The sequence below is a fragment of the Microcoleus sp. N9_A2 genome (assembly GCF_036701775.1).
In the GTDB taxonomy this organism is placed as follows: Bacteria; Cyanobacteriota; Cyanobacteriia; order Cyanobacteriales; family Microcoleaceae; genus Microcoleus.
This window is the reverse complement of record NZ_JAUBRH010000031.1, coordinates 1-56,892: the sequence shown is the minus strand read 5'-3', so window position 1 is coordinate 56,892 and position 56,892 is coordinate 1. Positions and strand designations below refer to the sequence as shown.

Annotated in this window: 59 protein-coding genes; 29 read left to right on the top strand and 30 right to left on the bottom strand. The window is 45.2% G+C overall.

Translation table 11 applies throughout. From position 1 onward, the window contains the following. Nucleotides 1–82: 82 nt before the first annotated feature. The 3 genes from QUA44_RS18210 to QUA44_RS18200 all read left to right on the top strand — a co-directional run bounded on the left by QUA44_RS18210 (nt 83) and on the right by QUA44_RS18200 (nt 1,845). Nucleotides 83–550 (top strand): hypothetical protein, encoded by a 468-nt coding sequence (locus QUA44_RS18210; RefSeq protein ID WP_333252910.1) that lies wholly within the window; start codon nt 83–85, stop codon nt 548–550. A gap of 907 nt (nt 551–1,457) precedes the next feature. Beyond that, nucleotides 1,458–1,667, top strand: a complete 210-nt coding sequence (locus QUA44_RS18205) for a hypothetical protein (RefSeq protein WP_333252911.1) — start codon at nt 1,458–1,460, stop codon at nt 1,665–1,667. Nucleotides 1,668–1,722: 55 nt separating this feature from the next. Then, nucleotides 1,723–1,845: a hypothetical protein gene (locus QUA44_RS18200; RefSeq protein WP_333252913.1), complete on the top strand. Its 123-nt coding sequence runs from the start codon at nt 1,723–1,725 to the stop codon at nt 1,843–1,845. A 31-nt stretch (nt 1,846–1,876) separates the two neighbouring features. Here the strand turns inward: QUA44_RS18200 and QUA44_RS30740 are convergent, their stop codons facing one another. Together QUA44_RS30740 and QUA44_RS18195 are read right to left on the bottom strand one after the other, a co-directional pair. Next, nucleotides 1,877–1,951: a hypothetical protein gene (locus tag QUA44_RS30740; RefSeq protein WP_445243681.1), complete on the bottom strand. Its 75-nt coding sequence runs from the start codon at nt 1,949–1,951 to the stop codon at nt 1,877–1,879. Then, on the bottom strand, nt 1,915–2,139 hold the full coding sequence (locus QUA44_RS18195; RefSeq protein ID WP_333252915.1) for a hypothetical protein: 225 nt from the start codon (nt 2,137–2,139) through the stop codon (nt 1,915–1,917). The genes QUA44_RS30740 and QUA44_RS18195 overlap by 37 nt, the downstream gene beginning before the upstream one ends. 87 nt (nt 2,140–2,226) lie before the next feature. Between QUA44_RS18195 and QUA44_RS18190 the strand changes: the two genes are divergently transcribed. The 4 genes from QUA44_RS18190 to QUA44_RS18175 all read left to right on the top strand — a co-directional run bounded on the left by QUA44_RS18190 (nt 2,227) and on the right by QUA44_RS18175 (nt 6,711). Continuing rightward, a complete protein-coding gene (locus tag QUA44_RS18190) occupies nt 2,227–3,663 on the top strand; it encodes a hypothetical protein (RefSeq protein WP_333252917.1) in 1,437 nt (478 codons plus the stop codon). Between the two features lie 467 nt (nt 3,664–4,130). After that, entirely contained in the window at nt 4,131–5,717 is a 1,587-nt protein-coding gene (locus QUA44_RS18185; protein WP_333252919.1) for a chloride channel protein, read from the top strand. A 151-nt stretch (nt 5,718–5,868) separates the two neighbouring features. Continuing rightward, entirely contained in the window at nt 5,869–6,348 is a 480-nt protein-coding gene (locus QUA44_RS18180; RefSeq protein WP_333252921.1) for a J domain-containing protein, read from the top strand. 90 nt (nt 6,349–6,438) lie between these two features. Beyond that, a complete protein-coding gene (locus QUA44_RS18175) occupies nt 6,439–6,711 on the top strand; it encodes a DUF3143 domain-containing protein (RefSeq protein ID WP_333252923.1) in 273 nt (90 codons plus the stop codon). A 112-nt stretch (nt 6,712–6,823) separates the two neighbouring features. Here the strand turns inward: QUA44_RS18175 and QUA44_RS18170 are convergent, their stop codons facing one another. From QUA44_RS18170 to lysA, 3 genes are all read right to left on the bottom strand, one after another. Continuing rightward, the gene (locus tag QUA44_RS18170) at nt 6,824–7,570 is read right to left on the bottom strand and encodes an isoprenyl transferase (protein WP_333252924.1); all 747 of its coding nucleotides are present in this window, start codon (nt 7,568–7,570) and stop codon (nt 6,824–6,826) included. Between the two features lie 20 nt (nt 7,571–7,590). Further along, nucleotides 7,591–8,484 carry a diadenylate cyclase CdaA gene (gene cdaA / locus QUA44_RS18165; RefSeq protein ID WP_333252925.1) on the bottom strand — a complete coding sequence of 298 codons (894 nt, stop codon included), beginning with the start codon at nt 8,482–8,484 and terminating at the stop codon, nt 7,591–7,593. Between the two features lie 237 nt (nt 8,485–8,721). Further along, complete coding sequence (lysA, locus tag QUA44_RS18160) at nt 8,722–10,140, bottom strand: diaminopimelate decarboxylase (RefSeq protein ID WP_333252927.1); 1,419 nt, start codon at nt 10,138–10,140, stop codon at nt 8,722–8,724. Nucleotides 10,141–10,325: 185 nt separating this feature from the next. Here lysA and rimI point away from each other — a divergent pair, with 185 nt between their 5' ends. Beyond that, complete coding sequence (rimI, locus tag QUA44_RS18155; protein ID WP_333252929.1) at nt 10,326–10,979, top strand: ribosomal protein S18-alanine N-acetyltransferase; 654 nt, start codon at nt 10,326–10,328, stop codon at nt 10,977–10,979. Between the two features lie 394 nt (nt 10,980–11,373). Here rimI and QUA44_RS18150 read toward each other — a convergent pair whose 3' ends face one another. From QUA44_RS18150 to QUA44_RS18130, 5 genes are all read right to left on the bottom strand, one after another. Next, nucleotides 11,374–13,293 carry a pentapeptide repeat-containing protein gene (locus QUA44_RS18150; RefSeq protein ID WP_333252931.1) on the bottom strand — a complete coding sequence of 640 codons (1,920 nt, stop codon included), beginning with the start codon at nt 13,291–13,293 and terminating at the stop codon, nt 11,374–11,376. An 82-nt stretch (nt 13,294–13,375) separates the two neighbouring features. Next, entirely contained in the window at nt 13,376–13,807 is a 432-nt protein-coding gene (locus tag QUA44_RS18145) for a globin family protein (RefSeq protein ID WP_333252933.1), read from the bottom strand. A 134-nt stretch (nt 13,808–13,941) separates the two neighbouring features. Then, the gene (locus tag QUA44_RS18140) at nt 13,942–14,259 is read right to left on the bottom strand and encodes a hypothetical protein (RefSeq protein ID WP_333252935.1); all 318 of its coding nucleotides are present in this window, start codon (nt 14,257–14,259) and stop codon (nt 13,942–13,944) included. A gap of 17 nt (nt 14,260–14,276) precedes the next feature. Further along, a complete protein-coding gene (locus QUA44_RS18135) occupies nt 14,277–16,394 on the bottom strand; it encodes a mechanosensitive ion channel domain-containing protein (protein WP_333252937.1) in 2,118 nt (705 codons plus the stop codon). 182 nt (nt 16,395–16,576) lie between these two features. Next, nucleotides 16,577–18,661: a histidine phosphatase family protein gene (locus tag QUA44_RS18130; protein ID WP_333252939.1), complete on the bottom strand. Its 2,085-nt coding sequence runs from the start codon at nt 18,659–18,661 to the stop codon at nt 16,577–16,579. A 701-nt stretch (nt 18,662–19,362) separates the two neighbouring features. Between QUA44_RS18130 and QUA44_RS18125 the strand changes: the two genes are divergently transcribed. From QUA44_RS18125 to QUA44_RS18115, 3 genes are all read left to right on the top strand, one after another. Then, nucleotides 19,363–21,840, top strand: coding sequence for an ATP-dependent Clp protease ATP-binding subunit (locus QUA44_RS18125; RefSeq protein WP_333252941.1), 2,478 nt, complete (start codon nt 19,363–19,365; stop codon nt 21,838–21,840). A 411-nt stretch (nt 21,841–22,251) separates the two neighbouring features. After that, nucleotides 22,252–22,845, top strand: coding sequence for a signal peptidase I (gene lepB, locus QUA44_RS18120; protein ID WP_333252943.1), 594 nt, complete (start codon nt 22,252–22,254; stop codon nt 22,843–22,845). 225 nt (nt 22,846–23,070) lie between these two features. After that, entirely contained in the window at nt 23,071–23,394 is a 324-nt protein-coding gene (locus tag QUA44_RS18115; protein ID WP_006632589.1) for a DUF1825 family protein, read from the top strand. 292 nt (nt 23,395–23,686) lie between these two features. Here QUA44_RS18115 and QUA44_RS18110 read toward each other — a convergent pair whose 3' ends face one another. Then, the gene (locus QUA44_RS18110; RefSeq protein WP_333252945.1) at nt 23,687–25,606 is read right to left on the bottom strand and encodes a transglycosylase domain-containing protein; all 1,920 of its coding nucleotides are present in this window, start codon (nt 25,604–25,606) and stop codon (nt 23,687–23,689) included. Nucleotides 25,607–25,966: 360 nt separating this feature from the next. Here QUA44_RS18110 and tyrS point away from each other — a divergent pair, with 360 nt between their 5' ends. From tyrS to QUA44_RS18095, 3 genes are read left to right on the top strand one after another with little or no spacing between them, the layout of a single operon-like run. Continuing rightward, nucleotides 25,967–27,178, top strand: coding sequence for a tyrosine--tRNA ligase (tyrS, locus tag QUA44_RS18105; RefSeq protein ID WP_333276646.1), 1,212 nt, complete (start codon nt 25,967–25,969; stop codon nt 27,176–27,178). Between the two features lie 39 nt (nt 27,179–27,217). After that, nucleotides 27,218–27,928: an orotidine-5'-phosphate decarboxylase gene (gene pyrF, locus QUA44_RS18100; protein ID WP_333252949.1), complete on the top strand. Its 711-nt coding sequence runs from the start codon at nt 27,218–27,220 to the stop codon at nt 27,926–27,928. A 6-nt stretch (nt 27,929–27,934) separates the two neighbouring features. Continuing rightward, nucleotides 27,935–28,516, top strand: a complete 582-nt coding sequence (locus QUA44_RS18095) for a hypothetical protein (RefSeq protein WP_333252951.1) — start codon at nt 27,935–27,937, stop codon at nt 28,514–28,516. 35 nt (nt 28,517–28,551) lie between these two features. Here QUA44_RS18095 and QUA44_RS18090 read toward each other — a convergent pair whose 3' ends face one another. The 3 genes from QUA44_RS18090 to QUA44_RS18080 all read right to left on the bottom strand — a co-directional run bounded on the left by QUA44_RS18090 (nt 28,552) and on the right by QUA44_RS18080 (nt 31,552). Then, nucleotides 28,552–29,466 (bottom strand): Bpu10I family restriction endonuclease, encoded by a 915-nt coding sequence (locus QUA44_RS18090; protein ID WP_333252954.1) that lies wholly within the window; start codon nt 29,464–29,466, stop codon nt 28,552–28,554. Further along, nucleotides 29,459–30,727 carry a DNA methyltransferase gene (locus QUA44_RS18085; RefSeq protein WP_333252956.1) on the bottom strand — a complete coding sequence of 423 codons (1,269 nt, stop codon included), beginning with the start codon at nt 30,725–30,727 and terminating at the stop codon, nt 29,459–29,461. The genes QUA44_RS18090 and QUA44_RS18085 overlap by 8 nt, the downstream gene beginning before the upstream one ends. Before the next feature lie 138 nt (nt 30,728–30,865). Beyond that, nucleotides 30,866–31,552 carry a uracil-DNA glycosylase gene (locus QUA44_RS18080; RefSeq protein WP_333252958.1) on the bottom strand — a complete coding sequence of 229 codons (687 nt, stop codon included), beginning with the start codon at nt 31,550–31,552 and terminating at the stop codon, nt 30,866–30,868. A 194-nt stretch (nt 31,553–31,746) separates the two neighbouring features. Here QUA44_RS18080 and QUA44_RS18075 point away from each other — a divergent pair, with 194 nt between their 5' ends. Next, nucleotides 31,747–32,418 carry a phosphoribosyltransferase family protein gene (locus QUA44_RS18075; RefSeq protein WP_333252960.1) on the top strand — a complete coding sequence of 224 codons (672 nt, stop codon included), beginning with the start codon at nt 31,747–31,749 and terminating at the stop codon, nt 32,416–32,418. Nucleotides 32,419–32,460: 42 nt separating this feature from the next. Continuing rightward, nucleotides 32,461–32,751, top strand: a complete 291-nt coding sequence (locus tag QUA44_RS18070) for a hypothetical protein (RefSeq protein WP_333130274.1) — start codon at nt 32,461–32,463, stop codon at nt 32,749–32,751. A 113-nt stretch (nt 32,752–32,864) separates the two neighbouring features. On the opposite strand, the gene QUA44_RS18065 is transcribed toward QUA44_RS18070, so the two are convergent. Continuing rightward, on the bottom strand, nt 32,865–33,236 hold the full coding sequence (locus QUA44_RS18065; protein WP_333252962.1) for a VOC family protein: 372 nt from the start codon (nt 33,234–33,236) through the stop codon (nt 32,865–32,867). A gap of 139 nt (nt 33,237–33,375) precedes the next feature. On the opposite strand from QUA44_RS18065, the gene QUA44_RS18060 reads away from it, so the two are divergent. Together QUA44_RS18060 and QUA44_RS18055 are read left to right on the top strand one after the other, a co-directional pair. Beyond that, entirely contained in the window at nt 33,376–33,849 is a 474-nt protein-coding gene (locus QUA44_RS18060) for a hypothetical protein (RefSeq protein ID WP_333252964.1), read from the top strand. 3 nt (nt 33,850–33,852) lie between these two features. Next, nucleotides 33,853–34,764, top strand: a complete 912-nt coding sequence (locus QUA44_RS18055; RefSeq protein WP_333252966.1) for a HEAT repeat domain-containing protein — start codon at nt 33,853–33,855, stop codon at nt 34,762–34,764. A gap of 37 nt (nt 34,765–34,801) precedes the next feature. Here QUA44_RS18055 and QUA44_RS18050 read toward each other — a convergent pair whose 3' ends face one another. Further along, nucleotides 34,802–35,422, bottom strand: a complete 621-nt coding sequence (locus QUA44_RS18050; protein WP_333252968.1) for a histidine phosphatase family protein — start codon at nt 35,420–35,422, stop codon at nt 34,802–34,804. A 55-nt stretch (nt 35,423–35,477) separates the two neighbouring features. Here QUA44_RS18050 and QUA44_RS18045 point away from each other — a divergent pair, with 55 nt between their 5' ends. Beyond that, complete coding sequence (locus QUA44_RS18045) at nt 35,478–35,942, top strand: hypothetical protein (RefSeq protein WP_333252970.1); 465 nt, start codon at nt 35,478–35,480, stop codon at nt 35,940–35,942. 165 nt (nt 35,943–36,107) lie between these two features. Here QUA44_RS18045 and QUA44_RS18040 read toward each other — a convergent pair whose 3' ends face one another. After that, nucleotides 36,108–36,434: a hypothetical protein gene (locus QUA44_RS18040; protein ID WP_333252972.1), complete on the bottom strand. Its 327-nt coding sequence runs from the start codon at nt 36,432–36,434 to the stop codon at nt 36,108–36,110. A gap of 120 nt (nt 36,435–36,554) precedes the next feature. Continuing rightward, complete coding sequence (locus QUA44_RS18035) at nt 36,555–36,848, bottom strand: hypothetical protein (RefSeq protein WP_333309829.1); 294 nt, start codon at nt 36,846–36,848, stop codon at nt 36,555–36,557. A gap of 112 nt (nt 36,849–36,960) precedes the next feature. Here QUA44_RS18035 and QUA44_RS18030 point away from each other — a divergent pair, with 112 nt between their 5' ends. Both QUA44_RS18030 and QUA44_RS18025 read left to right on the top strand, forming a co-directional pair. Beyond that, nucleotides 36,961–37,797 (top strand): PHP domain-containing protein, encoded by an 837-nt coding sequence (locus tag QUA44_RS18030; RefSeq protein WP_333252976.1) that lies wholly within the window; start codon nt 36,961–36,963, stop codon nt 37,795–37,797. Nucleotides 37,798–38,054: 257 nt separating this feature from the next. Then, nucleotides 38,055–38,264: a CsbD family protein gene (locus QUA44_RS18025; protein ID WP_106149015.1), complete on the top strand. Its 210-nt coding sequence runs from the start codon at nt 38,055–38,057 to the stop codon at nt 38,262–38,264. 513 nt (nt 38,265–38,777) lie between these two features. On the opposite strand, the gene xseB is transcribed toward QUA44_RS18025, so the two are convergent. Then, on the bottom strand, nt 38,778–39,005 hold the full coding sequence (gene xseB, locus QUA44_RS18020; RefSeq protein WP_265237410.1) for an exodeoxyribonuclease VII small subunit: 228 nt from the start codon (nt 39,003–39,005) through the stop codon (nt 38,778–38,780). Nucleotides 39,006–39,010: 5 nt separating this feature from the next. Next, complete coding sequence (gene xseA, locus QUA44_RS18015) at nt 39,011–40,171, bottom strand: exodeoxyribonuclease VII large subunit (protein ID WP_333252978.1); 1,161 nt, start codon at nt 40,169–40,171, stop codon at nt 39,011–39,013. Between the two features lie 236 nt (nt 40,172–40,407). On the opposite strand from xseA, the gene QUA44_RS18010 reads away from it, so the two are divergent. Beyond that, nucleotides 40,408–41,142, top strand: coding sequence for a hypothetical protein (locus QUA44_RS18010; protein ID WP_333252980.1), 735 nt, complete (start codon nt 40,408–40,410; stop codon nt 41,140–41,142). Here QUA44_RS18010 and gmk read toward each other — a convergent pair. From gmk to QUA44_RS17975, 7 genes are all read right to left on the bottom strand, one after another. After that, a complete protein-coding gene (gene gmk, locus QUA44_RS18005) occupies nt 41,139–41,708 on the bottom strand; it encodes a guanylate kinase (protein ID WP_333252982.1) in 570 nt (189 codons plus the stop codon). The genes QUA44_RS18010 and gmk overlap by 4 nt on opposite strands. 78 nt (nt 41,709–41,786) lie before the next feature. Further along, on the bottom strand, nt 41,787–42,053 hold the full coding sequence (remA, locus tag QUA44_RS18000) for an extracellular matrix/biofilm regulator RemA (protein ID WP_333046047.1): 267 nt from the start codon (nt 42,051–42,053) through the stop codon (nt 41,787–41,789). 993 nt (nt 42,054–43,046) lie between these two features. Continuing rightward, entirely contained in the window at nt 43,047–45,149 is a 2,103-nt protein-coding gene (locus tag QUA44_RS17995; RefSeq protein WP_333252984.1) for a M3 family metallopeptidase, read from the bottom strand. Nucleotides 45,150–45,669: 520 nt separating this feature from the next. Beyond that, nucleotides 45,670–46,506 carry a hypothetical protein gene (locus QUA44_RS17990; protein WP_333252986.1) on the bottom strand — a complete coding sequence of 279 codons (837 nt, stop codon included), beginning with the start codon at nt 46,504–46,506 and terminating at the stop codon, nt 45,670–45,672. A 941-nt stretch (nt 46,507–47,447) separates the two neighbouring features. Continuing rightward, nucleotides 47,448–47,891, bottom strand: coding sequence for a hypothetical protein (locus tag QUA44_RS17985; RefSeq protein ID WP_333252988.1), 444 nt, complete (start codon nt 47,889–47,891; stop codon nt 47,448–47,450). After that, nucleotides 47,872–48,348, bottom strand: coding sequence for a type II toxin-antitoxin system antitoxin SocA domain-containing protein (locus tag QUA44_RS17980; RefSeq protein WP_333252990.1), 477 nt, complete (start codon nt 48,346–48,348; stop codon nt 47,872–47,874). Before QUA44_RS17980 ends, QUA44_RS17985 begins: the two co-directional genes overlap by 20 nt. Nucleotides 48,349–48,495: 147 nt before the next feature. Beyond that, entirely contained in the window at nt 48,496–49,887 is a 1,392-nt protein-coding gene (locus tag QUA44_RS17975) for an NB-ARC domain-containing protein (protein ID WP_333252992.1), read from the bottom strand. Between the two features lie 332 nt (nt 49,888–50,219). Between QUA44_RS17975 and QUA44_RS17970 the strand changes: the two genes are divergently transcribed. Both QUA44_RS17970 and QUA44_RS17965 read left to right on the top strand, forming a co-directional pair. Further along, nucleotides 50,220–50,648, top strand: coding sequence for a DUF2000 domain-containing protein (locus tag QUA44_RS17970; protein ID WP_333252993.1), 429 nt, complete (start codon nt 50,220–50,222; stop codon nt 50,646–50,648). Next, nucleotides 50,639–51,406, top strand: coding sequence for an iron-containing redox enzyme family protein (locus QUA44_RS17965; protein WP_333309826.1), 768 nt, complete (start codon nt 50,639–50,641; stop codon nt 51,404–51,406). Before QUA44_RS17970 ends, QUA44_RS17965 begins: the two co-directional genes overlap by 10 nt. Before the next feature lie 109 nt (nt 51,407–51,515). Here the strand turns inward: QUA44_RS17965 and QUA44_RS17960 are convergent, their stop codons facing one another. Then, complete coding sequence (locus QUA44_RS17960; protein ID WP_333252999.1) at nt 51,516–51,830, bottom strand: hypothetical protein; 315 nt, start codon at nt 51,828–51,830, stop codon at nt 51,516–51,518. A gap of 26 nt (nt 51,831–51,856) precedes the next feature. Between QUA44_RS17960 and vapB the strand changes: the two genes are divergently transcribed. The 5 genes from vapB (at nt 51,857) to QUA44_RS17935 (ending at nt 53,571) form a co-directional block, all read left to right on the top strand. After that, complete coding sequence (vapB, locus tag QUA44_RS17955; protein WP_106150059.1) at nt 51,857–52,078, top strand: type II toxin-antitoxin system VapB family antitoxin; 222 nt, start codon at nt 51,857–51,859, stop codon at nt 52,076–52,078. Between the two features lies 1 nt (nt 52,079). Then, nucleotides 52,080–52,460 carry a type II toxin-antitoxin system VapC family toxin gene (locus tag QUA44_RS17950; protein ID WP_333253003.1) on the top strand — a complete coding sequence of 127 codons (381 nt, stop codon included), beginning with the start codon at nt 52,080–52,082 and terminating at the stop codon, nt 52,458–52,460. Between the two features lie 144 nt (nt 52,461–52,604). Continuing rightward, a complete protein-coding gene (locus tag QUA44_RS17945) occupies nt 52,605–52,871 on the top strand; it encodes a hypothetical protein (RefSeq protein WP_333253004.1) in 267 nt (88 codons plus the stop codon). Nucleotides 52,872–53,099: 228 nt separating this feature from the next. Beyond that, the gene (locus tag QUA44_RS17940) at nt 53,100–53,375 is read left to right on the top strand and encodes a BrnT family toxin (protein ID WP_333253006.1); all 276 of its coding nucleotides are present in this window, start codon (nt 53,100–53,102) and stop codon (nt 53,373–53,375) included. Beyond that, the gene (locus QUA44_RS17935) at nt 53,359–53,571 is read left to right on the top strand and encodes a hypothetical protein (protein WP_106147613.1); all 213 of its coding nucleotides are present in this window, start codon (nt 53,359–53,361) and stop codon (nt 53,569–53,571) included. The genes QUA44_RS17940 and QUA44_RS17935 overlap by 17 nt, the downstream gene beginning before the upstream one ends. Nucleotides 53,572–53,808: 237 nt before the next feature. On the opposite strand, the gene QUA44_RS17930 is transcribed toward QUA44_RS17935, so the two are convergent. Continuing rightward, nucleotides 53,809–54,102 carry a TIGR03792 family protein gene (locus QUA44_RS17930; RefSeq protein WP_333253008.1) on the bottom strand — a complete coding sequence of 98 codons (294 nt, stop codon included), beginning with the start codon at nt 54,100–54,102 and terminating at the stop codon, nt 53,809–53,811. Nucleotides 54,103–54,128: 26 nt separating this feature from the next. After that, the gene (locus QUA44_RS17925) at nt 54,129–56,339 is read right to left on the bottom strand and encodes a PAS domain S-box protein (protein WP_333253010.1); all 2,211 of its coding nucleotides are present in this window, start codon (nt 56,337–56,339) and stop codon (nt 54,129–54,131) included. Between the last annotated feature and the right edge of the window lie 553 nt (nt 56,340–56,892).

The window sequence follows — 56,892 nt, the reverse complement described above, 5'->3', positions numbered from 1 at the left end:
AATCTGTTGTACTGACTGTTATCAGCACAAGATGCATCTACTTAAAATTGGTGTAAATTTAAAAATTAGAGGAAAATAAAAAATGCAATCTCAATCTGTAATTCCCGAAAAAACCAAAAATTCAAAGGATGAAGTTAAAGAATTAACTCCATCTTCACTTGAGGACAAAAGACAATATTTAGAGAATGAAGTTAAGGAATTAACTCAAGAAATGACTAGGCTCAGACGAATCAATCGGAACTGGGATGGAGGTTTGACAATTACCACGATCGTTCTTACTTTAATAATTACCCTTCTGTCTACCTGGGATCGAATAGACCAGCAAGACAAAAAGATAGCTACTGGCATTCTAGGCGGAGTGATCGTTGCTATTCAATCAATTGGAAACGCATTTCCAGTTAAACAAAGAGCGGGAGCCTATCGTATTCTTCAAGCGCAAGCTAATAATTTGTTGACTGATGTTAAGTATGTAGAAGGTACAGAAGAATTGAAGGCTATTGAATCTCAGTTTTATTTATTAAGAAGTGATGCAGCAAAAGCTGACAGCTAATAGATGGAATTCTGGCATTTTTGTTAATTATTAACAAGAAGTAGAACCATAGATTTATCGCACCTAGTCACCCATTCATCTCCTCACTAAATAACCGGGAATAAAGCTTGCAAGTGCGATCGCTATTTCTCCTAATTCAACAATTTACCATTTAATTGATGGTTGAATTTTCTGATGCAAGAAATCCCCGAAAAGTTTTAATATCAAATCGAAAAATGGCATCAGTATGCCTATATCTTACATTCCATTTATCTGTTTTTGGGAGTAAGTTCAATCATGTCATCTTTACTTGTTGCTACCTTTGTTTAAGAACTCGGAACTCATCGAACAAAAGTGCTTTCTGAAATTAGCGCAATTTCATTAGCTTTGATTAACACAACATATGTTAAACGAAAAGGTAATGGATTCCGTCAAGCTCAAAGACACTTAAGAGCTGAATCAATGAGATTTCACACTGGTAGTAGCTCCCCGGAAAAATTAGTGGCAGCTTTCGCCGAAGCAGAAGCGATGATAGGAGACGTAAATTTTGACCCAAAAAAGTTATCTGAGGATTAGAAGTTATGCTTACAACAGTCCTAACATCGATCGTCACAGCTTTTGGAACAGCAATTGTTACTACTTTAGCGTCTTTTCTTCTTCAAGAACGAAGAATAAAGGTAAGGATTCAGGTCTAAAAACTTGCGGCTCCAACGCTTGTCTGGTAAGGGTTTGAGGGCAAAATAATGGTTTTTGTCCTTCGTGGTTGATTGTCAATAAATGACGAAAAATGACAGTTTTTCGTCATTTATTGATAATAGATATTTATTGAGCATCAAGCTCCAGAGCTAAAGTCTTTGCCCAGCAAGGAGTTCAGTGACCTGAATCCTTACGAATAAAGTTTGAGTTTGCCCAGATGCGAACTGAATTTATGGCAGAACAAGTGGCCAGACAACTGTTGGAGCATGAGAATTGGCAAAGACGTAGTTTTAAAGCAATCAAGCACAGGTTAGGTGGTTTTGATGATGACGAGCTACGAAAAATACTTGTGAGGGCTGGTGCTATCAGATTTGAAGATCGAAATACCAAAGAAGAATTTTGGGGATTGATTCATAGAAATCGAGATGTTTTGAATTCTTAAGTAGGACGATCCCTCTCATGTTATTCATTACTTAAATCAAATAAAGGAGACTACAATGCCGCAAATTGCCAACCTATTCGTAGCGATCGCTGCATTAGTGCATATTATTCTTTCTCCTTCATTTCCTCACCAAATAACGGGAAATCAAGGTTGCAGGCGCGATCGCCCTTTCCTCTAACAACTGACAACTGTCAACTGACAACTGACTTTCATTCCTGCCGCGTACCGTCAGGTATCACCGCACCCTTTAAATTCGCCCCAGCCAAATTAGTATATAACAGCAAAGCATTCCGCAGATTAGCCCCTCCAAATTAGCACCCCCGGCATTCCATTCTCTCGCTACAATGAATTGTCGGACTTGATGCTTGACTGAGGAACCATTGGCTGCGAAAATTATTAAACCCGTATTTGCTAAGCCGATCGCACAAACAGTCACCATTCCGATCGCACTTACAATCTTTCTTTGTGTCATAGCTCGAAAACTTGCTACTTATATAAAAATATACGCATAATTTCTAGTGTTGGCGATCGAGTTTTATCCCGATCTTCTCTTCACCTTATGAAAAAAAACTTAAAACTTAAATTCCTGACGATCGCCCTGATTGCAAGCTTAGCAATAATCGGTGTCGGATGCGATCGCCTTTTCAAAAAATCCTTTCAACTCCCCGCCTCAGCCAAACAAGAACCCTGGCCCGTACAAACAGGCCTCCGAGTCAACATCCTCCGCGACAACATCCCAACAGTCAACCGCATAGTTTTAGTCCCCGACGAAGCCACATTCTTAGCAGCAATCCAAAAATGGAATCTCAAAGGAAACTGGCCCATTCTCATCGAAGACAAAAAATACACGCCGATGTTTTTGCAGCGCTTCCAACCCGAAGAAATCGTCCGTTTGCCGAGCATCAAACAGCAACTCCCAAAAGGTCAAAAACTCCAACAATTAATGCTCAACAGCGCAGCAGCAGCCTGGGATGCCACGGATGCTCAAACCTTAAAAACAAAATGGAAGGAACTTGGCTGGGAACCCCCAGGAGTAGTAATCACATCAGAAAACGACCCCGCACGTACAGCAGCAGTTGCCTTAGCAGCAGCCCGCGGCCAACCCTTAGTATTTCTCGAAGGTAACTTCAGAAAACCCAACGATAACCTCAATGATGCACAGTGGAAAAATCTGCAAACAGCAGTTACCAAAGCCGTCGAATCCACCGGATATTTTTACTCTCAACTCGGAGACGCGATCGACACAATCACCATTGTACGACAACTAGCAGTAAAATATCAATCCCCCAAAAACAAAGACGAACAATGGGCTGTTACCGACGGTTTGGGAAGGCATCCCAACGGCGAACGGTGGGCCGCCGCCGGCTGGATTTACGGATCAGAAGTGCGATCGATCTATCAAGCCATGTGTGCCATATTTCTCGACAGCCAAACAGCCATGCTTTATGACAGCTACCCCAAAGAAGGAAATTGGGGAAAATACGAAATGGAGTCAGCAGCTAGCGAACTAAAAAGCATAGGCTTGAATGTCGAATTAGTGCAGCAACCAGAAGCTAGCCTGCAAAAGTGGCGTAGTTTAGCATCAAAACCGTGGACATTTGACTTAATATTGATGAATTCTAAAGGCTATCCAAAATCATTTCAAGTCGGTAACGGCGATGCTGTAGTTGACGACATACCAAAACTGCAATTTCCCGCAGCAATCCACATGATTCACAGTTGGTCAGCATCCGCTCCAGATGATGCAAATACCGTTGCCGGCAGGTGGTTGCAAAATGGCGCTTACGCATATGTTGGTAGCGTCAACGAACCTTTGTTATCTGCATTTCTTCCACCTAAAATAATGGTCGATCGCCTAAAACGAGGCGCACCCTTTTTAATGGCAGCCCGCCAGCTAGAATCGCCTCCTTGGAAAGTCGCCACCATCGGCGATCCGCTAATGTCGATCGCCAAACCCAGACCCAGAATCCCGGCCGCACAACAACCAATCAAGTGATTTTAGATTTTAGATTCTAATGCAAAAAACATCTTGCAAAAATCCAAAATATCTGGAATTGCATCTGCGTTAATCCCCGTTAATCCGCTAATATCTGCGGTTTTCCGTGTGAATTCAAAAACCGTATCGTGGAATAAATATAAAACTCTTCAATTTTTCAATATAGTGAGCATACAATAATATCGAATCTACTGAGTTTCTTAATTTGTCATTTAAGCCCCTCATCTGTTCCAAACAATCAGCCATAAAATACATCTTAATTAACATCATTCCCCCAAAAAACATAACTATATGCTCGCGCTCTCAAACACCCGATTCATCATTCATTCCCAATTCTTCAATTCTTCAATCTAAAATCCAAAATCTAAAATCGCATAGCTTGTCAATTCCCCTAAAATCACTCAAAATGAGAATAAGAAATAAACTGTAATATTTATCTAACTTCTCAAAGAAGAATTAACCGTTCAATGACAGCCACCCCTCCTGTGGATCTGCCGCCACCTGATCCAACCGCAGAAACTCCCGAAGCCTCCCGCCTCAGCCCGCTGTTCAACCGTCTGCACCTTAGCCCGGAAACCCTCCTGCTCATCCTCTCCCTAGTCATAGGGGGAGTTACGGGCGCAGGCGTCGTCACCTTTCACTACCTGATCCACTTCATCCACAGCCTGATGCTGGAAGACTTCATGGGCGCGATCGCCTCGAAAGGCCCTTGGACGCTAGCCTGCATTCCCACCCTGGGCGGAGTCATCATCGGGCTGATGCGCTGGCGGTTTCGGGATTTTGGCCCGAATATGTCATCGTTAATTGCAGCCACCCGCGGCCTGCAAGAACTCTCCCCCCTCAAACCCATCACCAAAATGGTGGCCGCCTCAGTATCCCTCGGCACCGGCGCATCCCTCGGCCCGGAAGCCCCCAGCGTCGAAATCGGCGCCAACTTCGGAATGCTGCTGGCTCAAGTCTTGCAGCTCTCCCCAGAACGGCAGCGCTTGCTCCTCGGCGCGGGAGCTGCAGCAGGTTTATCCGCCGGGTTTAACTCTCCCATCGCCGGAGTGTTTTTTGCCCTAGAAGTCGTGCTCGGCAGCACCTTCGCCACTTCCTCAGTCAGCGTTGTCTTGCTCTCTGCCGTAGTTTCGGCGCTGATCGCTCAAATTTGTTTGGGATCTCAGCCGGCCTTTGCTTTGCCTGTCTACGATGTCCGTAGCCCGCTAGAACTGCCTCTGTACATGGGATTGGGACTTTTGGCGAGCTGTGTGTCCCTAGCTTATACAGAAGCAATTCAATTGACCGATCGCTGTTTTCAAGGAAAAATCCGAGGATTTGGTTGGCTCGGACGACTGCCCCGCCCGTTTCATCCGATCCTCGGCGGCGCGATTGTCGGTTTAGTGGCTTTGCAGTTTCCTCAAGTTTTGGGCGTAGGCTACGAAACAGTTGAAGCCATGCTGCAAGATGTGAAATTTTCCTTGCCTTTGCTGTTGTTGCTGCTATTGGTCAAACTGGCGGTGACAGCAATCAGCCTCGGTAGCGGTTTGGTGGGGGGGATATTCGCTCCGGCGATGTTTTTGGGAGCTTGTCTGGGTTCGGCTTACGGCATCTTTTTGGAAATGATCCCGGCATTGAGCGATCGAGTTGCAGGCCCTGCTGCCTACGCAATGGTGGGAATGGCCGCCATCCTCGCCGGCAGCGCCAAAGCACCGCTGACAGCCATTTTGTTGATGTTTGAATTAACCCGCGATTACAGGATTGTGTTGCCTTTGATGGCTGCAGTCGGATTGAGCGTTTGGCTGGTGGAGTTTGTCAACCGCCGATCGACCACTCACAGCCTTAACCTGCACCAAATGGGCGTAGATGTCGCTGTCAATTCCCCGATCGCAGCCAGAGAGCAGTTGCAGGATTGGGAAGATGCTCTGGGCGATCGGATCGTCACAGAGTTGATTTCTTGCCCGCTCCCCATTGACGGCGAACACAGTATTGATCGACCAGAACCCACCGACGCCCCAGTGCTAGCCCTCGCTAATTCACATTCTTCCGAAAAAGTCAACCCCAATAAAGAATAAAAAACAGCGTGACAGCAGAAACAGACGAAGAACGGGAGAATTGAGAATTCTTCCCTCTGCGTTCTCTGCGCCCTCTGTGGTTAATTCCTGTTCCTTCAGATTTCAGCTAAAATAACCAAATATTATTAACAATAGGCAGAGAGGGGCTTCGGTGGCAGGAAACGAGGCAACTGCAAAAAACAAAAGTCAAAAAATACCCGGAAAAACCCCCTTGGGTTCCACTCATTACAGCTTGTTAGGGCTGCATCCTTCAGCCTCAGTAATCGAAATTCGGCGATCGTACCGGGAACTGAGCAAACTCTACCATCCCGATACCACCGAGCTGCCGCCCTCCGTCGCCACCGCCAAATTTCAGCAACTCAACAATGCCTACGCCACCCTCAGCAACCCAGAACGTCGCCTCGCCTACGACCTCAAAATAGGCTATTCTCGCCTGAACGTGATTGGGCCGCCCCCAGGCTTCGAGACTCCGGTTTCCGGCTCCGGCAAAAAAACTTCCAACTCCGCTTACCTAGATCCCACGGATCGACCTCTTTCTCCAGGAGAAATGTTCGCCCTGTTGATCATGGGAGCTACCTTAATCGGATGTTTGGTACTGGCGATCACGATCGGCTTAATTCGCGGCAATTAAAGCCTCAAACCCCAAATCTCCAATCTAAAGTCGGAAATCCTCAATCGAAAATCCCCAATCTCAAATCTAAAATCTCAAATCTAAAATCCCATGACTCTTCCTTCCGCTGACACTCCTTTGTACAACCATCCACTCCCGGAAATCGAGCAGTGGCTAAAAAGCCGCGGCTGCCAGCAAGATCGGCGAGAACTCCACTGCTGGCAGATCGAGCAACTTACATGGAAAGCAGAACTCTCCCTCGATCTTGACCAACTCACCATCCGCTACATCGATGCTGGAGCCGACGGCCAAGACATTCAGCGAGCATTCAAATACTCGCTCTCACGTCAGGACATTGAAGCTGCCGTTTTCTCCGGCCCCTAATTTGATTTTAGATTGGCGATTTTAGATTTTAGATTGAGAAATACATTTCAGAATCTACCTACTTGGCAACTGAAAAATTCATCTAAAATCCCAAATCTAAAATCCCAAATCGTTAGACTTTGCCAAATCGGCGGTTACGTTGCTGATAAGTAGACAAAGCGCGGTGAAACTCTGATCGATCAAAATCCGGCCACAGCGTCTCAGTAATGTAAATTTCCGCATAAGCCATTTGCCATAGTAAAAAATTGCTCAACCGCATTTCCCCACTCGTCCGGATCAGCAAATCCGGGTCACAAACATCAGCAGTATACAAATAGCGTTTAAATAAAACCTCATCAATCTCCTCCGGCTGCAACTTGCCCTCTTTCACCTGAGTGGCGATCGCCCGACAAGCCTGTACAATCTCCTGGCGGCCGCCGTAATTCGTCGCCACCCGAAACAGAATCCCACGATTGTGCTGAGTTGCCGTCACAGAACGCTCGATTTCCGCCTGCAAAGACTTCGGCAAAGCCTGCAAATTCCCCATAAATTGAATTTGCACATCCTCGTCCACCATCTCCCGCAATTCTTGCCGCAGCTTCCCCTCAAACAAACTCATCAAAAAATCCACCTCCCCGGCCGGCCGCCCCCAATTCTCCGTCGAAAAAGCATAGGCCGTTAAAGCTGGAATCCCCCAATCTTTGCAGCAGCGCAGCAATTCCTTGAGAGCGCTAGCTCCTCGGCGGTGGCCCGCAATCCGCGGCAACCCCTTATTCTTAGCCCAGCGCCCGTTCCCGTCCATAATCACTGCGATGTGCTTAGGCAGTAGTTCTAGTTGTAGATCCGCAGGCAACTTTTCCAAGCAAATTCCTTGACTCATGGTTTCTCCCGATTACCCGACTAACGGCGCAGTATCCGCTTTAATAGCGTCACTCCCTTCAATCCTATCTGCCGTCCGAAATTGCCGATCGGAATTGGAGCCACAGCTCTTTCTCCCTCGGACGGAAACAGCTTTGCTTCCAGCAATTCCTTAAGTTTGTTGCTAGTCAAAGGTCGATTTAAAATTCCCATCTGCGCCAGAGAAATAGAACCCGTTTCCTCCGACACCACCACGCACACGCAAGCTTGCACCCGTTCCGTAATCCCCATCGCAGCCCGGTGGCGGGTTCCCAACTGCCGCGACGCAGTGCGATCGGACAAAGGCAAAATTACCCCCGCCGACACGATCCGCGAACCTCGAATCAAAACAGCTCCGTCGTGCAGCAAAGTTTGCGGCTGAAAGATTGTCTGCAACAATTCTTTAGAAACTTCAGCATTTAGCTTGAGTCCCGGCACCGAAAAATCTCGATCGTCGATCGGAGAATCTGTTTCTATAATTAGTAAAGCGCCCGTGCGGTTTTGCGAAAGTTCTTTTACTGCGTCCACAATTTCATCTATTACGCTGTCCGGTTCGGGATTTGGTCGGCGATCGCGTCCAAACAATTGCCGAAATTCCCCCCGACCCAATTGTTCCAGAAATCGGCGAAACTCCGATTGCAATATTACCGCCATTGCCACAGCCGAACCAGTCACCAAGCTGTTGAGGGCAACGTGCAACAGCCTCAATCCAGCCCAGTTGCTCACCGCCGCCGCCAGCATCAAAATGATAAATCCCCGTACCATCCACAGCGTTCTGCGCTCGCCAACAATGACGAGCACCAAATACGCAAGGGCAAAAACCAGTCCAATATCGATCCCTTGAATCAATAAGGACTGAACCAGGGCCAAGTCAAAGCCAGATTGTTGATTGTTCATGGTTCATCGAACGCTACCGCCTGTGAACCGCGAACCGTGATGCACTCGAACCCGTGAACCATGAACAGTTGTTATAAGGAATATGCTGAAAATCCCCGTGTTTTTAGACAGGGGAGTGTCAATCCAATCGTGTGACTGAACAAGGCAAAAGTTAAAAGTGAAAAGGCAATCATCACTAAGTAAACATGGATTGTCTTTCTTTTAACTTTTAACTTTTAACTTTTAACTTCTAAGTTTTTACTTTTGAACTCCGAGTCGTTCAGGAAGGCGATCGAGCCTCAGCAAATCCTGGTAAGTTTCCCGCTGTAAAATCGTGTTAACTTCCCCATTTTTCACTAAAACCGCTGCCGGTCGGGGTACTCGGTTGTAGTTAGAAGACATACTGTAATTGTATGCTCCTGTCGCCGTAACGGCGAGAATATCTCCGGCGTGACACTCTGGCAATTTAGCATCTTTAATCAGAACATCGCCTGACTCGCAGTGTTTTCCAGCAATTGTCACTGTTTCCGTTAAGGGATCGCGCATTTTGCCGGCTGCGAGGATTCGATACACTGATTGATAGGTAATAGGACGCGGATTGTCCGACATTCCCCCATCCACAGCTAAATACGTCCGCATTCCCGGAATTACTTTTTTAGAACCTACGGTGTAAGCTGTAACGCAGGCTGTACCCACGAGCGATCGCCCCGGTTCGCAAAGCAATTTCGGTAATGGCAATTGCTGCAGCTCGCAAGCTGCTACCACTGCGGTGCAAATTGTCCGAGCCCAATCGTCAATGCTAGGAGGATCGTCCGTCTCAGTATAGCGAATGCCCAACCCGCCGCCAATATTAATTTCTGTCGCAGGCAAATCATAACTTTGTGCTTTTGTCAAGGCCTGAATTATGACCTCGGCTAAGTCGTCGTGGGGTTGCAGTTCAAAAATCTGAGAGCCGATGTGAGCGTGCACTCCCACACAATATAAGGACGGCTGTTCGCTGATGAACTTAAATACTCGATCGAGCGAATTGGGATCGAAGCCAAATTTACTGTCGATTTGACCCGTCTGAATGTACTCGTGGGTGTGACACTCAATTCCAGGAGTAAACCGTACCATAACTCGTGTCGGCTCACCTGTGAGGCTGCTGACACCGGATTCTCCCAACTCTGCTAGAGTCTCTAAATCCCGCCAATTGTCGGCTACGGTAATGCAGCCGCTTTCGACAGCTAGCCGCAGTTCCTCGCGGGACTTGTTGTTACCGTGGAAGTAGATTTTGTCGGGACTGACGCCGGCTTGCAGTGCAGTGTAGATTTCTCCGGCGGATACGACATCTATGCCTAAACCTTCCGAAGCTGCGATCGCGCAAACTGCCAAACAACTCCAAGCTTTAGAAGCATAGAGCACTTGAGATTCGCCCGGATAGTAACGCTTAAAAGCATCCCGGTACTGGCTGCAAGCCGCCCGCAGCGTTTCTTCGTCTAAAATATACAACGGCGAGCCAAATTGCTCCACCAAAGCTGTCACTTCGCAGCCTCCGATTTCCAGCCGGTCTCGGCTGTTAACGCGGGCTGTCAGCGGTAACAGTTCTTGATTGGGCGATCGAGTTTGCAGAGCCTGTTGAGTCTCAGACAGATACTTAAGTCCCGATTCCACCCCGAAAGATTGAGTTGATACCATCGCGCAATAACTATCCTAGGTTATTAGTCAGCAGTCATTAATCAGCAGTCAGCAGTCGGCAGTCATTAATCAGCAGTCATTGGTCGTTGGCAGTAGACTAATGTCTGGAGACTTGTGAGTCATGACTCAAAACTAGCAACAAACAGCTAATCGCTACTGTGTTTTCCAGTGTACAATTTACAGCCGTGCGTTTTCTACAAATTAAACATCTTGCCACCGAAGACCTCAACAGTGCAGTCGAACTCGATCGCCTCTGTTTTGGCGGACTTTGGACGATCGAAGGCTACAGACGCGAGTTAGACAGTCCTAACAGCGATTTATTGGGTTTGTGGGCATCGGAAACAGCAGACTGCGCCTCAGAAAAATTGGACAGCGAACTCGATCCTTTTGATATTTTCTCCCCTCAAAACCGGGCGGGCACCGGGGCACCGCCCCTACAGACAACCCAAACGCTCATCGGTTTGGGTTGTCTGTGGGCAATTTTAGAAGAAGCTCATATTACAATTTTGGCGATCGATCCGCGCTTTCAAGGTCAGGGTTTGGGACAAGCTCTGCTTTGGGTTTTGCTAACATCGGCAAACCGCAGACAATTAGAACGGGCAACTTTAGAAGTGCGAGCATCTAATTCGATCGCACTGTCTCTGTACAAAAAATTTGGCTTTAAAGAGGCAGGACGGCGCAAGCGATACTACGCAGATACAGGAGAAGATGCTGTAATTATGTGGCGCAGCGGCATTGAAAAACCCGAATTTCAGAAGTATTTGGGGGTTGAAAAAGTGCAAATTTGCGATCGGCTGCATCAGAAAAACTGGCATTTGGCGATCGAGAGTGGCTCTTGATTACCTGTTATGCTTAACTTGTAATTAAGCATCATAACTTGGCTGTACAATAAAGGGTTCTAGCCGTGGGTCGCCCGTATTCTTAGCCTCAAATGCTAAGGATAATGACTACACTTATTACCTATCAAAGCTTTTAGGCTAGCGGACAGGTATGTTTAGCATACCAAGTAAGGATAAGGAAAAACCACATTTTAGCACAATAAGTACGGAAAAGCCCCTTTTTTTGGTATTTTTACTAGGTTTTTATGTTAGCGCTTTTTGTATATATTTGCATTCATTGAGATGCACCCTTTCGCATATCGCATTTCAGTAAGCCAAAGCTTTTCTCCTCAAGGGGTCGTCACCATTTTAGTAGAAAAGCAGACCTCAAAGTCATAAAAAAGCTGGCATCAATTTATTTATTTGTGACCCCATCTTCCAGAGACTTATACTTCGATCCATCAGGCATAACAGCACCTGCGAGCAAAGCACCACTCAGGTCAGAAATGCTAACTTTAGCACCTTTGAGATTTGCACCACTTAGGTAGGCACTCTTCAGGTTAGCACCACTCAAACTAGCATTCGTCAAATTGACGCCGCTCATATTTGCGTTACTCAAGTCTGCACAAATTAAATTAGCGCCACTGAGGTTGGCACTACTGAGATTAACCTGACTCAAGCGAGCAAAACTCAGGTTGGCATCACTGAGATTAGCACCGCTCAATTTAGCCTGACTGAGGTTAGCATTATTGAGGTTAGCGTGGCTCAGATTAGCATTACTGAGGTCGGCTTCACTCAATTTTGTTTCACTTAGATTGGCGCGAGAGAGATTAATAGCTACTAACTCTGCACCAATAGCATCTACACCTCTCAGAGAAACACCATCCTCATTCAAATCTTGGAGTGCCAGAATTCTTGCATAGCTAACTTTTACGCCGTGTGCTGCATCAACTATACTCCAAGCTTGGTAATGAAATTGCTTTCTGCGATCCGGAGCTTCCTTAATGAATAAAATTAAAGCAACGACCATACTAAGAGCATCCACACTCTGCAAAACCTCTCCAATCAGAGAATTATCATCCGCCGCCACATAAATTATGATGAACAGAACTGCTGAAACAATAGCCACTAACCAGGCAGGTTGTGTCCAAAAATTATCAATAAATTTTTCTAAAATTCCTTTGAGAACTTCACCCAATCGCTGAATGAGTGATTGCTCTTGAAATTTCTGATAACTATCAGTTATGTTCGTGAGCGCTTTTTGGATAATTTCACCATCCAACTGAATTGATACTAAAGGCTTTTTCTGTTGCTCGGTTTGCGGCGCGATTGGCTTAGATTCGTTCAGTAATTGTGTCTTTGATTCTTGTGGCTGATGGTAGGTGACATCTTTTTTATCTATGACAACATTTGGTGAAGAATCTGCACCTGCGCCTTTTAACATCAAACCTGTAATTGCTCTGTAGGCATCTGTCCACGCCAGCTTTACTTCGGGAGTCCAATCTTCTTGGAGATACTGCTCAAAAGCCATCAGCAGTGCGTCTCCAACTGGACCATAATATTTGGGAATTACCCCATAGCCGATGTGTCTGCCTCCCAAGGCATTGAGAACTGGTACTAAAGCTTCTGGAGAGCGAAGATTTTCTACTACCAATACCAAAGCATTTATGAGTTTTTTCTGTTGCTTTTCTAGCTCAATATTGGCAAACAGCGGTTTAAAATTGGGGTGAGCCATGAAGAGGTTTTCGTAGAAGCTAGCGGCAAATTTATCAGCACAAGGTTTGATTTTCTCGAAACTGCTTTCCAGTACCTCTACGGCTAACTCTGGCTCTTTTTCGGGAACTGATTCTAGTTGGTGATTAGCTGCTACAGTCACCGGTTTCTCTGGAATTATCTCTATTTTTAATTGAACTTTTTCAGGTGTAGAAACTGCTCCTGCGCCTTTTAACATCAAAGCAGTAATAGCTCTGTAGGCATCTGTCCACGCCAGCTTTAAATCAGGTGTCCAATCTTGCTGGAGAGACTGCTCCAAAGCACTCAGCAGTGCATCTCCAACTGGACCGTAATATTTGGGAATTACTCCATAACCGATGTGTCTGCCTCCCAAGGCATTTAGAACAGGCTCCAAAGCTTCTGGAGAGCGGATATTTTCTACTACTAAAACCAGAGCATTAATCAGCTTCTTCTGTTGCTTTGCCATATCAGTTGTGGCAAACAGGGGTTTCAACTCTGGGTGAGTTGCAAACAATTTTTCGTAGAAGCTAGCGGCAAATTCATCAGCACGAGGTTTAACTTTCTCAAAACTTTGTTCTAAAAGTTCAACATTTAAAGACATATTTTTGTTTCTCTCTTGAAAGTTGACGATCCCTTGTATAAAGACCGGGATTTCTGGACTGTCCAGCGCTTACTAATGCTTTTTACAGAGTTTCTAGAGGTGCATAATCTTCTTCTGCACCGTTTAACATCAGAGCGGTAATTGCTGTTAAGGCATCTACCCAGGCTTGTTTGACTTCAATAGTCCAATCTTGCTGGAGATACTGTTCAAAAGTCATCAGTAGTGCTTCTCCAACTGCGGGGTAATGTTGGGGAATTGTCCCATATCCAACGTGTTTGGCTCCTAAAGTTTTGAGAGCTTTCCCTAAAACTTCTGGTTTACGGAGATTTTGGATCACTAAGACTAGAGCAGCTATCAGATGTTTCCGTTGTTCTACCATGTTAGTGTGGGCAAACAGCGGTTTTACTTCCGGGTGAGCTGCAAACAGGTTTTCGTAGAAGCTAGCTACGAAATCATTGGCGCGAGGTTTGATTTGCTCGAAACTTTGCTCTAACAGTTCAACATTTAAAGACATATTTTTGTTCCTTGATTGAAAGTTGACGCTCCCTTGTCTCAAGACAGGGTTTTTTAACTATCCGGCTCTGAATGAATGCTTTTGATAGAGTGTTTGGAACCTGAGAGTTTCTTTGCTGACGCCAGGGCCAGATATTACAAACTCAAATTTTCCAACTCTTGCGACAGGGTAGCCATAAAGTCTTCTGCATCCTTGATGCCCATTTCTCCCAAAGCTTTCCACTCTTCACTACTGTAATCTAAATCGAGTCCCATCACGTCCTGCGTCCAATAAGGCAAATTAGATGGATTTTCCATTAGCTCACAGGTGAGCCTTAAAATGTCTGTTCCGGTCGTATTTTTTCTAACCTTTGTCGCCAAGCAAAAGGAGAGTAACTTCGCCAAATTACTTTCTGGGGGAATGGCTATTAAAAATGCCATGTTTTGTGCTACTACAAACTTGTCTAATTTCATTGGTGTATTTTCCTTGGTTAATCTTTAGGGCTATCTGAAAGCAAACTTGCCGGACGATGCACAGACGTTTCCGAAACAAGATGGGGAATTTTGCCATTACCATCATCTGGTTCTGATACATCCATACTTTTGGGGATAGCAGCAAGTTGGATACCTTCAGAGTTGAACCGTTCCCGAATCATCCGGATCGCGTCTGAATGGACTGTCCAAAAATCCTCTTTTTTCACCCACCCATCGGCCTTCAGACTGATGTAGTAATCTTCAATGCTCCACACTTGGGTGCTGGGGGCTGGAACTGCTAAAACTTTGGGATGCGATTTGAGAATTTCTACGAGCAATTGCTCCACTTTACCCAGGTTTTCATCAAAGCCAATCCGCAAGCAGTGTGTAAATTTACGAGTTGGACTGTGACTCAGGTTTTCGATAGTGTCCCCCCAAACTGTGTTGTTAGGAACGTTAAACATTTGACCGTCAAGGCCTTGAATTTTCGTGTTAGCTAAGGTGATGGACTCTACCCATCCCCAGAGTTCGCCGAGTTTGATTTCGTCACCGACATCGAAGGGCTTGTAAGCCATAATCATCAAGCCGCTGGCTATGTTACCCAGGTTGCTTTGCAGCGCGAACGCCAAAATGAAACTCAAACCTCCAACCAGGGCTAAAACTGGACCGAGGCTGACTTCCAGCGCTGTCAGAGCAACTAGAAACCCGACCACAACTCCGCCCCGCTTGACCAGCATCACGATAAATTTACGCATGATTCTCGATGTGCCACCGAATAGCGCCAGCAGTCGGTTGAGGATGGCGCCGAGGATTTGAGAGACAATGACGGAAACAATCACAATCCCGACGAACTTCCCTGTATTTCCCGCCCAGCGCAGCCCACCTTCTTCAGCTTTGGCCCAAGCCAGAAGTCGCACGCCCAAACCTTGGGTATCTTTGGTATCGACATCGATACTCATAACTGCTTTAGTGTACTGGCGGTAGGGCTTGGGATCGCCACCTTTTTTCTCCAGTTCTTCTAAGATGACGTTAAAGCGATCGTTGATCGCCGTTAGCTGCGACTGGAGTTCGGTAACAGTGAGTACGAGTTGGTTCTTTGCAGCAGACTCCGCATCGGTACTCTTTTGCAAATTTTCGGTCGTTTTTTTGAGTTCCTGTTGTTTTTGTTGGAGGTTCTGTTGGTTGTTGACGACTCCGGGCTCCCCAGCAACTTTCTCTTCGCCGTTATTTTTAATTTCGGTGTTTTCAACGGCGGCTGTGGCGTTGTCTCGCTCTTGGGACGATTGCCCTGTTACAGTAGCCCCAATATCTTTGAGCAGTTGTTTGAGGGCTTCGTCGGCTTTTTCGACCTGCTGGGTGGCTTGCTCGTATTGCGGTGAATCGGGAGGGGCACCTTTTTGAGCTTCTTGGGCCGACTCGAAGGCTTTGATCGCTGCTTCTAGTTTTTCGATCGTTTTGCTCGCCTCGGAATAAGCTAGAGAGTCCGCAACGCTCCGATCTCGATCGGCCTTTATTTTATCAAGAGTTTGTTTGGCTGTTTCTAAGTCACCGGTTTTTTGAGCTTTTTCCAGCGTCTTATTCGATGTCTCGTCTTGTTTTAATTCGGCTTTGGTTATTTTCGATTTCTCGACTGCTGACTGGGCTTTTTTGAGGCTTTCTTTGGCTTCTTCTACCTTTTTCGTTCCTTCTAGATATTGTGACGAACCAGGGGCAGCACCTTTTTGAGCTTGCTCGGCCGCTTCCAGGGCTTGCGTGGCTTTTTCTAGGGAATCAATGCCTTCTTGTTCTTGGCTGATGGCTTGATTCTCGCGCTTGATGGTAACTTCAGCTTCGCTGATTTCGTGGGCTTTTTTTTGGAGCACAAGCATCCACGCTGCTGCCTCGTCTCGGAGTTCTTCGAGAGTGAGCGGCTTAACGAGGATTTTCAGTTCATCAACGGGAATATTCAGAGCTTTGGTAGTAGTTGCTGCTTTGGGGTCTGGTGGTTTCTCTGGTTTAACTTGTTCCACCTTTTCCTTTGGAGTGTTGTCATCGGGAGCTGGCTCTTGCTCCTGCGATCGCACTGGAGTCGTCCATACCACAGCAACACAAACGACTGCTGTCAGGATAATTGCTCGAATTTTATAACGTGACATTTGCTAAATTCTCCCGATTTTGATATCTCACAAGTTCATTCCAAAACTATGTTTTTAAATAGAAAATTTGATGTACTGTGGAGCGACTGAATCTGTAAATTGCTCCTGTCTTGAACTTGGAGCTGACAGAATTTCCCAAAATTCTGTCAGCTCAATTAATATCAACTGTGGGCGATCGCCACTTATGCTCCACCTGGGGATGCAGTAGCAGATACCACATTCAGGTTAGCAACTAACCCATAGGTTGATATGTACTCTTCTAACTCTGCTAAATCAACACTGCCATTTTTATCGGAGTCAAGAGTATTAAAAAGATAATCAGTGATGTAACTTCTGACTTCTTCAGAGCTACGTTCGCCTGTTGTCATATCTTCGATTAGGCCTAACAGCTCCATAATCTCAGGTCGTTCTAGCGACTTACTGCCATCCGTATCCAATTGCAGGAACAGCTTTTTGATATCTGCTGTTGCCACTCTCGAAGAACGCAGGGTTTCTCTCAATATGTCATTGCCAAATGAATTCATGAACAATATCTGTTCGATGAGTGGTATGCAGAAGAACCCCAGCGCTGCCCAAAAAATTGCATATTTTACGGCTTCGGGATTTGCAGTTGCACTAACTCCGATGAAAAGAGCAGCCCAAAGGAAAAAGTTTGGGTTCACAAGCAGGATATAAGCATCCCGAGCTTCTGCCTTGCTTAGCTTGCCCTTTGTCACTATTGAGGTTAATGTAGCTACTACGCGCATCGAGACAAATACCAAAGTTGCAATTGCCAGTTGTTGCAGACAAGCTAGCGATCGCGCTGTATCCGTTGAGGAAAATATATCGCTGAGGAATGTTGCCGGAGTAAACTGAAACCCGGTTGCCAAAGCCATGAATGCGACAGCAAGCACACCGATAAATTTCCAGTTTTTACTGTGGTGGTTTGATTCCACCGGGGATTTGTCGCGCCAAAACTGGGCGATCGCACCCGGTATTGCCAGACCTAGAATTAGAATGACACCGAAAAAGATCAGGCTGTCAACGTTAATGGGTAAATTGGCAACCTTCAATGTAGCCAGAAGCGCCAGTGGAGCAACGATTGATAGGGTTCTTGACAAGAGAGCCGACGGATAAAGATTGCCGCCCCAAAGCACTGATAAAACTGGGGAAGTCAGGGCTGGCGGAACCATCCAAAACAGCACCCACAAAACTTTGTACAAATCAGCTTCGGTCTGATACAAAAGTCCAGAAAATATTAAAAATAGCCCAACTACCCATCGCACTGCCATCCACCCGTAAACTAGATACTTCACAGTTGAAGTTACTTTGCGTTTACTCGCGGCAAAGTCAATGTCCAGGTAAGTATAAAACGTTGAAGCGGCAAGACACACAACGACGATCGCTCGAAATAGGGCTGACGGAATCCCTCCTGCTGCGCCGCTGATTGCCCCTACCAAACTTCCCAGCAAAAAGGCGGCGGCATAGATCAAAATCGCCCACATAATTGAAAGATCGTTGATCTCTTTACGCAGGGAAGCAGCACCGCCGGATTCCTTGTCCCGAAACTTGACGAGATCCACACCGCTGAGAGCTTTACCGTTGGGGAGTTTCAGGTGTTTATAAGCAGTAGGCGGCAGACCGCTTAAATAAAGTGCTAGAGGCTCCAATACATATTGGTGGCACACTACTAGAACTGTTTCTCCGCGTTCCAAGTGCGGTACTATTTTGTCTTCGTAGAAACGGGCAGCGCGAGAATAAACTTGGGCAATCTTTTCGCCAGCCGGGGGTGCTTCGTTATGTGAATGCAACATTTCCTCGAAGCCTTCGTAGCCCAGGGCTAGACGCAGCAGATTCAGGTTGCGGCCCGCAAAAATGCCAAAGGATTTTTCGCTAATTCGATGGTCTATCTCAACCGGGGTATTTGGCGACTTTAGTGCTTGACTTTCAGCAAGGGCGATTTCGCAGGTTTGCCGTGCGCGTCTCATGTGGGAGACATATACTGCGTCAAACTTTGTACCTTTTTTCTTCAAATCGACACCTGCACGGCGCGCCTGCAATCTACCAAATCCTGTCAGGTCAACATCCAGAACTCCTGCAAAAATGTTGCGCTCGTTACTGGTACTTTCACCGTGCCGTATAAAGTAGACACGTCCTAGGTGTTCTGCATTGAATTCTGTTTTTGAAGCGGCGGAAGTTGCTGTGGTTCCATCCTGGGATTTACCTGCAACTTCGATCGATCGATCTTCGGTACTTTGTACCTGGTCATCTAACTTTCTAGTATTCATGATTGACTTTCACTACGCCTTAAACAAAATTTAGATTTTTTCTAACGTTGAAGTTCCAAACTTTCAAGTCAGATATGCTAACGACAAAAAGCACTCTGCTACGAAAGCAAGGTCTTTGACCGTGTTGAGTATAGTCTGAGCCAAACTCCTCGGAGTGTAGCAACACTCACTAATTGCTCAAGAGCGATCGCACAACTGACAGCATGAAGACTACCCAAATCTTCAACGGATCGGGGGCAATATTTTTAGATAAAGAAAGCCCAGCTCGCTCTCCCTCTCATATACCAACAGATTCTTGAGATGGACAACAGATTAAGGGTGAGTTTAGGGGATCGATCGTGAATCTAACTAATAAGTTTTGTACAAAACCCGTCCTGTACTTCGAGAATTATCACCTTTGCACCTGCATGACAGCCAAAAAGATTGTGCTAGAATCCATCAATACGCAGTCGTAGGTTGGGCACAGACCGAGAAGAGCAATCTTCTTGCAGTCTAGGGGAGGTTGTAGGTCAGCCACCATTTGGGTCTTCCCAGTTGAAAGCCACCCTGCAACATGAGCCTGGAATCTGCAACCGCAGCCGAGTGCGGCAGAGCGGTGGGAGTGTCGCGCTAGAATTAGCATCACGAGTTAAAACTCGAACAAAAACGCTCGTCGTGCGAGCGTGACCTCAAAACGGGCACATAGCAGGTGGGAATAAACCATGTTTGAACGCTTCACAGAAAAAGCAATAAAAGTAATCATGTTGGCCCAGGAAGAAGCTCGCCGCCTGGGTCACAACTTCGTAGGGACAGAACAGATCCTCCTGGGTCTGATCGGGGAAGGAACCGGAGTAGCGGCAAAAGTCCTCAAATCAATGGGGGTTAACCTCAAAGATGCTCGGATTGAGGTCGAAAAAATCATCGGGCGCGGTTCGGGCTTCGTAGCAGTCGAAATTCCGTTCACCCCGCGCGCCAAGCGGGTTCTAGAACTGTCCCTCGAAGAAGCCCGCCAACTCGGACACAACTATATAGGCACCGAACACCTGCTGCTCGGCCTGATTCGCGAAGGTGAAGGAGTAGCGGCCAGAGTCCTGGAAAATCTGGGAGTAGACTTGTCGAAAGTCCGCACCCAAGTGATTCGGATGCTGGGAGAAACCGCAGAAGTCGCAGCCACGGGCGGCGGCGCTCGCACCAAAACCCCAACCCTCGATGAATTTGGAGCCAACCTGACTCAAATGGCCGTCGATGGTAAGCTTGACCCCGTAGTCGGTCGGCAAAAAGAAATCGAACGGGTAATTCAAATCCTCGGTCGCCGTACCAAAAATAACCCGGTACTGATCGGCGAACCCGGAGTCGGCAAAACCGCGATCGCCGAAGGCCTGGCCCAGCGCATCGCTAACAACGATATCCCAGACATTCTCGAAGACAAGCGCGTCGTCACCCTCGACATCGGCCTGCTCGTCGCCGGTACAAAATACCGGGGGGAATTTGAAGAACGCCTCAAAAAAATCATGGACGAAATCCGCACGGCGGGTAACGTGATTTTAGTGATTGACGAAGTGCACACTTTGATCGGTGCTGGTGCGGCGGAAGGTGCGATCGACGCAGCTAACATTCTCAAGCCAGCTTTGGCTAGAGGCGAACTCCAGTGTATCGGCGCTACAACCCTCGATGAGTACCGCAAGCACATCGAGCGCGATGCCGCCCTAGAGCGACGCTTCCAGCCCGTGATGGTCGGCGAACCGACTGTAGACGAGACGATCGAGATTCTCTTCGGTCTGCGGGAACGCTACGAACAGCACCACAAGCTGAAAATCTTGGATACAGCCCTCGAAGCCGCAGCCAAACTCTCTCACCGCTACATCTCTGACCGCTTCCTCCCAGACAAAGCAATTGACTTGGTAGACGAAGCAGGTTCGAGAGTCCGCCTGATCAACTCTCAACTTCCCCCCGCAGCCAAAGAACTTGATAAGGAACTCCGCAAAGTCCTGAAAGATAAAGACGAAGCGGTGCGTTCTCAAGACTTTGACAAAGCGGGCGAATTGCGCGATCGAGAAATGACCATCAAAGCCGAAATTCGCGCTATTTCCCAAGCCAAAAAAACCGACTCGGCGGCCCGTGGCGACACCGACCCATCGCCAGTAGTTACCGAAGAAGACATCGCTCAAATCGTGGCAAGCTGGACGGGCGTGCCGGTCAACAAACTAACTGAATCTGAGTCCGAAAAACTGCTGCACATGGAAGATACCTTGCACCAGCGTTTGATCGGCCAAGAAGAAGCAGTGAAAGCCGTTTCCCGCGCCATTCGTCGCGCTCGCGTTGGGTTGAAAAATCCCAATCGCCCGATCGCCAGTTTCATCTTCTCCGGGCCCACAGGCGTCGGCAAAACCGAATTGACCAAAGCCCTAGCCGGTTACTTCTTCGGTTCCGAAGACGCGATGATTCGGCTGGATATGTCCGAATACATGGAACGTCATACCGTCTCCAAACTTATCGGTTCGCCGCCAGGGTACGTCGGTTACAACGAAGGCGGACAACTCACAGAAGCAGTCCGCCGCCGTCCTTACACCGTCGTATTGTTCGACGAAATCGAAAAAGCCCACCCCGATGTCTTCAATATGCTCCTGCAAATATTGGAAGACGGCCGCTTAACAGATGCTAAAGGTCGCACCGTAGATTTCAAAAATACGCTGCTGATTATGACTTCCAACATCGGTTCTAAGGTGATTGAAAAAGGTGGCGGTGGCCTCGGCTTCGAGTTCAGCGACAACCAAGCCGATGCTACTTACAACCGCATTCGCTCTTTGGTTAACGAAGAACTCAAGAACTACTTCCGCCCAGAATTCCTCAACCGACTTGACGAAATTATCGTCTTCCGTCAGTTGAACAAGGAAGAAGTCAAGGAAATTGCCGTCATCATGCTCAAAGAAGTGTTCGGCCGCTTGACAGAACAGGGAATCACGATGGAAGTGACCGAGAAATTCAAAGAAAGGCTGGTAGAAGAAGGCTACAACCCCAGCTACGGAGCTCGACCCCTGCGCCGCGCTATCATGCGGTTGTTGGAAGACAGTTTGGCTGAGGAAATCCTTTCTGGCCGCATCAAAGATGGCGATACCGCTGTTGTGGATGTGGATGAAGCCGGAATTGTTAAGGTGCTGCAAGGTCAAAAGCGGGAATTGCTGCCCCAAGGTGCTGAGTAAGGTTGAGTGGCGTGCGATCGCATCGGGAGTAAAGTTGTGAAATAACTAATCTCGCGATCGCAAATCACTCGAAATCCTCACATAAAAAAGGTAGAGAATTTAAATTCTCTGCCTTTTTTATGAGTTAATATCAAGAGTAGACTTATTGCATAAATTTTTGATTGATAGGGAAACCGCAGATAAACGCAGATAAACGCAGATAATTTCAAGACTGTTTGCGAATGCCTGCACTTCAAGTCTAGTAATTAACAGCGACATACTTCAATGGTAAGCTGTACTGCATTTAAATTGTGTATTTTGGGCGGGTTCGCTTGTCCAGCCAGCTCATGGTTTGATTATTTCTTGAGATGCAATTTAAATGCTGATGAGCTTAATCAGATAATTAGTGGCAACTATATAGCGAGGACTTTCATGACATCTGAAAAAAATAAGTTGGGTACAGAAGTAGCAGAAAATCCGCCTGAAACCTGGTGGCAGAAAGCGTGGAAGTCACAGCGAGAAAATCTTCAGATAGTGATTATTGCTTTGACTTTAGCAATAGTGATTCGAGCGTTAATCGCGGAACCGCGCTACATACCGTCAGATTCTATGCTACCAACTTTGCACGTGGGCGATCGCGTCGTAGTCGAAAAAATCTCCTACTACCTCGAACCTCCCAAAACTGGCGACATCGTAGTATTTGCCCCTCCCGAAAAGTTGCAAGAACAAGGCTTTACCCAAGACCAAGCATTCATCAAGCGGGTAATTGGCTTACCCGGTCAAACCGTCGCCGTTAAAAAAGGTTTAGTTTATCTCAACGACAAACCCCTGGTCGAAAAATATATTGCCGAACCTCCTAAATACCAGTGGGGACCTTATCGCGTCCCAGAAAATGAATACTTTGTGATGGGAGACAACCGCAACAACAGCAACGACTCCAGCAGGTGGGGATTTTTACCTAAGCAGAACATCATCGGCCGCGCTGTAGTGCGGTTTTGGCCTCTAGAACGCATCGGGCAAGTTTGAAGTCTGTTGACTGTTGACTGTTGACTGTTGACTGTTGACATCGCAAGCCCAATGCCCAATGCCCAATGCTCCATGCCCATGCCTTATGCTGTACGGAAATTTCTACTTATTCTTGCGCCTTAAGGGGTAGGGACTTCCTCCGGCAACTGATAAAATGGTAGAAAAAGCAGCGGGCATTTCTCGCCTCGATCAAAATTAGTAGAATATTAAAAAATTAGGAAAGCTATGGGATTTTTTGATTCAGAAATTGTTCAGCAAGAAGCCAAGCTGTTGTTTGAAGACTATCAATCTCTCATCAAACTAGGTGGCAATTACGGCAAATTCGATCGCGAAGGCAAGAAAATGTTCATCGCTCAGATGGAATCAATGATGGAGCGCTACCGTATTTTTATGAAGCGCTTTGAGCTTTCTGAGGACTTCATGGCTCAGATGACTGTAGAGCAGTTAAAAACACAGCTCAATCAATTTGGTATCACGCCCCAGCAGATGTTTGAGCAAATGAACTCAACGCTGGAGCGGATGAAATCTGAGCTGGAAAAACAATCATAAGTTGACAATCATAAGTTGACAGTTGACAGTTGACAGTTGACAGTTGACAGTTGACAGTTGACAGTTGACAGTTGACAGTTGACAGTTGACGGTTGACAGTTGACAGTTGACAGTTGGTAATTACCCATTACTTCTTTTCTCCTTGCTTATTCCTTCGCTCAACAGTTAACTGTTAATTGTTAATTGTTAACTTTTAATTCTTCCTTATTCCTTCGCTAAACAATCAACAGTCAACTTTTAACTCTTCCTTCGCTCAACTGTCAACTGTCAACTGTCAACTGTCAACTGATAACTAAGGCCGCTCAAAAGATGAAGCAGGTTTGAAATTTTCTGCGGGAACTCCCTGCAAAGCTTGGCTCATAAAATCACGCCAAACAGGGGCGACAATAGTACCGCCAGTAGCACCGTAGCTCATCGGTCTATAATTGTCATTGCCCATCCAAACAGCCACCGACAACTGTGGCACGTAACCCACAAACCAGATATCCCGTTCTGAGGAAGTTGTACCAGTTTTCCCAGCAGCCGGTCGCCCAAGTTGAGCAGCCCTTGCCGTTCCGCTGTTAATTACCCCTTGCAGGGCGCTGTTGACAGATGCGGCCGCCCAGGAATTGAGAACTAATTTGGGTTTGGGGGTATTGTCGAGCAAGACGTTGCCGCTGCTGTCAGTGACTTGCACGATAAATGTGGTGTCAGAATGCCAGCCGTTGTTCGCGAAGGTAGCAAAAGCTCCGGCCATTTCTAAAGGAGTCAGGTCAACGGCACCCAACGGCAAAGAAATCACGGGTTCCATCGGACTTCTGATGCCGAGTACGCGGCAAATCTCAATCACTTTATTCAATCCGACTTCTTGGCCAAGCTTGACGGCGGGAATGTTCAGAGATACTTCCAAAGCTCTGCGGATGCTGACGGCACCGGAGAAGCCGCCGCCGTAGTTTTGAGGGTAGTAGTAGCCGTCGCCGTCGCGGTAGCCGACAGGGGAGTCGTAGACAACTGAATCCGGGGTGTATTTGCCGCTAGCAAAGGCAGCGTAGTAGATAAAAGGCTTAAAAGAAGATCCGGGCTGGCGGCGTGCTTGAATGGCGCGGTTGAACTGGCTCTTTTCGTAATCGACGCCGCCCACCATTGCTTTGACGAAGTGGGTGCGGGGATCGACGGCGGCTAGGGCAATTTGACCTTCGTCGCGATCGTAAAACAGGCCTTGGTAGTAAAGCCGATTGTGCCACGCTTTGACTGTTTCTTCGGCTATGCGCTGCATTTTGAGGTCGATCGTGGTTTGAACGCGCATTCCTCCCTTAACCACGGCATCTCGCCCGAAACGCCTTGTCAGTTCCTGGACTACGGCTTGCGTGACGTAAGGAACTTGAGAGCCGCCAAAGGAGGTAATTTTGCCGAGCTTAATTTTTTGCGATCGGGCGGTATCCGCTTCCGCCACCGTAATCCATTTGAGATCTTTCATCCGGTTTAAAACGATTTCCTGCCGCTCTTTTGCCAACTTGTAATTGACAAAAGGACTGTATTCTTCGGGGGCGGAAATTAAGCCGGCGAGCATCGCTGCTTCTGAAAGAGTCAAATTATTGGCTGACTTGTTGAAATAGCTTCGAGAGGCTGTCTCTACGCCGTACAAGTTGTGACCTAAGTAGATTTGATTCAGATATAGTTGCAGAATTTGGTCTTTGTTGAGTATTTGCTCTAAGCGGATAGACATTACCGCTTCAGCTACTTTGCGACTAAATTTTGACTGCGGAGAAAGAAACAGGTTCTTGACTAGCTGCATAGTCATAGTCGAGCCGCCTTCAACGGTTCTACCTTTCTCTAGGTTGACTATGAGGGCTCGGGCTATCCCGCCGGGGTTGATGCCTTTGTGAGTAAAGAAGTTGCTATCTTCGATCGCCAGAACAGCTCGTTTCAGATTCGGGGATATTTGCTCAAGGGGTACGACATCCCGGTTGGCTTCGTCGTGGATGCTGGCTAGGGGCTTGCCGTTGATGTCATAAATGTGGGTAGTTTCTGTAGGAGAGTAGGTTTGCAAGATCCGAACATCTGGCAAATTGCGGAAGCTGATCGCTAAGCCAACCAGTCCACCAGCGACTACGGAACTGGCAAGCATTGTCATGCTGAGTATAGTTCCGGCGGTCACTTTGCTGACTGACTGAACAAACTCGAATACAGGGGCTGAGTTTTCCGTATGTTTGCGGACTGCGTTAGTTGACACGTGGATTTCACTTCCTCACTCGATTTTGGGGTTAAGACTTGTAATTTTAGATGCGAACTCTGGAGGCTGTCAGTCGATTTTAGATTTTAGATACTTCGGCTTCGCTTATTACCAGTTTTAGATTTTAGATTTACTTGCGGCAGATGAATTTGGGAGTTTGAACTCTTTGTCTAAAATTTGGGACTCGCCGCGACTGTTGTCGGGGGCACGGTAGGTGTTTTTGGGCGGGGTTAGCCAAGAAAAGCAGGGTCGCTTTGGGATTATGGTAGCTTGTTAAGTGTGTTTGTATGCGTGAATCAGTGAGTTTAACTGATTCCGCTGCAAGGCCGGCAAAATATTATGGTTTCCGATCGCTCCCCTATGATAACTCCTAACCTTTCAGCGCTTTACCGCGGCATCAGCGAGATTTTTCCCGATCGACCTGATTCTAGCAACCCTGACGAAAATCTGGCAGAATTGCTGACAAAAGTCGATCGCCCGTTGCGAGTCAAACTCGGAATTGACCCCACAGGGAGCGAAATTCACCTGGGACACAGCATTTGCGTCCGCAAGCTGAGAGCTTTTCAGGACGCAGGACACACGGCGGTACTGCTCATCGGAGATTTTACCGCAAGAATTGGCGATCCGACAGGGAAATCTGAAGTTCGATCGCAGTTGACAGAGGAACAAGTGGCGGAAAATGCCAAGACTTATTTAGATCAAGTGCGTCCGATTCTCGATTTTGACACACCCGGACGCTTGGAAATTCGCTATAACTCCGAGTGGTTGTCCAAATTGGACTTGGCGAAGGTTTTGGAGCTGCTGAAGACCATGACGGTGCAGCAGATGCTCGCTAAAGAGGGATTTGACAACAGGATACAGCAGGAAAATGCGATTTACCTGCACGAGTTTCTGTATCCAGTAATGCAGGGTTACGATTCCGTGGCCTTGGAGGCGGATGTGGAGTTGGGGGGAACTGACCAAAAATTTAATATTGCTGTGGGGAGAGATTTGCAGCGGCATTTTGGGATGAAACCGCAGTTTGGTTTGCTGATGCCGATTTTGCTGGGGACTGACGGGGTGCAGAAGATGTCGAAGTCTTTGAATAATTATGTCGGTTTGTCTGAAGACCCGCTGACGATGTATTCTAAGTTGGAGAAAATTGCCGATAGTTCGATCGCCCAGTATTTTGAACTATTGACAGATTTGCCGTTTGATGAATTGCCAGAAAATCCGCGCGAAAAACAGAAACTTTTAGCTGTGGATGTGGTAAGTCAGTATTGGGGGAAAGCAGCGGGTGATCGGGCACAACAAGATGCAATGACTCTGATCAAAGGTGCGGCGGGACAGGCTGATGCTGTGGCGGAGTTTTCCTTGGCAAATGTCCAGTTTCCGGCTAAGTTGTTTTATATCCTTAGTGCTAGCGGGCTTTGCAAGAGCAGCGGTGATGCACGGAAGTTGATGCAGGGCGGTGGGGTGAAGTTGGAGGGCGATCGGGCTTCTGATGTTAACCTTACGTTTGAATCACCTGCAGATTTATGCGGTAAAGTTTTGCAGGTTGGGAAGAATAAGTTTGTGCGATTGATGTCTTGAATATCTTTTTTAACCGCTGATGAAGGCTGATGAACGCTGATGAACGCTGATAATCGAATTATTGTTCCTTTGGATGTCCCTAGTCAAGAAGAGGCGATCGCACTTCTTGACAAACTGCCTAATGTATCTTTCTGGAAAGTGGGTTTGGAACTGTTTGTGAGTTCCGGGCCGGGGATTTTGGAAATTTTAAAACAGCGGGAAAAGCGGATTTTTCTCGATTTGAAATTTCACGATATCCCGAATACTGTGGCTGGTGCTTGTCGGGCTGCGGCTAAGTACAACGTGGATTTATTGACTATCCATTCTACTTGTGGTAAAGATGCTTTGAAAGCGGCACAGTTAGCTTTGGTAGAAGGGGCGGCGGCGGTTGATAAACCGACTCCTAAATTGATTGCAATTACGCTGTTGACGAGTTTGAATTCGCGACAGTTGGCTTTTGAGTTGAAAATACCTTTAGAGTTGCCAGAATATGCTTTGCACATGGCATTGTTGGCTAAGGAAACGGGTTTAGCTGGTGCTGTTTGTTCTCCACAAGAGGTGGAACAGTTAAGAAGGAGTTGCGGGGATGATTTTCTGTTAGTTTGTCCGGGGGTGCGTCCGAAATGGGCTGATGGGGGCGATCAAAAGCGATCAATGACTCCAAAAGCGGCATTTAAAGCAGGTGCTGATTATCTGGTGATAGGGCGTCCGATTACAGCTTCCGACGATCCGGTGGCGGCTTTTGCGCGGATTTGTGATGAGATTGGATAAACACAGATGAATGCAGATCAAATCCCATCAGCGTTGATCTGTGTTTATCTGTTAACATCTGCGGTTGCAAGTCCGACTTTGGCGGTTGATTTGGCGACAAATCATGCTAAGAGTATAAGTGCAAGGGGGAATGGTTTGTTAGGGCGATCGCCTTGTCCGGCAGATTTGGAAGCTTTAGTCGATCGGCTGTTGCAAGATTTACCGAGTTATGCTAATCGCGTAATTGTGCGATCGGGCTTTGCTCCTAACACTTCTACACCGCCCGGTTACTTGTCCCGTCAAATAATTGTAGCAGGTCGCCCGGAGTTTCAACCGCTACCTTTAAATTTTGAAGATGCGCTTCCTGAAAATACTAATCAAGCTTTTATTACTACTTTAGAAACGCAGTATTTGGGGGGAAAGCGAGTCGAAATTCAGCAATATCACTGGCTGTTTTTAGCTAAAACCCCGAAGGGTTGGGAATTAGTCAAAATTGTTTCTCGGTTTGGTACGGCGGCGGATGTTAGCCCGTTGTTAGCGCCACAGGGGGAGACAAGCGCAATTGCTGACGCGATTCGTTTGTGGTTGCGAGATTGTCCTGCACAATGAAAAAATAGAACGCAGGATACAATAAATTATTAAAATTAAAAATATCCTCTTGAAAGCACATCTTTTTCATCTAGTTCATCTTTGCCAATCATCTTTTCAATTTCACTTAAAAATCTCATAAAAACTGCTGGTGCGAAGGGATGATAGTCGAGATGATTCACAAAAGAAATTCGATTTTTATTTCTTCCCTTTGCTGTACTAAAAGCACTTCTTATATTAGACGATAATCGCTTGGCTTTTCTCAAAATTAAAATTTCATCAATAGCTGTAAGTGATGAGCTTATTGGTGACATATCAAGCCATTCACATAGTAAAAAATACTTGGCTCCTGGTACACTCAATTTTACATCAAGGGCGGTTGCAGCGCCCTCTTGAAACATCGTTTTATCAAGATTTGTTTTACACTCAGCCGCAACATAAGCAATATTTGCCTCGCGGGAAATACTCTCATTAAAATCTCGATTGTGAGAAGCTTTCAAAAAGATTTTTTTACTAATTGCAAAATCTTGGTCTTTGGATCGAATACTCATCCCGCCGCCCGGTGGACTTGTTTTCAAACTTGACTCAAATCGTAGTGATGAAAAACATTGTGTGGGGCCAAAGGATAGTTCCTTGTCTTTTAATGAATCTGCAAATACGGTTGTAACTAAAATAGGTATAAATTCCTCTACAATTGAATTATCGAGTTTTAATTGCCCCTTTTGACGGTATAAAAAATCAGTTTCACTGTCAAAAATTAGTTCAACATCAATGTATCGCTTATAAGATGTTAGATGAGCTACCATTTCTGGCATGACTTTCAAATCACCACTTATGTTTTTAATGGTTTCTAACCATTGGTTATAGTGTTCGATTGCGTGCTCAACGCGCAGCTTCTCTGCCGTAGGTAGTTTATCGTTATTGAGCAATGCTGCTAGTTTATCGCCATGTGGTTTAGGTAAATCAAACATAAAGTTTTGCTTTTGGGTGAATTGTTTTAATCAGTTTTCGAGAATTGTTCCTATCAAAATAAGGTGAAGGTTGTACTTTTTCAACCTTATCAATAGCATCTTTAATTTCAGGCTTAACTTGTTCGTCCGCTAGGGAATAAGCGGACTCTAATGCTTCTACTGCCAGAGTTCGTGCTTGATGTAATGCAAAATAATAGGGTTGATTTTCTAGTTTGACAAAGTGCAGTATATCTTCTTTAATCGTTTTGCCGTAGCGATTCACAAAACTTCTTTCTTGACGGATATCTAAACTAATACCCAATACTTGACTGGCGACTCCGGCAACTAACTCTCCGTTAAAGAAAGGAGTGCCTCTAATATTTGATTCTCTACCGACAACAAATATTATCCTACTTTCATGACTACATATTCTTAACAATTCTTGCAAAGTAGAGGCGATGTCTAAGCAATATTGAATTACAGTTAAAAATCTGTTACTTCTATGTTTGCGATTGGAACCAAATTCAGATTTTGCCACCTCTAAAAGTTTCCAGTTTAGTGCTTCAGTAGAAGCGCGATACTGCTGATGATAGTTAAATACATTGATATAAGGGGGAGAGGCGATCACAAGGTTGACGCTGGAGTTTCTTAGGGGAATATTTCTGGCATCGGCGTTGTAGGCATTTATCGGTTTTTCGCTATAAGGTAGTTTAAGCACAAAAGCAGCGATATTTTCCGCAATAGTGAAAATTCTTGAGTAAGTAACTTTTTTCTTGTCTAAATCTAGTAATATAACTAATGCTTCATGTAAAATATTAATGAACTCTTGTTCTGCACTAACTGCTAATTTTACAACTTTCTCTATTAGATCATTTTGGGTTACATCTTTTTGGATTGTTTGGAAAAGTGGCATTGTTTCAAATATTTCCGTGTGCAGGCGATTTAAAAAGCAATTGATATACTTTTCTCGCTGTGTTGGCAAAAGATTGATAAATTTATAAAGGTTAGCTAGGATTAAAGCTGCTGGGTTGATTTCTGTTCCGTAGGCTTCTATTCCAAATCTTCCGGCTTCATATAAAACTGTTCCACTACCTAAAAATGGGTCAAAAATCACGCTGTTTTGATTAGCATATTTATTAATCAAAATTTCTACAAACTGGGGGGAAAATTGCCCTTTCCAAGGGAGGGGATTGGTTCGTTGTTTATTTTCAATGTCTAAGAGTTCTTGAGAAATTTCTTTTCTATTGATGGGGGTTGCGCTGAAAATATTAGATAAAGTCATGATGCTAATTCTTATTGGGTACGAATTCATGAGGGGCGGGTTTATGATATTGTTAGTTTGAGCCATAGATTTTTGGTTAACCCGCCCCGACAAGTATTGGGCTTGACTGGAGATGATATTAGGCGTAAATCTCGATTATTATGTTACCGCTTTAAATTCATCCAATTTCGCTTTTACTGCCTGCATATCTTGCCACATAAACCATTTTGGTGTCTCCGGTTCGCGGGAGGGATTTCGTAACAAGTATGATGGGTGGAAAATTGGCATACACAGCCGTCCTTCCCATTCTATCCATTGACCTCTGATTTTACTAATTGGTCGCTTGTCGCTTAACAAACCTTTCAAGGCTGTTGCACCGGTTAATAAAATAATTTTGGGGTCTAAAATGCGAATTTGTTCGAGCAAGTATGGTTTGCAAGCTTCGATTTCTTTGGCTGTGGGAGGGCGGTTTTTGGGTGGGCGACATTTGATGACGTTGGCAATGAATACGTCGGTTTTTGCACTCAATTCTACGGATTCTAAAATCTTATCTAGTAGTTTGCCCGATCGCCCGACGAAGGGTAATCCGGTTTCATCTTCGTTTTGTCCGGGCGCTTCTCCCACAATCAAAATTGAGGCTTGAGGATTGCCGCGCCCGATGACGGCGTGGGTGCGGCTGTTGCCCAATTCGCAGCGGTGACAGCGGTTGCAGTGCTCGCCGATTTGTTCCATATTTTGATATGTGCCGGCGGGAATGGGAATTTTGGCATTTGCTGGGATTGAGTCGTTTTGGAAGGCGGCACTTTGATTGCTGTCAAAAAGACTGAGTTGCAAGTCACTGGACATATATTTTACAATTAGAGAGATTTTTTTTGAGATTATAGTTTATACCAGTTTTCATTTGAGTGAAGTACAGGTATTGGGTAGGGATACGGCAGTGCCGTGTCCCTACTGTATTTCATGGGATTGAAAACTGCTATATAGTTTAGATTAGAGCAGCAAATCTCCAATTGTTTGGTTGAGCTCGTACAGGCAAAAATATGTTCTCTAACCCGTTTTTTGACGATCGCGCCGATGCAGGCGAAAAACTGGCCGAGGCAGTTGTGGACGAGTTCGGCAAGTTGAGTTTAATGACACAGAAGGCGGTGAAACCGATTGTTTACGCCTTGCCGCGCGGGGGTTTGCCCGTTGCTGTCCCGATCGCGCGCCGCTTGGGTTGTGCGTTGGATGTGGTTGTCGCCAAGAAAATTACTCGCCCAGATAATTTGGAATTCGCGATCGGCGCTGCAACTGCTGATGGCCAGGTGATCTGGCAAAAGCAAAAGCAGCACAATTTACGCTTGCAAAAATCAGCACTCCAGCAGGCTGAAAATAGCGCTCAATCTCTGTTAGCGGATTTGGCTTCGGGACGACCAAATGTCAGCGCGGCGGGGGCTTTGGCGATTTTGGTGGACGATGGGATTGCGACGGGGATGACGGTGGCTGTGGCGGCGAAGGCTTTGCTGTCGCAGCAACCGGTGGCTTTGTGGATTTGCGCGCCTGTGGCACCGCTAGATTTGATGGATTTTTTGGCGAAAATAGCCGATAAGTCGATTATTCTGGAGACTCCTCACCCTTTTTACAGTGTCAGTCGCTTTTATGGGCAGTTTCCGCAGGTGGAGACGGCGGAGGCTTTGGCGTGTTTGCTGCAACAAACTGAATGGCGATCGTAGGTTAAGCTAGAAGGCTAAATCTAAAAGCTCGATCGCTAAAACATGAGACCTTGGCAATATTGGTTGGACACTTTGATTCTGTCTACTCAGCACAATCCGCCTCGCTTTGTTGAGTTGGTGATGTTGACTTTGGCGATGATTTTGCTCGGGTTCTGGAGTGTAACATTGCAGTGGCAGTATTTAACCCTGTCTCTGAGTTATATAATTGGTTCGTCTTTTTCAATTTTGGTGCGGGAATACCTCGGCCCGCGGCCTCAATTTCAACTAACTCATCTGACAGCCTTGCTGTTATTAATTATCAGTTTTTATAGTTTTGCTGAACTGATTAGATAGTTGATGTTTTTTTTGACGAACCGCGAAGACGCGAAGAACCACAGGCGGGACGCCTGTTCCACAAAGGAAGAGAAGAGCGAGAGTTCACAAATTATTAGCGATTATCCTACATTCTAATGAGATTGATGCAAAATTATGCGGTTGCCGGCCGGATCGAAGGCATAGATTTCTAAACCGTGTGAGGCTTTGATAATTTCTCCGGCGGGCGGATAACCTAATGCCCAAATTCGGGCGATCGCATTTTCGATATCGCTGACTTCCAAACACAAACTCATGCCTGTTTTTGCTCGATTTACAAATTCGGATTTGTGGGAATCTTTGGGTTTGAATATGCCGAGTCGTAAGCCGGGGAGTTGAAATTCAGCATAAGTATTGGGAATGTAAGGATTTGGTTCTATGTCGAGAAATTTGGTGTAGAATTTGACCAGAACTTCTTTGTCGAGGTCTGCTAAAGTTACTAGGGCGGCGCTGTATTGGAAACTCATATAAATGGGTTGTAACAAATTAGTAATATTATACAACATTCACTGCGATATCAAAACTTCGGCTCTAAAAGGGAGTGACTGTGCAAGTCTTGGTATAATCAATTGCTCGCCCTGCAATCCCTTTACTCTTCTAAGTGAGATGAATCCAAAAGGAAATCAAGAGAACCAGAATCTTAGAAGACTAAGAGTCAGTGCAACAACCCCAGATTCTAGGTTGATTGAGAATCGAGAATCTAGATTTCCGCGTGCAGTTGCTATGGCGATAGATGATGCTCAAGAGGTTATGAACGATTTATATCGGGAAGAGGCAGAATATGGAGATGGAAGTTGTGCTTTTATGGTAATGAAAGAACAATTTGAAGGTGGAGTGGAAAACCCGCCAATATCCCTAAAAAAAGGAACTCTCCACGATAAAAAGTGCGGTCAATATATTGTATCATTACAAATAAAACTGCCAATTTTGCCTTCTGTTCCTCATGAGCCTAAAGAAAAGATTGCTAGAGAAATTGAAAAAATGGAAGAGGCGCTACAATGGGCTGAAGACTACCGCAACGGCAACGATCCGGTGATTCCTCGATGGGCCAACTCTGGGAAAGATCAGTTAGGAAAATAATCGATGGATACTATTAAGGTAGAGAACACTTACAAAACACCCTATTTGGGAATAAATTGGCGGGATACAAAGCATCGGCTTCCTATCCAGCCAAAGGACACTGTGAGTTTCTGTGACTTAAGAAATTGCAGTCTAGAAAAACTAGACTTATCAATGGTAGAGTTCTTTGGTTGCCGTCTGAATGGTACCTTATTTAAAGGTGCAAATTTGCAGAAAACGCAATTTATTAGCTGTTTTTCTTCAGATGATTGTGCGCCAACTGATTTTAGGGATGTTATTCACGAAGATGTGTCTGTGGTATATTCTCACCTTCACTACCAAGCAGACGAATTTCTGACGGATTCTCATTATTTTGGCGATGATTTTTGGATGGGAATAAGTCCAGAGTCTCGGTGGCCTGATGTTGTGGCTGCTGCTGCTACTGAAACACTTTCCGATCGCAATGATGTCAGATATAATGCTGCTGCCAAATTAGGAGATTTAGATAATCCCGTTGTTGCTCCCATACTGGCTTGTCTTCTAGCTGACGATGAGTGGGATGTGCGATCAATTGCCCTCGAAGCATTAGGAAATCTACGGCATCAGGAATTCCCCCAGGGTGACAATATTTTATTGGAGTGGATGTTCTTACGTCTCGGAGATCGACATTCGATTGTACGGCATACAGCGAGAAATCTGGTTGAAATTCTATCACCTCCAAACCATGTATTGCTTGCTTCTATTAACCGGATGATGTCGCCGGAATCTGAGGAAAAAATTGCAGGCGTACTTGCTGCTATTGAGTTGTGCAGGCTAGACGAACAATATTCGAGTTTGCTGGAACCGCAAACTATTGAGGGTCTACTTTCCGATGAATCACTTGATGTTCGGCAGGAATGTTCCTCTCTGCGAGAAATTTTAGACGGGGATTGTTAGAAACCTTAACCAGAATAGGGTGTAAGCTTTTACATTCTTAAAATTCGCCAATTCGTCCGACTATTTGAATTTTACCTCGTGCATTGCCTTTAAGAATTACAGCTTCGCCGCTTTGGGGAACAATATCTGTAATCGCTGTAATATTGACTTGATGCGTTACCATAATAATAGCGCCTTTTGTGTTGCGGTTATCAACAATTAATTTGCGGATTGTTGCTGTTTGTCTGGCTTCTTGGCTGCTGTCGCTAAAGAATGAGTTGAGGGCTGGTAATGGCTCGACTTTGCCTAAATTTATAAGTTTTGCTGTTTCCAAACACCGGCACCACTGACTCGATACAACTCTAACAACTTTGATGTTGCGGTTGCGAAATTTGGCTCCGATTTGCTGGGCTTGGGTTCTTCCTTGTACTGATAAATTGCGCTGGGTGGAACAGTCGCCTAACTTAAAGTTAACAGGATCTCCGGTGCCTGGGGCGATCGCGTGTCGCATTGCCACCACCAACCCTGGATCTCCCCGCTGCAACAATTGCCATCCCGCTTGAGTTTGGGCTTTGGTTGCTGCGTCAGAAGTTGCAGTTTGAGTCATTATGCCGATCGACAATACTAAAGCTAGGGAACCGAAAAACCATTGACCGTTGAGGTAAATCTGTGCTGCCATTGTTCCAGAACTTAGAAATTATCTTATCATATTGTAATACAACAAATATTTCTCTATGGAACTCACAAATTTTATTGCTCTGTCTGTCATTGTTGTCGCTGCGCTGGGGATTGGCATCGGAACAATGACTTGGGCTTACTTCGGTAAGGGCAGCATTTCTGTACTGTTTAAAGAACCAATTTTAAACTCGCCAGAATTTCCAGATACTGACGCCGGTAGCAAAGCTGCGGCTTATTTTCAAGCAGGAATTGAGGATTATCAATCGGAAAATTACCGCCAAGCTGAAGAGAAATTCACTAGCGCCATACAACAGGTGGCAACGGCAGAAGCTTACCACAATCGCGGCTTGATTTTTGCGAATTTGCGATCGGATGGCGAGGCTGTGGCAGATTTGATCCGTGCTAGCGAATTATACCAACAGCAGGGGAATGGATTTGCGATCGACACGATTAAACAAAATCTTGCAGCTTTGAAGCAGCGCAAATTAGAACGAGAAAAACCAAAGTCTGTAGCGACATAAATTAGTAGGTTGGGGCCGTGTAACGAAACCCAACCTATTGTTTTGGTCTGACAAACGCGGTTTTGCGATGTATCATGTTCGAGCCAAGGTATTTGAGACAAACCGAGTGTGTTTTCAGAATTATTATTAAAGTTGAATATCAAGATTGAACATTCTCGTAAACAACTAAACTTTTCGGGTATCTTCGATTTGGTCGATTTTAGAAACCAGCATTTCTCGGCTAGATGCCACAACTCGGTAATTAGTAATTGGATCGTAAGCTTCCCACTCTTGAGTGACTTCGCTGTCTTGCCACAAAAACCATTCCCGGTAAATTTCGCCGTCGTCAATGTCGCCGCACAAATTAAGCCAATCATCTCCTCCCAAACTGTCAAAATCTCCTCCTACTAAGTCAATCCAAGCGGCTACGATACAAGATTCAATAGCACTATTATCAAAAGTATCTACCTGAGATTGAACAGAGGTTTCGGGAAAGCAAAGTGTGGATTTCATACGCTGTACCTGAATGTTATGTTATTAATTTATACAAAAATCATCAACGCTAGCGATCGCACAATGCCACTATCGGAACCTCCACAGTTTATACCTGAAAAATCTCGATCGCCAAAACGCTCAACTGTTGATGGTGTATGATTTTATGGCGTTTTGAGTTAAGCGGCGGCAGAGGCTGATTTGAGCCAATTTGCTAACTAGCACAGCAGAAAGCCCCTGAAGCGAAGCTATCCCGTGGGGAATCGCCCGAATATCTCTGTCAAGGGCGATCGCACTTTCAGAAGCGAAGACAGCGCGACTGGCAATTATATACTTGGTAGGTTGGGGAGTTTCCGTACAGTTTTTGTGATAGCATTTATAGGAACAGAGGTTGCAGATAGACAAGACAGTCGAACAAAACAAAGTTTGAGTCATGCCAATTCTGCTGAATATCCCAAGTATTGAAATATCGCTGGTGCTTCCCAAATTGCGAGAAGCTGCGATTAATAGAGTTCGCAAAGTAGATAAATAGTTAATCAGAAAAACAATGCTAGAGCTCCACTGTCACACAACTTATTCCGACGGCACTCTTACCCCTGCCGAACTCGTAGCCGCCGCCGCATCTTCGGGGGTTCGCGCCTTGGCCGTCACGGATCACGATACGATGTCTGGTTGGGATGAAGCCTTCGCCGCCGCTGCTTTGCACGGTATCGAAATAGTCCCCGGACTCGAACTCAGTACAGTGCACAACGGTCGATCTTTGCACATTTTAGGTTTTTATCCCGATGCAAATAAGTTGCGCGTTCCTTTGAACGATCGCATAGAAGGAAGATTGAGGCGATCGCAAGAAATGGTAGATAAACTAGCAGCGTTGGGATTCGCGATCGAACTGCCAACAACATCCCCAGGAATGGCACCGGGAAGGCCTCACATTGCCTCTGCCCTTGTAAAAGCTGGTCACGCCAAATCATCGCGGGAAGCCTTCGATCGCTGGCTGCGAGACGACGGCCCCGCCTACGTGCATTACGAGAAATTCTCGATCGCCGAAGGCATAGATTTACTCAAGAGTTGCGGCGCAGTACCGGTGTGGGCGCACCCTTATTTATTTCGCGGCGGCGCTGTTGAGGAAGTTTTAAAAGAATTAGTAGATGCAGGTTTAATGGGAGTTGAAGTATATCATCCCAGCCACAGTTCCAGCCAAATTCAAAAGTTGAAAGATTTGTGTCTTGAATACGGTTTGCTGGTAACTGGTGGCAGCGATTATCACGGCCCCGAACCCGAAAGAAATGAAAGGAAAGGTGTTGAAAGTACCCAATTGAATATGCTGCATATACCGTTGGAATTGCTGGAACCGATTAAGGTTGCTGCGGCGAGTTTGAAGTAATAACTGTGGGGTGCGTCAGTTCAAATCGGAGTAAATGGGAACAATTAAGCCATTCTAACGCACCTTACAAGACATCGCGATCGTTCTGGTGCGTCAGTTTATATCAGAGTAAATCGCAATAATTAAGTCATTCTGACGCACCCTACTAAAAATGGATAAAAATAAACCAAACATAAATTAATGTGAAGTTAGCGAGGAACTTCAGTTGAGCTAATGTTAGGATAGCAGTAAAGTTCAACTACTCGGCGGAGCTTATTATGAGTGTAGAAGACAGGGCAAAGGCGATCGGCAAAAACGTAGAAGGCAAAGCTCAGGAAATTTTCGGAAACATCACGGGGAACAAAAAAGACCAAGCTGAAGGCCAAGCAAAACAAGCGGAATCGGCCGCTCGCCACGCTGCAGAAGATGCTAAAGATGCTGTGAAAAATATCGCAGATAAAGCTAAAAGAGCGATCGACAAATTGTAGAAACTGGACATCAAACCGCGATTTGCGGTAGGGGCGGGTTAACCAACAATTTACGGTAAAAATGAATGATGTTGTAAACCCGCCCCCACCCAACAGACAATCAAAATGTACGAGGGATTTATGGGTAAGATGTTGATGTGAATTTATCGCTGGGATGGGGCAGGTTTATCAGATTTTTGGTCTGTTTTGTAGATGGTTGATGAACCCGCCCCTACAGGATTTTGTGAGGTTTTTTTGTTTAAATATAGATGGAATCTTAAGGTTTGTAGGGGCGGGTTAACCAACAATTTACGGTAAAAATGAATGATGTTGTAAACCCGCCCCCACCCAACAGACAATTAAAATGTACGAGGGATTTATGGGTAAGATGTTGATGTGAATTTATCGCTGGGATGCGGCAGGTTTATCAGATTTTTGGTCTGTTTTGTAGATGGTTGGTGAACCCGCCCCTACAGGATTTTGTGAGGTTTTTTTGGGGATTTTATTGGTTAAATAATATCAATAAATCTGCGGTTAAAAATCGGGTGTCTGGGCTAAAAGCCCGATCGCCAAATCCATCTGATCCTTCCCCCGCGCCAGAAAACCTTCGCACTCCTGCAAACACTCGACAGCCACCGCAAACTGCTCAAAAACCTCTTCTAGTGGCAATTCACCCGATTCCACACGATCGATAATCGCTTCAATTCGATCGACCGTTTCCTCATAATTCCAGTCAGACTGGCGCAACTTCGACTTAACCATAACATTTATTCTGCATCCAAAACTTCCACAATCTTAACCTTCAGCACACCCCGACTCAACCTCACAGTCAACTCGTCTCCCAATTCTAAACCGTCAGTTTGGCGGACAATCCTACCGTCAGCCTGCATTACCGCCGCATAACCCCTTTCCAAAACCGCCGCCGGATTTAGGGCTGCTAACTTTTCTTGCAATATTTCCAGTTTACCAGTTGCTTGCCGCAAAGTTCGCGATGTCGTAGGCAAACGTTTTAGTCGGTTTTGTAACTGTTGCAAATGCTCTGATTCTGTCTGAAATCTGGCTTTTACAACACTTGCTAAATTCAGCATTCTTTGCTTGTGTTCCGAGTAAATTTCTGCTAAAATTGGTACAGCTTTGGCCGCTGCGGCTGTCGGAGTGTGGGCTCGTTGATCTGCTACTAAATCGGCGAGAGATTCGTCTCTTTCGTGTCCGATTCCTGTAATAATTGGAATTGCACAATTGGCGATCGCCCTTACCACTCTTTCATCATTAAAACAAGCCAAATCCTCCGCAGAACCGCCGCCGCGCCCTAAAATGATCACATCAGCCCTACCGTCCAATTCTACACGCGCGATCGCCCTAGCAATCGCAGCCGGAGCCAAATCTCCCTGCACCAAAGTCGGCGACAGCAACACCCGCAAACCCGGATATCTCTGCGCTAACGTGCGCTGAATATCCCCCCACGCAGCGCCAGTATCCGATGTGACTACCGCCACAATTTGCGGATGCGCGGGAATCGGGCGCTTTCTGGCCGGATCGAAGAAACCCTCAGCATCCAAGCGCGATCGCAATTGCTGCAACCGCAAAGCCTGCAATCCTTCCCCAGCCGGTAGCGATTGCACCACAGTCAACTGGTACTCGCCGCGATTTTTGTAAACCCGGATGCTTCCCAAAACCAGCAATTGTTCCCCTTTTGCCGGCAACTTCAAAAATTTTAGCCGCTGAGAATTCCACACCACGCAGCGAATCGCAGCGCTTTTGTCGGTGTCGCACAGAGTGAAAAAGCATCCGCTGGGGTGGTGCGAAACGTTCGACACCTCGCCTGTCAGCCAAACTGATTGCAGGTTGCGATCGCCCTCCAACAAGTCTTGCAGGTATGATGTTAGTCCAGCAACAGATAAAGCTGTATCGGGAAGAATTGAAGTCATCCAATTTTAGATTTTAGATTTTAGATTTTAGATTTAGGCTACTATCAATGCTTCGGACAGTGTGTGATTGCCAAGCGTAAAATAAGGGTTTCAGGGCGATTGCCGAATCGACTTGCTAACGGAAAATCAAGGGTTTCAGAATACAATCTCAAAATAGTCCGGACTATTGTACTATATCTAAGGTAATTTATTTGTAGGCTGAGCGGGCGATCGTAAATTTAACTGCAAACAAACTAATGATATCAGATACAATGACTTCGATGAATGTGCTGCGCCAAGAGGCTGCGGCGATCGGCATTACTGAGGAAGAAGCCAGAAAATATGGCGACCTCCGACATAAAAGAACTTGGTCTTTGGCGATCGAACATCACCTCTCAATGCAAGATTTTGCCGATCAAATAGAACAATCCTTCACAACTTCCGAACCCGATTCCTCCAGCGGACTCAACCACTATCAAACTGCGGAGTCGAAAGACTATGGTATTCAGCTAACTGCGAACTTAGGCGAATCTAGAGTAACCAGGGAGAACCAAACAGCATCTGTTGCTTCGTCACAACAGCAAGCAGTAGCAATCGGGCGATCGCACGGCAATTCAGACTACCACAGCAACCAAAACCGAGGTTTTAAACAAGTAGTTCAAAATCATATTAAAGCATTAACAATTGCATCCGCCTCCCGCACAAATCTGCCCTATTCACAACTGGGCAATTGGGTTTGTCCTGAGTGTGGGCCGGAGGGCGGATTGGGTTGTTACCTTTGCGCTGGAGAAGGCAATGTAGGCGATATTCCAGCTATTGGCTGGACGCTAGCTTATATGGAAATGTTGGGCTGTTCTCCTCGCGAAATTGAACCCTTGAGAAAAATTTCGCCTTCATTGAATATTCTGGAATTGAATTTAAAAGTTTGTGTTGCTATCAAACAAAGTAGCGAAGTTTTAGCCAGGACGGAGAAATGGGTAATTAGTCATTAGTTACCTGAAATCTCAACCAAATTAAGTATTGATTCTAGCTTTTTCAAAGCAACTTCCAAATCATCATTAACAACTTGGAAATCGAATTCCCCTGCAGCTTCAATTTCCTCTTTAGCCCGCAACAACCGACGGGCGATCGCACTTTCGGAATCTTGACCGCGACTCCGCAGCCGCCGTTCCAATTCTTCCCAAGAAGGAGGTAAAATAAAAATTCGCAGCGCTTCTGGAAACTTATTCCTAATTTGCCTCGCTCCTTCGAGTTCAATTTCGAGCAATACCAATTTTCCCTCATCGGTACGATCCTGGAGAGCAAAATAAGGAGTACCGTAAAAATTGCCGGCAAACTCGGCCCATTCCGCCAACTCTCCAGCCTCAACCATTTGTTCAAAGTGGCTGCGGCTGACAAAATAATAATGCTTTCCCTCAATTTCTCCCTCACGGGGCTCACGAGTTGTCACCGATACCGAAAGATATAATTCGGGATGGCGATTGAGGAGCGATCGTACTAAGGTGCCTTTCCCCACACCGCTAGGCCCCGTCAGAACAATTAATTTACCGGATTTCATTTTTAGAATAGAAACGTGTAACAATTTAAGTGTCCGCTTACTTTAGACTGTAAGCGCTCAAATTGCAACTGACAAACCTCAATCATCCCGACCTTGACCGTCTTTGCTCACCACAAAACGATTAGCAACCGTTTCCGGCTGAATCGCCGAGAGGATGACGTGACTCGAATCTGTAATAATTACCGCTCTCGTGCGGCGGCCATAAGTAGCGTCAACCAGTTGTCCTCGCTCCCGCGCATCAGTAATAATCCGCTTAATTGGCGCTGATTCGGGACTGACAATGGCAATCACTCGATTAGCAGACACAATGTTACCAAAACCGATATTAATTAATTGAATATCCATGAAAATCTTAATCTATGGGTGAATGAGTAACTATCAATCCTTACTTTTTATCATATATACAAAGATTTTTCTGACAATCCTCAAATTAATCCCAACTGATTTTTTTAGTTAATAGCTGATTTTTTTTACCTTTTGGACGCCGAGTACCCGTTCTTTATCAAAAATTTAAAAAAGACTCGCTGTAGCCGCTCTATTTTAAAGATTCGGTAAAAGCGTCGATTTTGAGTTGCTAATAAAAGCATTAGCTGTATCGAGAAAACAGCCCGTAAATGTTGCGAAATATAAATTTAATTTCATGGAGAGGGAAAGTTAAGTATAATCAGCGATCGATGACAGCAAATATTCGCAAATGCTGGTTTGATGAGCGTTCAACCTAAACTAAAAGCTGCTGGCGATCCTCTTCGAGGGCTTCGCTAACGCACTTTCGGCCCGGTTTTCCACACAAACATTTTGGATGATGTGCCAAACTACAAATGTTTCTTGCATGATGTTCTACAATAAAATGGGTTTGTAGTGAGGAATGCAAGTCCTATTAATACCAATAAAAAAAGTGCTGCTACACTTATCAATTTTATAACAATTATGAAAATTTGCAGAGTCTCGCGCCGGACACGGCAGTGCCGTTTCCCTACAGATGGTCGCAGGATTATATGTAGCAATATTTGTGGAAATTAGTATAAAAATTTGAACACTTTAGTTTTTACTACAAACATTTTGAATTCAGCACAATTTAGGCAAAAAGTGGTTTTACGCATGATATCAATTCTGGTTGCATTGGAATGATTAAACCGCAGAGGACACAGAGAGCACAGAGGAAGAGAACAGAGAGATGAATAATTCCGATGCTACCGGAATTGATGGGAATTATAGCAGTAAGACTTCATCCACACCACACCCTACACATACAGGATATGTATAAATATTATTCAACAAAAAACTGGGATTAATGCAGATAAATTCACCGGCATTAATCCCCAGTTATTCCACCGTAGATTAAGCCGCAACTAAACCGCTGTGTCTTAACAAAGCTTTAGTGCTCGGTTCGCGGCCCCGGAAAGTTTTAAACACTTCCATCGGGTGCAAACTGCCGCCCAATCCTAATACTGTATCTCGGAAGCGCCTACCTGTAGAGGCGATCGCACTTTCATCTTCCAAACCCGCTTCCTCAAACGCCGCAAAAGCATCCGCGCTGAGCACTTCCGCCCATTTATAACTGTAATACCCCGCCGCATACCCGCCCGCAAAAATGTGTCCGAAAGCGCACAAAAATGCGTCTTCTTCCAGAGGAGGCAAAACAGTCGTAGTTTTAGCGATACGGTTGCGGACATCGGCCACAGTTTCGCTGCCGCCCGATCGATAGCGGTGGTGCAATTCGATGTCAACGCTGCTAAAATGTACTTGCCTGAGCATGACGGTGCCGCTCATGTAGTGGCGCGCTGCTAGCAGTTTTTGGTAATAGTGTTCCGGCAAAGTTTCCCCGGTTTCGTAATGCTTTGCCATCCCGAACAAAGTCGCCCGATCATAACACCAATTTTCCATAAATTGACTGGGCAATTCCACTGCATCCCACTCAACATTATTAATGCCCGAAGCCCCCGGATAGTCTACCGTTGTCAGCATATGCTGCAAACCGTGACCGAATTCGTGAAACAAAGTTTCGACTTCCAAGAAAGTCATTAAACTCGGTTTGCCGTCAACCGGAGGACTTTGGTTGCACACCAAATAAGCCACCGGCAACCGCGTGGTTGTTTTTCCCCCTTCGACAAATTTAGCGCGCACCACGCAATCGTCCATCCAAGCACCGCCGCGCTTTTCCTCGGGGCGACTGTAGGGGTCTAAATAGAAATTGGCGATCGTATTTCCTGCTTCATCATTTATTTGGAAATAGCGCACATCTTTGTGCCAGACAAAAGTTTGACCGTCCGCCGCAGTTACTGTCACGCCGAACAGGCGTTTTACTAATCCAAATAACCCCTCTAATACCTGTGGCAAAGCAAAATAAGGTCGCAATTCTTCGGCACTAAAAGCAAACTTTTCTTCCCGACGCCGTTCCGACCAAAAACCAATATCCCAGTGCTTCAAATCTCCACCTTCCGCCGCGCCTTTTTCGGCAGCAAAAGCTTTTAATTCTTCTAAATCTTTGACAGCAGCATCATAACTAGCCTGACGCAATTCTTCTAACAAAGCTTCCACTGCTGTCACGTCGGGAGCCATTTTGCTCGCCAAGCTCAATTCGGCATAACTGCTAAACCCGACCAAAGCAGCTTTTTCCTGACGCAAAGCCAAAATGCGATCGGTCAACGGCCAGTTATTCAATTCTCCGCTACTTGCTCTGCCGATAAAAGCTTTGTACAACTTTTCGCGCAAGTCACTGCGGGTGCTGTGCTGCATGAAAGGGCCGTAACTCGGAAAGTCTAAAGTAATCCGCCAAGGGCCGTTTTCGGCATCCGCATTTTCTTCGCCAGCGCTGCGAGCGGCTTGAGCTGCTAAACTCAACAAACTCGGAGGCAAACCGTCAATTTCGTCTTTGTTTGTGAGGGTGATGCTGAATGCTTTGGTAGCGTCGAGGACGTGATTGGAAAATTGGGTAGTAATTTCGGCCAATTCTAATTGAATGGCATTAAAACGCTCTTTTTGCTCGCCTTCTAAACCGACGCCGGAGAGTTGGGCGTCTCGGAGAGCGGCTTCGACAATTCGCTTTTGAGCTGACTCTAAGCTGTCCCAATTTTCGCTAGCCCGCAGTGCTTTAAAAGCTTCATAAAGCGGTTTGCTTTGACTGAGCTTGCTCCAAAATTTTACTACTTCCGGCTGCACTGTTTCGTGAGCCGATCGCAATTCCGGGCTATTTTTCACACCCATCAAATGTCCGACAATGCTCCAGCTCCAATTTAAACGCTCTCCGAGTCGCTGCAATGGTTCTACTAAGCCGCTCCAAGTCGGTTCTACAGACGATTCTAAGTCAGCTAGCGAGGCTTCTAGTTCGGTCAGCAGTTGGGTAACAGCGGGGACTACGTGTTCTGGTTCGATCGCGTCAAAGGTCGGCAATCCTTGACCGATTAGTAACGGGTTATCAGCAATAGTTACGGTTGCAGTCATTGATTTTTCTTGTAACAGGTTGAAAACAGTTGACACTCTCCGGGCTAAAGCCACGGAGATTCTTAAGACCACAATTTGAGTCTTAAAGGCGCTGACAAATCGCCTCTACACGCTCAAAACAACTACTAATACCAGAAGTATTGCAATTGCGCTTACTTTTGTCTTTTTATACTTTCAGAGTCCATCACCAAGCCAGTTAGGTACGCTCAACAATTCACTATTGCTTGTTTAACCAGACTACGATCGAGTCGAGGCGAGCTAAATCAGGAGTTACACCTTTTGAGATTGTTTCAACACGTAGATGGTTGTTCTTACTTGCCTTTCTAAATGTTCTAACACAAAGCCGTCAAGCGAAGGACGGGGCTTCAGACTCATTTTGTTGGTGAACTAGACAGATTAGCTTTTAATCTTTTAACACAGTTGTCGAAAAAGTAGGACTCGATCGGACGTGAGTCGGAGAGTCGGAGAATGTCGAGCGTGTCCGATGGAAAAAGTATTCCTTCTGACTGATGACTAATGACTACTGACGGTTCTCTGCGGTGTGCTGCAACTCCTTGACAACTGAGATTAAGCGCTTGAGGTGAGGTTTGACAACTTCTTGCTGCTCGTGTTCCAAACGGTGGATTTGAGCTTGGACGATCGACAAATCCGCAGTGGATTGGTGCGCGGGAACTTGTAGTTGGCTTTGCAAATTGGCCATGACTTTCTGGATTTCCAAAAATCGAGTATTTACTACTTCCCAGTCGTCTCGGGTGATAGAAGTTTCTATCAACCCTTGCGTCGCGCTTTGCAGTTGCTCTATAGCCTGTTCTACAGCTTGGAGATGCGCCGATTGGTCAACTGATAAATCTTGCAGTTGTGCGCTCACCTGCTGGCGGACATCGAGTACAGCAGACGCCACGATTTCTTGCAAAGAAGCTACCGACTCTCCTAAACTGAGCAATTGCCGCTGGATGTCGATCGACTCCTCAAAGCCTTCTGCCCTAGGCAGTGCAGCCATTTGCTGGCGCAGCGCTGCAATATCTGCTGACAACTGCTTGCGTAATTTAACAATTACCGTCACGGCCGTTTTTTCGACTTTATTCACAGACTTTTGCACTTGAGCCATTTCCGAATTTTGATGCACCCGCACTTGCTGCTCGAACCGATACCGGTTAGCAACATTCAGCGACAAAGCCAAAGTTAGGGGAGCCACCCCATAAAAAGCTTGACCCGACACAGCCACCGCCAAGGAACCCACACCAGAGGCCGCCAGAGAGGCGTACTCTGCCAATTCCAGCCAGTGCCTTTGAGGAAAAATTGGTCTCAAGTGGTTTGCAACAGAGGGTTTTGGCTTCCGCACGGCTCTTTGGGTCATAGTATTTGCTCGTTGTTGGTAAGGTTGCGAGACTGGGTGGAGCATCGATTTCTATCCTTTTTTCAGTTATATGTTTTAGATTATTTCTTGGCACTCTTCTATTTTTACCTTTGTGAGTAAGTTAAGGATGACTGCCATATTATTATGTATTTGGGAGCCTGTGACGATCGCGCCCAATTCCGGCTGTTAAAAGGTTCGCCCCAACGCGCCCTCTATTTTACAGGAGTTAGCGCGATCGGGTTCGGGCGATCAACAAAGCCGCTGCTGTACCCAACCGAACAATGCCTAATACCATTTTAGGTTTTAGATTTTAGATTAAAAGTTAAAAAATGCGACTTACTGAGGGCGATCGTCATTTGGAGCTTGTCGGGAGTTGCCTTTTTGTGCGCGCCTTGATATAATCTACTCTTTCTCAATTGCCCCCTCTCAAATTTACTGCCAAAATTGACCAATGAACTCAGAAAAACCCGGAATTGGCGATCGGCTAAAGTCTATTTTCAGTATCGCCATCTTTATCATTCTCGTACTAGGAGTAGGCTTTTTAAGCGTTAATTTTATTTCAGCTCTCTATGCAAAATTTTCTTAAAATTAGGACTTACCCACGGGTGCCCAGAAACCGTTTTTTTTTACGATAATAGTTCGTCGCAGTCGGCAGATTAGGTGAACAACCCGGTTTCTTTAGTCGGAATGAGTCCCAGACTGTTTGAGATTCCCAACTTCTTCAAGAATTCTCGAATCTTAAGCACCAGATCATTAGACCTCTTGCAAAAATAACTAGGACGGGATCTCCGGCCCATCCCACAAAAAACATTTTTTCTTGTGGAACGGGCATCTTGCCCGTTCCAAAATTTGATTAAAAGGACTTTTGAAAGAGGTCTATTTGTTTGGATTGCATTCTCCTTCTTCCTTCTTCCTTCTTCCTTCTTCCTTCGCCTATAATTTCAACTATAAAGATTGTGTTCTGGGTCTAGCCAGACAATATAAAAAACATTTTCACTAAAAAATCCATGCACCCTGCCGTATTCATTAGCAGAAATTTGAAACTGGTAGGGAACATTTATTAGGATATCTTCATTGGGAATGCCAAAGCCACTAGCTTCAGTAGTATTTTTCCAAACTATGCTATGACAGCGCAGACTTTTACTCTGATTATTGATAACCTCTTGAGCATTCAATTGTGACAAATCGCGCAGCCGTCTCAGTAAAGACGCTAGATACTTAGCGTCTCTACCGCCAATGAAAAACTGATCTTTATCATCCTGATAATACCTGAAAGAAAAACTAATTCCTTCGGAAATTTGGATATTGACAACCTCTCTCTTTGGTGAAGATGGTTGACTACGAATCTCTGTATCTTGTCTTTTTTTATGCTTCTTCGATGACACGGGTTTTGTAAAATTTTCTCATTGATTCCTTCGTAATAATAGCATGAGAAGGTTCATCTTTTGGCAACTCACCTCTAGCATTAATCCAAGGATCTTCACGGCGCACCATCAATTCTAACTCATAGGCATCCCGAAAGAGGTAATCATCGGACAACTCGTCTAAAAACTCTTGTACTTCTTCGGGAAACTCGGGTTTTTCGACTTCTTTCAGAATTGGCTTCCAGTCAAATTGTTCTTTGTATTCGTAAAATAAAGCCGGGATAGTCGGCCCGTGCACCCAAGCTTCAAAATCTTCATCAAACAGCGGTGTATCCTCAAACGCGAGATACCAGGCTTGGGCGTAGTACAAGAGTTTTTGTAGCTTGTGGTTGCTGAGATAGGAGCCGACATCATTGGCAAACCAGATGTAGTAATCAGCGAGTTGGGAGGCTGTTGTGACTGTAGTTATTGTGGTCATCTAACTCGATTCAATAAGTTTTGTATTCTATGATAGCACAGTCACCACTCTTTATGATTGGGCGGTTGAAACCGCTTCTTGTCAAACAAAGTCTGCCTCCGCAGACTAAGAAAAAAAAGGTTTATTAACAATGGTGCAACATCTCCGTTACAATCCTTTGATATATTGCTTCAATACAGGTGACAAAGTGTAAAGACTTGCTTCTTTTTCTATCAAGCAGCGCCGCGAGAGAGATTGCAATGCGTTTAGCAAATATGATGATGATGATATTTGTCCGTTTTGTAGCAATTTGGCGACGTTGACTGGCTGGTTTTCTGTCGCAAACAATGACAGGACTTGTTTTTCTAGTTCGGAAGTGCGATCGTACTGCTCTTGCAAAACTTCTTTCAAATCTTCCGGCAACAATATGGTATCATCTATTAATACCTCACTCGCACTAATTCCTAGCTCTTGAATCAAAGTCGCCACGCTTTTTAACCATAAGGGATTGCCTTGGTAGCGGTGAATCAGTGCTTCGCAGTTATCGATTTCTGCTAATCCTTTATCTCTGAGAATTTCCCGTGCGGCTGCGGTGTCTAAACCAGTGAGTTGTAAGGTGCGAATGGGAGTATTTTCGCTGGTGAGTTGAGGAACTTCTTTGGGTGGTTCCCAACCGATTAGCAGAAAGCAACTTTGATGGGATAATTTTTCTATCTGTTTGAATAGGGAGCGATATTCTTCGTATTTGGGTTTATACTTTCCTGCCAATTCGCCGCTACAGAAAAGGTTGTGAACGTCATCCAAAACTACTAAGCATCGATGGTTTTGTAAATATTTAATTAGTGGTAAGTGTTTCTGGTTGGTTGGGGATGAATCTAGGTTTTCTGACTTGGATAAAAGCTGTATTAAGTTAGGTTGAAATTTATCGATGGTGGGGAATTCGTCTAGCGTGCACCAAACTGCATACTCAAACTCGTGTTTGATTTGTTGTACGAGTTGTACTGCTAGGGATGTTTTTCCGATGCCGCTGATACCGGTGAGGGTGATGAGGCGGCAGTTTTGTTGTAGAATCCAGGTTGTGAGGGTTTGGAGTTCGGAAGTGCGATCGAAGAAATTACCCAACTCCGGCATTTCGCTTAAATCTTGATGTTGAGTTTTAGTTTGTTTTGAGTTAGATGTTTCTTGATTTGGTGGATCTGAGTTTGGGATATTTGGCGGGTGTCTTCCTTCTCCACAAATGTTGAAAATACTACTGATGTGTTGTTCGCTGACGTTTTGTGCAAAATTTGATGAAAATAAGGAGACTTGCAATCTCTCTATTGCCGAGGATAAATTGGATTTACTAACATCTTCTCCTAACTCTTCTGAAAGTATTTCCCATAATTCTGCTCCCACTTTCCGAACGCTACTTTCCGAACAATCAAAGTCTTTGGCTATGTGCTTGTATGTCTCGCGTTCTAGAGTTCCCCGGAGTACCGCTGCTTGTAAATCATCAAGGTGTTGACCCGTTTTCTCGAAGACAATTTTATCCGCGATTTTTAAAGCTTCTTTTAGGTTCATCGGATAAGGGATATGTGAAATTTTTATGTATTATACACATTTATCCGCTTTTTAGAACAATTTTGTACAAAAATGTACAAAAATAGATCAAATAAAATTAAACAGGGAAAAACTGTAGGCAAAATTGAACATTTTTGTGGTAGACAAACCTGCGATTTATCAAGCATCATGGAAGAAGTATTATAAGGGTTAACTTAGGGATTAAACGCTTGCCGTTTTATATTTTGTAATGGGGTGTTAGACCGCAGGTGCGGTCTAATTAATAGTTAGCCCTTTAGGTGATCTGTGAGGCTCCAAACCTAAATACTAACTATTTACTAAGTAGGAAGTTTATGATCTACGATTACAAGCAAAAGAAAATTGTTGCTGTCTTGTCCTCTAATCTTGAAACTGGAGTCGCCCTTAACGTTATTGGACATCTAGCCATATCAATCGGCGCATATTCAGATAAGGAGTTAATGGGTCGTTCCCACCTTCAAGATGCATCTGGAGTAAAACATATAGGAATCGCAAAATATCCGTTTGTTATAACCAAGGCGAATCCTACAAAGCTTAGAAAATTAATTGTTGATGCAAGGTTGAAGGAGGATATTCTTTTTGCTGACTATCCTGAGCAAATGCTTACTACAGGACACGACGATCAGCTAGCTCAGTCTCTGGCTGTGGTGAAAGAAGAGGAAATAAATTATTTGGGCGTGATATTTTACGGTAACAGCAACTCTGTCACTGAGTTGACTGGCAAATTGAGTTTGTGGCGCTAGGTTTACTGTTGATTATAAAATTTGGCAAGGAAGTAACTACCATGACGAAGCTCTCTGCGATTACTCTTGATTCCACAATCGCAAAATATGTCACTGATAGCTTGGACAGAATTCGTAGACATCCATTTATTAGAAATTCTAGTGTTGGGAACCTTTCAGAAGATCAGGCAAAGCGATGGATCATGTGTGCTGGACGTGAAAGCAGGTCTTTCCCAGATATTTTGCAAAACTTGATTTCTTGGTCTAGCAATGAACGAATCAAAATAATTTTACGGCGGAATCTGGCTGATGAAGAAGGACATGGAGTTCCGGAACACGCCCACTTTATGCATTACCTGCAACTGTTGGACAAAATTGGTGTTTCGAGAGACGAGTTTTACACCTACAGTGAGCGGGTTGGTATCAAGTTGGCAGTAAGCCTTGGGTATAACATTTCGGCTTTAAGGAATGAAGCCCCAGCTATCGGGTATATGCTTGTCAATGAGTCTATGACATCAATTACCTATGCTGCGGCAAAATCGGCTATCACTATTTATTATCCTGAGCTAAAGACAGAGTTTTTTGACATTCATGTAGATGTAGATGAGCGACATGTCGATGAGCTTTATGAAGCTGTTTACGAATTGGATTCATCTCAAATTGATGATCTTTTGTTTGGAATTGACATAGGTGAAAGAGGAATGGCAGTTTTGCTAGATGAAGCTTATGGAATATTTGAGCATTATGAAGTAATTCCTGCCTATACAACCGATATCTGAGCATTCTGATTTGGAATTTCCTGATATCATCAAGTGAGTCCAATCTATGGTTTACTTTAGATGGCTAAGTACATTTGCAGTATGAGTTTCTAAAAAACGGTCTGATTTCTTAGGAGTCTTTAATGTCTAGAAGTGCGATCTCCCATCTTGTATGTTGGGTTAATGCTCGTGTTACCCAACCTCTTTTTCCACTTACAGTTTTATCCATTTCCACCATTTCAAAGTGCGATGATTGTACGGAGAGCGATCGCCGATCACGCATAAAGAGCGATCGCCCTTTGTTGTTTCTGATTACCGATCGCCTAAAATGAAAGACCGATCGCCCTTCACACCAAATACCAAACATTACGATGATTGTACCCAGAGCGATCGCCCTTCGCACCAAATACCTTCTGACTGCAATTACAGTATAATGAGTGAACATGATCTAGTAAAAATTGCACAGAAATCATGACTATCGATCTACAGATTTTTCAAACAGTCGTCAAGATGCCAGAATCTCTCAAACAAGAGATATTGCATTATGCAAAATATTTACTTGAGAAACACGCCAAAACTGAATCATCTCCAGAACAACTTGAACAACCTCATGGTTATGGTAGTTGGGCAGGTCAAATCGTCATGTCTGATGATTTCGATGAACCGCTGGAAGATTTAAAGGAATATATGTAACATGGAATGCCTTTTAGATACTCATGCCTTTCTGTGGTACTTGCTTGGCGATTCCAATCTAGGTAGTAAAGCAAAAGAAGCGATCGATACTAAAACAAATTTGTATTTTAGTATTGCCAGCCTGTGGGAAATCTCCATTAAAATTAATGTCGGTAAGCTTCAACTGAATCGATCGTTTGAAGACCTGCCGAAAGAATTAGAATACATTAACGTTCAAATTCTACCAATTACATTTGAAGACACTGAGATTTATACAAGTCTTCCTCTGCATCACCGAGATCCTTTCGATCGCATTTTGGTAGCACAGACGATGAATCATTCGCTTGTTTTGATTAGTCGTGATGAGGCTTTTGATGCTTATCCAATTCAGCGGGTGTGGTGATAAACAAGGCAAAAAGTTTATACTTGCGATCGCCCTTCACACCAAATACCAAACACTGCAATGATTGTACGGGTAGCGATCGCCCATCAAAACTCCTAGCGATCGCCGTTACAATCAAAGTATCAATCCTCGTGAGATGCCGCGATGACCATCAAAGAACTCCTCATCCAAGAAATCGATAGCACCCCTGACGAACTACTTGCGGATCTTCTCAGTTTGGTACGATCGCTAAAATCCACTCCAAACCCCCAACTTAATAGCTACGAACAACTGCTAGAACCAATCGACTACCTCGAAGCCATCATCGGCATCCGCAAAGGACTCGAAAGCTTCGATCGAGGTGAAGGAATTCCAGTCGAGAAAGCCATGAAAGCACTACAGCAGCAGTTCAATATTCCTCAGAGTCTATGAGTTCCTAGAAGTCAGTCACCTTGACATTTTTGATTTTCGCCATTTTGCCTTAAATAGTAAAATAGAGCACTAAGCTAGGCAATTGCCAACCTCCCTCTTCTGCTTGAGAGTAGAATAGATATATGATCTCGTTTCCGGTTGCATCGGAATGATTTAACCACAGAGTACACAGAGTACACAGAGGGAGAGAATATATATCTGAATCATTCCGATGCTACCGGATTTGATATGAAGTTTCAGTGGGACTCAAACAAAGCCAGTAGTAATGCCAAAAAGCATGGTGTGTCTTTTGAAGAAGCTGTCACTGTCTTCGGAGATCCACTGGCTATTACAATTTCTGACTCTAACCACTCTGTAGGTGAGTTCCGTCTTTTAACGATCGGTCAGTCAAATTTACAGCGCCTTTTTGTTGTGTCCCATACAGAACGAGAAGGTGAAGTGCGTTTAATCAGTGCCCGTTTAGCCACCCGACAAGAGAGAAAAAGCTATGAGTCAGGAACCTGAAGTAACAATTAATGACGAGATGAGACCTGAATACGATTTTTCAGGTGGTGTCCGTGGCAAATACTATGAAGCCTATATGAAATCAAGTAATGTTGTGATTCTCGATCCAGACGTAGCAGAAATATTTCGAGACTCAGCTTCTGTCAATGAAGCGTTGCGATTGCTGGCAAAAATTGCCAAGTCTGTCACTGTCTAGGTAGCGCACACAACACAACAAATCAGATCCGAAAGTTTCCAGGTTATCTGTGCTTGCATAGGTGGAAAGCAAGGGGTAGCCCGATCGCCCCTGACACCAACTACCAAATACTGCGATGATTGTACCGAGATCGATCGCCCTTCAGACTAAATACCCAATCGATGGCTGCGGTACAATCAAGGTAAAACTCATGATTAATCTTTCAAAAATTAACACGCTCAACAGACTGCTGACTAACTAATCCAAAAACTTGCGAACTTGATATTCGCGACTTTCGGCGATCGCAATTTGCAAATCACCCATTTTGGCATCCAACTCCTCGATTGTGCTTTGTGGCACCGACTTCCACTTCTCCCTAGTTTCCCAGCGAATCAACATCACCACCTCATTTTCCACCGGATCTACCCAAATTTCTTTGCCTAAAAAACCGTCCCAACTTTTTAGTCCCGCCGTCCAAACTTCCTGATCTCGCTGAATAAACTCCTCCCACTTTTCTTGAGGTACTTTAAATTTTAGCCACTCAATTACCATCTTATTTCCTATTTGTAAATAGCTAATTAATCGTTGCCGATCGCAATTTTAATGATCAACTCCGTTCCCTCTCCCAAACGCGAAACACAGTGCAACTTACCGCCGTGCTTTTCTACTACTAAATGCTGGGATATTGCTAGACCCAAACCAGTGCTCGTGTCTGAACATTTAGTGGTAAACAAAGGATCAAAGATACAGTCGAGGACTTCTTCAGTCATGCCAGGGCCGTTGTCACTAATGGCGATCGCAACTTCGTTTTCCCCTACCACAGAAGTCCGAATCCTAATTTCGGGATTGCATACTTCAGAGTTCGACCTGGCTGAAGACAAGTAAGACTGATTTTGAATTTTACCATACTTTTCGGGATTTCTCCCCCCTTCTTCCAAAGCGTCGATCGCATTTGTCAGCAAGTGCATAAACACTTGGTTTAAGTGTCCCGCATAGCAGTGAATTCGCGGCAAATCCCCGTACTCTTTAACTAGAGAAATCCCCGGCCGTCCCCCTTTAGCTTGCAGGCGATTTTGCAAAATCAGCAAAGTGCTGTCCAAACCTTCGTGGATATCAGCAGGCTTCATTTGGGCTTCGTCGGTACGCGAGAACAAGCGGAGTGAGCGCACGACATCGCGAATCCTTTCGGAACCGACTTTCATTGAATTTAGCAGTTTTGGCAAATCTTTTTTGATAAAGTCTAAGTCTAATTCTTCCATCAAATCTTGAATTTCCGGCACGGGATGGGGATAATATTTGTGGTAAAGGTCGATCGATCGCAGCAGTTCTTGAATGTAGCCAGTGGCGTGGCTGACATTGCCCGAAATAAAACTAACTGGATTGTTGATTTCGTGCGCTATTCCTGCAACTAACTGCCCCAGAGATGACATCTTTTCTGTTTGAATCAGTTGAGTTTGAGTTTGCTGCAAAATTAACAGCGTCTGCTCTATTTTAGCCGCTTGTTGTCGCAGGCGTTCTTCGGATTCTTGCAAAGCTAAAAGAGACTGTTTGCTTTCTGTAATATCCAATCCCACAAATACCGCCGCCGTATTGTTATGGTATTTTTGAGCCACTATTAGATAAGTTTTATTTTCTCCTCTGATGCTCGCTGTTACTTCTTGAGATGTTTTCTTTTTATGGTTGGCAAAGAAATCGTATACTAAATCGTTAAATTTGGGACTTGTATCTAAAAAACCTACTTTTTGACCGATAAATAGTTCTGCCGGCATCTTGTAAGCGCTAGCTAAATGTCGGTTTACTCCCAAATAGCGCAAATCTGAACTTACCCAAGAAACTAATCCGGGCACGGCGTCCAAAACGGCTTGAAGTTGCTCTTTTGCCTCTACGAGGGCTGATTCTGCTGCGAGGCGAGCGGAAATGTCGCGGGCGATCGCGCAGCGGTATTCGCAGCCGCCGTATTCTAAATAATTGACTTTAACTTCGACGGAAAAACTGGCGCCGTCTTTGGTTTTGTAACTGGTTTCAAAAGTGAGGTTGGTTTGCTGCTTGAGTTGAGCCCAGTGTTCTCGCCAATCCGATGCTGGCAACTGCGAATCGATGTCGCTAACCCTCATGTTTAGCATTTCCGATTCCGAGTAGCCGAAAAGATGGCAAGCGGCTTTGTTGGCGTAGCAAATTTGACCGTCGGACGTAGTAAAAAAGATTGTATCAGCAGCATTTTCGAGGGCAATTTGAGTTAGTTGTGGTATAGTTTCTAACTGCTTGCTTTTGACCTCGGACTGAAATTTACTAGAGCAATTGGTTTGAGCGAGATCCTCAGTTATCTTAGAGGCAAACAAAATCAAACCGCCGATCGCACCTTCGCTATTTTTCCAAGGCTGAAATACCCATCTTACCGACTCGCTGACAGAGCAGCTTGCGGTTTTTCCTGATACAGATGCGATCGATCGCCCTGCCACAAACTCGCTGTATTCCAAAACTCCCGTCAAACAAGCCTGGGCATTTTGCTCCCAATATTCCGGGAGATTCGGGAACTGTTCCCAATGAGATCGGCCGATGGCCTCGCCGTCGCCCAACCCGCAATCTGTTTCCCAGCGACGAGAAACCGACAGATAGCGCATTTCACCATCTACCATTGCCACGGCCTCGGCTGAGCGCTCCACAAACCTCCGAAATCTGTCTTTACTCTCGGACACGGCTGCCTCTGCGGGTTGTTGGGCGATCGGGAAAGTCCCGTCAACGTACCTTCCCAGTCCCTGACTTTTTTGCTGAACTGGCTTAGTGTGCACGGTTTGGGATTTCCTCCATAGCTGTCAAGTTTGAAAAATTCTGTTTGAGACCAAAAATGCTGTTTTCCCCTGATTTGCTCTCTCGGTCGATCTCCTTAGAGGGTCTCACCCATCATTGATATCATTTTTGATGGGGATATGTCTATAGGTATTGCTATCAACTTAAGGCTAAAGGTAGTGTCCGCCTGCTGTTTGACCATTAGGCATAGATCGCGCCGGCGCCCCCGGAATAATCGGAGGGGACTGGAGTGATCTCTTGCCTGCCCCAACTATTCCGGGGTACAAGAGGGCAGCGACACTAGGCAAAAAACGAGGTAGACAAGGGTTTTAGGCGATTGTTGACACCAATGGTCTATAGATACTCAAGAAAATTTCCCCCAAACTTTGATATTCAGAAGAGTTCCTAGTGCCCCCAAACTTTGATATTCAGAAGAGTTCCTAGTGATTGTTGGGTATTTTATACAAGTTCCTAAAAGACTGTAGTTTAGACTAAAAAATGAGCACAGCTAGAAGTAGCCACCTTTGAATCTCAGGCAAGCTGTTGCTCAAAAAC

Coding starts and splice junctions, on each gene's coding strand:
- QUA44_RS17980 (WP_333252990.1), bottom strand. CDS start 48,348: ATGACCACAATAACTACAGTCACAACAGCCTCCCAACTCGCTGATTAC.
- xseB (WP_265237410.1), bottom strand. CDS start 39,005: ATGGTTAAGTCGAAGTTGCGCCAGTCTGACTGGAATTATGAGGAAACG.
- QUA44_RS17960 (WP_333252999.1), bottom strand. CDS start 51,830: ATGTTCACTCATTATACTGTAATTGCAGTCAGAAGGTATTTGGTGCGA.
- QUA44_RS17935 (WP_106147613.1), top strand. CDS start 53,359: ATGAGTCAGGAACCTGAAGTAACAATTAATGACGAGATGAGACCTGAA.
- QUA44_RS18150 (WP_333252931.1), bottom strand. CDS start 13,293: ATGTCTTTAAATGTTGAACTTTTAGAACAAAGTTTTGAGAAAGTTAAA.
- QUA44_RS18075 (WP_333252960.1), top strand. CDS start 31,747: ATGTTCTCTAACCCGTTTTTTGACGATCGCGCCGATGCAGGCGAAAAA.
- gmk (WP_333252982.1), bottom strand. CDS start 41,708: ATGAAATCCGGTAAATTAATTGTTCTGACGGGGCCTAGCGGTGTGGGG.
- cdaA (WP_333252925.1), bottom strand. CDS start 8,484: ATGAACAATCAACAATCTGGCTTTGACTTGGCCCTGGTTCAGTCCTTA.
- QUA44_RS18030 (WP_333252976.1), top strand. CDS start 36,961: ATGCTAGAGCTCCACTGTCACACAACTTATTCCGACGGCACTCTTACC.
- QUA44_RS18095 (WP_333252951.1), top strand. CDS start 27,935: ATGAATGCAGATCAAATCCCATCAGCGTTGATCTGTGTTTATCTGTTA.
- QUA44_RS18045 (WP_333252970.1), top strand. CDS start 35,478: ATGGAACTCACAAATTTTATTGCTCTGTCTGTCATTGTTGTCGCTGCG.
- QUA44_RS18065 (WP_333252962.1), bottom strand. CDS start 33,236: ATGAGTTTCCAATACAGCGCCGCCCTAGTAACTTTAGCAGACCTCGAC.
- QUA44_RS18135 (WP_333252937.1), bottom strand. CDS start 16,394: ATGTCACGTTATAAAATTCGAGCAATTATCCTGACAGCAGTCGTTTGT.
- vapB (WP_106150059.1), top strand. CDS start 51,857: ATGACTATCGATCTACAGATTTTTCAAACAGTCGTCAAGATGCCAGAA.
- pyrF (WP_333252949.1), top strand. CDS start 27,218: ATGAACGCTGATAATCGAATTATTGTTCCTTTGGATGTCCCTAGTCAA.
- QUA44_RS18040 (WP_333252972.1), bottom strand. CDS start 36,434: ATGAAATCCACACTTTGCTTTCCCGAAACCTCTGTTCAATCTCAGGTA.
- tyrS (WP_333276646.1), top strand. CDS start 25,967: ATGATAACTCCTAACCTTTCAGCGCTTTACCGCGGCATCAGCGAGATT.
- QUA44_RS17940 (WP_333253006.1), top strand. CDS start 53,100: ATGAAGTTTCAGTGGGACTCAAACAAAGCCAGTAGTAATGCCAAAAAG.
- QUA44_RS18145 (WP_333252933.1), bottom strand. CDS start 13,807: ATGTCTTTAAATGTTGAACTGTTAGAGCAAAGTTTCGAGCAAATCAAA.
- QUA44_RS18025 (WP_106149015.1), top strand. CDS start 38,055: ATGAGTGTAGAAGACAGGGCAAAGGCGATCGGCAAAAACGTAGAAGGC.
- QUA44_RS18130 (WP_333252939.1), bottom strand. CDS start 18,661: ATGAATACTAGAAAGTTAGATGACCAGGTACAAAGTACCGAAGATCGA.
- QUA44_RS18010 (WP_333252980.1), top strand. CDS start 40,408: ATGATATCAGATACAATGACTTCGATGAATGTGCTGCGCCAAGAGGCT.
- lysA (WP_333252927.1), bottom strand. CDS start 10,140: ATGGTATCAACTCAATCTTTCGGGGTGGAATCGGGACTTAAGTATCTG.
- QUA44_RS18125 (WP_333252941.1), top strand. CDS start 19,363: ATGTTTGAACGCTTCACAGAAAAAGCAATAAAAGTAATCATGTTGGCC.
- QUA44_RS17970 (WP_333252993.1), top strand. CDS start 50,220: ATGATCTACGATTACAAGCAAAAGAAAATTGTTGCTGTCTTGTCCTCT.
- QUA44_RS18200 (WP_333252913.1), top strand. CDS start 1,723: ATGCCGCAAATTGCCAACCTATTCGTAGCGATCGCTGCATTAGTGCAT.
- QUA44_RS18195 (WP_333252915.1), bottom strand. CDS start 2,139: ATGACACAAAGAAAGATTGTAAGTGCGATCGGAATGGTGACTGTTTGT.
- xseA (WP_333252978.1), bottom strand. CDS start 40,171: ATGACTTCAATTCTTCCCGATACAGCTTTATCTGTTGCTGGACTAACA.
- QUA44_RS18140 (WP_333252935.1), bottom strand. CDS start 14,259: ATGAAATTAGACAAGTTTGTAGTAGCACAAAACATGGCATTTTTAATA.
- remA (WP_333046047.1), bottom strand. CDS start 42,053: ATGGATATTCAATTAATTAATATCGGTTTTGGTAACATTGTGTCTGCT.
- QUA44_RS18035 (WP_333309829.1), bottom strand. CDS start 36,848: ATGACTCAAACTTTGTTTTGTTCGACTGTCTTGTCTATCTGCAACCTC.
- QUA44_RS17995 (WP_333252984.1), bottom strand. CDS start 45,149: ATGACTGCAACCGTAACTATTGCTGATAACCCGTTACTAATCGGTCAA.
- QUA44_RS18185 (WP_333252919.1), top strand. CDS start 4,131: ATGACAGCCACCCCTCCTGTGGATCTGCCGCCACCTGATCCAACCGCA.
- QUA44_RS18170 (WP_333252924.1), bottom strand. CDS start 7,570: ATGAGTCAAGGAATTTGCTTGGAAAAGTTGCCTGCGGATCTACAACTA.
- QUA44_RS18050 (WP_333252968.1), bottom strand. CDS start 35,422: ATGGCAGCACAGATTTACCTCAACGGTCAATGGTTTTTCGGTTCCCTA.
- QUA44_RS17950 (WP_333253003.1), top strand. CDS start 52,080: ATGGAATGCCTTTTAGATACTCATGCCTTTCTGTGGTACTTGCTTGGC.
- QUA44_RS18175 (WP_333252923.1), top strand. CDS start 6,439: ATGACTCTTCCTTCCGCTGACACTCCTTTGTACAACCATCCACTCCCG.
- QUA44_RS18205 (WP_333252911.1), top strand. CDS start 1,458: ATGGCAGAACAAGTGGCCAGACAACTGTTGGAGCATGAGAATTGGCAA.
- QUA44_RS18190 (WP_333252917.1), top strand. CDS start 2,227: ATGAAAAAAAACTTAAAACTTAAATTCCTGACGATCGCCCTGATTGCA.
- QUA44_RS18070 (WP_333130274.1), top strand. CDS start 32,461: ATGAGACCTTGGCAATATTGGTTGGACACTTTGATTCTGTCTACTCAG.
- QUA44_RS18060 (WP_333252964.1), top strand. CDS start 33,376: ATGAATCCAAAAGGAAATCAAGAGAACCAGAATCTTAGAAGACTAAGA.
- QUA44_RS17990 (WP_333252986.1), bottom strand. CDS start 46,506: ATGACCCAAAGAGCCGTGCGGAAGCCAAAACCCTCTGTTGCAAACCAC.
- QUA44_RS18080 (WP_333252958.1), bottom strand. CDS start 31,552: ATGTCCAGTGACTTGCAACTCAGTCTTTTTGACAGCAATCAAAGTGCC.
- QUA44_RS18210 (WP_333252910.1), top strand. CDS start 83: ATGCAATCTCAATCTGTAATTCCCGAAAAAACCAAAAATTCAAAGGAT.
- QUA44_RS18090 (WP_333252954.1), bottom strand. CDS start 29,466: ATGTTTGATTTACCTAAACCACATGGCGATAAACTAGCAGCATTGCTC.
- lepB (WP_333252943.1), top strand. CDS start 22,252: ATGACATCTGAAAAAAATAAGTTGGGTACAGAAGTAGCAGAAAATCCG.
- QUA44_RS18115 (WP_006632589.1), top strand. CDS start 23,071: ATGGGATTTTTTGATTCAGAAATTGTTCAGCAAGAAGCCAAGCTGTTG.
- QUA44_RS17945 (WP_333253004.1), top strand. CDS start 52,605: ATGACCATCAAAGAACTCCTCATCCAAGAAATCGATAGCACCCCTGAC.
- QUA44_RS18085 (WP_333252956.1), bottom strand. CDS start 30,727: ATGACTTTATCTAATATTTTCAGCGCAACCCCCATCAATAGAAAAGAA.
- QUA44_RS17975 (WP_333252992.1), bottom strand. CDS start 49,887: ATGAACCTAAAAGAAGCTTTAAAAATCGCGGATAAAATTGTCTTCGAG.
- QUA44_RS18055 (WP_333252966.1), top strand. CDS start 33,853: ATGGATACTATTAAGGTAGAGAACACTTACAAAACACCCTATTTGGGA.
- QUA44_RS17930 (WP_333253008.1), bottom strand. CDS start 54,102: ATGGTAATTGAGTGGCTAAAATTTAAAGTACCTCAAGAAAAGTGGGAG.